Below are 57,671 nucleotides of genomic sequence, written 5' to 3'. Positions count from 1 at the left end.
GATCCTCGCGTAACAGGCCCCAACGGCGGAATTGGGTCATGAACCACAAGCCGTCGGACAGGTACGGCAGATTCACCTCGCCGTTGCCGTGAAAGCGCAAGGCGTGCGGGTCCTGCCAGCGATTGCCGAGGCCATCGGCGTAATCACCGAGAAAACGCGGTTCGATGCAGGACAGCGGGGCGTCGAGGTATTCCGGGGCGCTCAGCAGCTGCGCGGTGCTGCGGCGGTTTTCCGGGTTTTGCTCGATGAAGCGGCTGGCCTCGAGGATCGCCATCACCAGCGCCCGGGCGGTGTTGGGGTATTGCTCGACGAACGCGCGGGTGCAGCCAAGGACTTTTTCCGGGTGGTCAGGCCAGATGCTCTGGCTGGTAGCGAGGGTGAACCCCAGATCCTGTTGCACGGCGCTGGCCGCCCACGGCTCACCGACGCAGAAGCCATCGATACGCCCGGCTTGCAGATGCGCAACCATTTGCGGCGGCGGTACCACTACGCTGTCGACGTCCTGCAACGGGTGAATGCCCTGACTCGCCAGCCAGTAATACAGCCACATCGCATGGGTGCCGGTGGGGAAGGTCTGGGCGAAGGTCAGTTTTGCGCGGGTTTGGTGCGCCTGCCGATCGAGTGCTTCAGGACTGGTCACGCCCAGTTGCTGCAAGCCGTGAGACAGGTTGAGGCTCTGGCCGTTCTGGTTCAGGCCCATCAGCACCGCCATGTCGCTCGGGGCGACGCCGCCGATGCCCAGGTGCACCGCGTAAATCAGCCCGTACAGGCTGTGGGCCACATCCAGCTCACCGCTGACCAGTTTGTCGCGCAAGGTCGCCCAGGACGCCTGGCGCTTGAGGTTGATCGTCAGGCCGTAGGGCTGGGCGAAGCCCTGTGTCGCGGCCACGACTACCGAAGCGCAATCGCTCAGGGCCATGAAGCCGAGGTTGATCACGCTTTTTTCCGGAGCATCACTGCCGTTGACCCAGGCCAGCGGCCCGACGGACGAATCACTCATATAAAGCCACCCTCAAAAAAAACGCCGTCCCAGGCTTTGCCAAGGCAAAACCTCCGAACGACGCCATTGTCCGTGCCCGCACGCCGCCATTGGCCTGTGGGCTGATACCCCTGAAAGTGCAAGGCATATGCCAGTCAGGCTGATTTACCTGTGTGCCTCGCGCCGGGGGACGTTGCCCGGCTATAATCGCCGCCTCTTTTCGCCGCCCGAGTCATCGCCGCCCATGTACACCCTGGCCCGTCAGCTGTTGTTCAAACTTTCCCCGGAAACCTCCCACGATCTGTCGCTGGATCTGATCGGCGCGGGTGGGCGTTTGGGCCTCAACGGCATGCTGTGCAAGAAGCCGGCGAATGTGCCGGTGACGGTCATGGGCCTGGACTTCCCGAACCCGGTGGGTCTGGCGGCCGGTCTGGACAAGAACGGCGCGGCCATCGACGGTTTCTCGCAACTGGGTTTCGGTTTCGTCGAAATCGGCACCGTGACCCCGCGTCCGCAGCCGGGCAACCCGAAACCGCGGATCTTCCGTCTGCCGGAAGCCGAGGCGATCATCAATCGCATGGGCTTCAACAACCTCGGTGTGGATAACCTGCTGGCGCGGGTCGCGGCGGCCAAATACAAGGGCGTGCTGGGGATCAACATCGGCAAGAACTTCGACACTCCGGTCGAGCGCGCGGTGGACGACTATCTGATTTGCCTGGACAAGGTGTATGCCCACGCCAGCTATGTCACGGTCAACGTCAGCTCGCCGAACACCCCGGGCCTGCGCAGTCTGCAGTTCGGTGATTCGCTCAAGCAGTTGCTGGCGGATCTGGCCACGCGCCGCGCCGAACTGGCCCTGCGCCACGGCAAGCACGTACCGCTGGCGATCAAGATCGCTCCGGACATGACCGACGAAGAAACGGCGCAGGTGGCTCAGGCACTGATCGAAACCGGGATGGACGCAGTGATCGCCACCAACACCACCCTGAGTCGCGTTGGCGTCGAAGGCATGGAGCACGGTGACGAGGCCGGTGGTCTGTCCGGCGCCCCGGTGCGTGACAAGAGCACGCATACCGTGAAGGTGTTGGCGGCTGAGCTGGGTGGTCGGTTGCCGATCATCGCGGCCGGTGGCATCACTGAGGGCAAGCATGCGGCCGAGAAGATCATGGCGGGTGCGAGCCTGGTGCAGATTTACTCGGGCTTCATCTATAAGGGCCCGGCGCTGATTCGCGAATCGGTCGACGCGATCGCCGCGCTGCGCTGAGGTTTTCTGAGGGCTCTGTGGCGAGGGGATTTATCCCCGATCGGCTGCGCAGCAGTCGTAAAATTTGCTTCCGCCGTTCGCCTGGCACACTTGGGTGGATGGATTCGGGGCCGCTTCGCAGCCCATCGGGGATGAATCCCCTCGCCACAGGGAGTCTGTATCGTCCGGGGCAGGCATAAAAAAGGGCTCCTCGAAGGAGCCCCTGGGCCGTAGCCCGCCGTCCGGGAAGGACGTGCATGGTAAGTCGCTAAAAATTCAGATTGTCGTGTTGCAATAAGTGCCCTGTGTCAGCCGACGGCGTGAAGTTCGTTGAGTCTGTGGATTCCCGCAGTGCCGGTCATACCGTCCCAGTTGTCGCCGCGTCCTTCTCGCCAGCCGTTGATCCAGGCTTGGCGTACCGACGGTAGAGTAAATGGGCAAAGCTCGCGGGATTTGCCACCAACGCCATATTGATATCCGCGCAAAAATGCTCTTTCCAACGGATCACGCTTAAGTCTTCTCATAGGGTGTTTCCCTCACTTGTTGACTGTTTTCGTCGCGTTGACCTCAACCGAGGTCTGGCAGAAAAAACTCTGCCGTTGGGCGGCTCGCTGCCGGCGTGGCGAGCCAAGGTGTTGACGCCGTTGCGACGTCAACCTGTGGTCAGTTCTAACCAATGAGTCACACCGAGGGAATGATCGTTTTGTCATAAGGACGTAACGAAAATAGTGCTACAGCCATAAGTAACGACGGGTTTCATGAACGTTTTTTCAGCAAACCCCGGTATGATCGGCCCCGCACTGGATGATGGGGTTAATCCTTTAGTGAGAATGACCCACGTTTACGCTGGGGTAATATTCGACGAAGGGTTGCTTTGAGTCATTTTGTTTCATCAACTTTAATACCTGTCCTTGCATCTAAGCTCTTTTAACCCGAGCAGCGGGGATGGAACGGCACACCTTCGTGCCACGCGGGCGCTCTTTTAGAAAAGCGCCTGATTGAAAACCGGATCGGCAATGCGTTGCCGGTTCACTAGCCAAAGGCTCTGGAAATACCATGTCCGACCGTTTCGAACTCTTCCTCACTTGCCCCAAAGGCCTTGAAGGCCTGCTCATCGAGGAAGCCGTCGGGCTTGGCCTTGAAGACGCCCGCGAGCACACCTCCGCCGTGCGTGGCATGGCGACCATGGAAACCGCTTATCGCCTGTGCCTGTGGTCGCGTCTGGCCAATCGGGTGTTGCTGGTGCTCAAGCGCTTCCCGATGAAAGACGCCGAAGACCTGTACCACGGCGTACTTGACGTCGAGTGGCAGGATCACATGCTCGCCGACGGCACCCTGGCCGTTGAATTCAGCGGCCACGGCTCGGGCATCGACAACACCCACTTCGGTGCGCTGAAAGTCAAAGACGCCATCGTCGACAAACTGCGTACCCCGCAAGGCGACCGTCCGTCGATCGACAAGCTCAACCCGGATCTGCGTATTCACCTGCGCCTGGATCGCGGCGAAGCGATCCTGTCCCTCGACCTTTCCGGCCACAGCCTGCATCAGCGCGGTTACCGCCTGCAGCAGGGCGCGGCGCCGCTGAAGGAAAACCTCGCGGCAGCGATCCTGATCCGTTCCGGCTGGCCGCGCATTGCGGCCGAAGGCGGCGCGCTGGCTGACCCGATGTGCGGTGTCGGTACGTTCCTCGTCGAAGCCGGGATGATCGCCGCCGACATGGCGCCGAACCTGCGCCGCGAGCAGTGGGGCTTTACCGCATGGCTCGGCCACGTTCCGGCGCTGTGGAAAAAACTCCATGAAGAAGCGGTCGAACGCGCCGCTGCCGGTCTGGCCAAGCCGCCGCTGTGGATTCGCGGTTACGAAGCCGACCCGCGGCTGATTCAGCCGGGCCGCAATAACGTCGAGCGCGCCGGTCTGAGCGAGTGGATCAAGATCTATCAGGGCGAAGTCGCGACCTTCGAGCCGCGTCCGGATCAGAACCAGAAAGGTCTGGTGATCTGCAACCCGCCGTACGGCGAGCGTCTGGGTGACGAAGCCAGCCTGCTCTATCTCTACCAGAACCTCGGCGAGCGCCTGCGACAGGCCTGCTTGAACTGGGAAGCGGCGGTATTCACCGGCGCCCCGGATCTGGGCAAGCGCATGGGCATTCGCAGCCACAAACAGTATTCGTTCTGGAACGGCGCGCTGCCGTGCAAGCTGTTGTTGATCAAGGTGCTGCCGGACCAGTTCGTCACCGGCGAGCGGCGGACTCCGGAACAGCGTCAGGCCGAGCGCGAGCAAGCAGCCTACGATCAGACCCCGAACGAGCCGCAAGAGCGCAAGTTCAACAAGAACGGCAACCCGATCAAGCCAACGCCAGCCCCGGCGCCGGTGATCGAGCAGCCGCGCCTGAGCGAAGGCGGGCAGATGTTTGCCAACCGCCTGCAGAAAAACCTCAAGGCGATGAGCAAGTGGGTCAAGCGCGAAGGCATCGACTGCTACCGCGTCTACGATGCCGACATGCCGGAATACGCAATGGCCATCGACCTGTACCACGACTGGGTGCACGTGCAGGAATACGCCGCGCCGAAGTCGATCGATCCGGAAAAGGCCTCGGCGCGCATGTTCGATGCCCTGGCGGCGATCCCGCAGGCGCTGAACGTCGACAAGAGCCGCGTGGTGGTCAAACGCCGCGAGCGGCAGAGCGGCACCAAGCAATACGAGCGTCAGGCGGCGCAGGGCAAGTTCAATGAGGTCAGCGAAGGCGGCGTCAAGCTGCTGGTGAACCTCACTGACTATCTCGACACCGGGCTGTTCCTCGATCACCGGCCAATGCGCATGCGCATTCAGAAAGAGGCCGCCGGCAAGCGCTTCCTCAATCTGTTCTGCTACACCGCGACCGCCAGTGTGCATGCGGCCAAGGGCGGTGCGCGCAGCACCACCAGCGTCGACCTGTCGAAGACTTACCTCGACTGGGCGCGGCGCAACCTGTCGCTGAACGGCTTCTCCGACAAGAACCGTCTGGAGCAGGGCGACGTGATGGCGTGGCTGGAAAGCAGCCGCGACGAGTACGACCTGATCTTCATCGACCCGCCGACCTTCTCCAACTCCAAGCGCATGGAAGGCATCTTCGACGTGCAGCGTGATCAGGTGCAGTTGATCGACTTGGCCATGGCACGTCTGGCCCCGGGGGGCGTGCTGTATTTCTCCAACAACTTCCGCAAGTTCCAGCTGGAGGAGAACCTGGCCGAACGTTACGCGGTCGAGGAAATCAGCGCGCAGACCATCGATCCGGATTTTGCGCGTAACACCAAGATCCACCGCGCCTGGAAAATCACGGCTCGTTGACGCTTGGGCGGGTTGGATCCACAGAGCCTTGATTTTTAAAGGCTCTTGGATCCGATCAGCGCTAGCCAAATTAATGGCTAATAGCTATAACTCAACTCATGGCCAATGGGGTTTTCCCCCCGAAACAATGGCGTCGTGAGTTGCCCCTATGTCGTTGCACCCCGTGCGCCCAAAGATTCTGGGTTTTATCAGCGAAGACGTCTCGGCCTGGCTGGTCGCGCTGCTGGTATTGCTCGCCGGCGGGATTCTCACGGGGCTGCTCGCCTGGGCCACCCTCAATCAGTTTCACCATCAACTGCGCCAACGCTTCCAGCTGCTGGCCAATGAGCGTTACAGCCGCATCGAAGAACGTTTCCAGGATCAGGAACAGCGTCTCGACGGCCTGCGCCGTTTCTTCGCCAACTCCGATTCGGTCTCACGTAACGAATTCGACGGCTATGCCAAACCGCTTCTATTACGCACCCAGGCCTATTCCTATGCGCCGCGGATCAGCCGTGCCGAACGCCCGGCGGTCGAACAGGCCGTGCGTAACGAAGGCTTCAGCACTTTTACCTTTCGTGAACTGAACGCTGACGATCAGTTGCAGACCGCCGCTGATCGCCCCGAATACGTACCGGTGATCTACACCCAGAGCCTCAGCCGCTTGCCCACACCGCTGGGTTACGACTTGCTGGCGCAGCCGCTGCGCCGGGCGACGCTGGAACGCGCCGACCGCACCGGGCACATGGTGGTGTCGCAACCATTGCATCTAGTGGGGATTGATCCGGCGTATGCCCGGGGCGTCTTGCTGCTGGCGCCGGTCACTCGTGAAGGGGCGCCGAAAGGGCCGCCGCAAGGCTATGTGATGGCGGTGATCAGCATGCAGCAGTTGCTGGCCGACGGATTGCCGGAGGAGCACCAGGATTTCCTCAATGTACGCATTCTCGACCTGTCCACCGATGAACAGCATGAAGTGCTCTACGAGTCCGCCAACCAGGCCGGGGCCAGTGATCTGTCCGCCACACGCCTGTTGCGCATGGCCGACCATGACTATCAAGTGGATATGCAGCCCAGCGAAGCGTTTCTGCAGGCCAACCATTCGTCAATCAGCAGCCTGGTGGTGCTGGGGGCGCTGCTGAGTCTGTTGCTCAGCGCACTGCTTTACGTGCTGGTCAGTCAACGCCAGCGCGCCTTGCGCATGGTCGAACTGCGCACCCAGGAACTGCACGCCCGCGAGCAGGAATTGCGCGGCACCCACGGTCAGTTGCGCGGGGTACTGAATGCCGCGACCCAGGTGGCAATCATCGCCACCGACCTGCGCGGGGTGATCAACACCTTCAACCCTGGTGCGGAACAGATGCTTGGCTACAGCAGCGCCGATGTGGTCGGGCACATGACCCTGGAAAACCTGCATCTGCCGCGAGAGCTGGCGGCGCGTTCGGCGGAGTTGAGTGCGCGTTACGGCAAGAGCATTCCGACCTGCCACGCGATGTTGGTCGAGGGCGGCGAGGTCGGCGGTCATGAGGCGCGCGAATGGACGCTGGTGCGCAGCGACGGCAGTCATCTGCCGGTGAACATGCTCGCCACCCCGGTGCTCGATGAGCAGGGTTTGTGGGTCGGGCATCTGGCGATCTGCATCGACATCACCGAGCGCAAGCGCGTGCACGAAGCGCTGGCGGCGCGCGATGTATTGCTGAAAAAGCTCAGCGCCCACGTGCCCGGCGGCATCTACCAATTCAAGATGGAGTTCGACGGGCGCTTCAGCGTGATCTACGCCAGCGATGGCATCCGCGAGATCTACGAGCTGGAGCCGGACGTGCTGCTGCTCAATGCCGAGGCGATTTTCACCCGCATCCATCCACAAGACGTCTCGCGAGTGCGCAGCTCGATCCGTGCTTCGGCAGACAGCCTCAGCCCATGGCGCGAGGAATACCGTGTGCAGTTGCCCGAGCGCGGCCTGCGCTGGGTGCGCGGCGAGGCGACGCCGGAAGAGCTGCCGGGCGGCGGCGTGCTGTGGCACGGCTACATCTCGGACATTTCCGACTTGAAACGGGTGGAAGAGGAATTGCGGGCGCTGTCGGTCACCGACTCGCTGACCGGCATCCACAACCGCCGCTACTTCCAGGAACGCCTGACCACCGAAATGGCCCGGGTCGAGCGCGGCGGCGGTGAGCTGTCAGTAATCATGCTCGATATCGATCACTTCAAACGCATCAACGACCAGTACGGCCATGCCGTGGGCGACCGGGTGCTGCAGGCGGTGTGCGAGCGCATCGGCCATCGTTTACGGCGGACTGATGTGTTCTGTCGTCTCGGTGGTGAAGAGTTCATGGTGCTGTGCCCGGACATCGACGGCGAGCATGCGTACATGCTGGCGGTGGAGTTGTGGCAAGGCCTGCGCAGTGCGCCGGTGGATGTGGTCGGGGTGGTGACGGCCAGTTTCGGCATCGCCAGCTGGCGCCCGGGGGAGGGCGCGGATGCGCTGCTGCTGCGGGCGGATTCGGGGGTGTATGCGGCGAAGCAGGGCGGGCGCGATCGGGTCGAGCAGATGAGCTGAGCCTTGGCACGATCTACCTGTGGGAGCGGGCTTGCTCGCGAAAGCGGTGTGTCATCCAGCAAAAATACTGACTGATCTGACGCCTTCGCGAGCAAGCCCGCTCCCACATTAGAGCGGCTGTGTTTTTACAGGGCTGAAGCCGTCTGCGGCAGGCGCGGCTGCTTGTACAGATCCAGCAGCACCTGATCCAGCACCGACGACGCGCCGAACGGGGCCTTGTCGTTGAGGATCGCCACCACCGCCCAGGTATTGCCGTTGACGTCGCGGCTGAAGCCGGCGATGGCGCGCACGGTGTTCAGGGTGCCGGTCTTGACGTGGGCCTCGCCGCGCATCGCGGTGGTCTTCAGGCGTTTGCGCATGGTGCCGTCGGTGCCGGCAATCGGCAGCGAGCTGATGTACTCGGCGGCGTACGGGCTGTGCCAGGCGGCTTGCAGCATGTTGGCCATTTCGCGGGCGCTGACGCGTTCGGCGCGCGACAGCCCGGAGCCGTTCTCCATCACCAGGTGCGGCGCGGTGATGCCTTTCTTCGCCAGCCACTGACGAACTACTCGTTGCGCGGCCTTGGCGTCGTCACCGTCGGCTTCATTGCGATACTTCTGACCGAGGCTCAGGAACAGCTGCTGGGCCATGGTGTTGTTACTGTATTTGTTGATGTCGCGGATGATTTCCGCCAGATCTGGCGAGTAGGCGCGGGCCAGCAGCTTGGCGCTGCTCGGGGTCGCGGCGAGGCGATCCTTGCCCTGGATGCTGCCGCCCAGTTCTTTCCAGATCGCACGCACGGCGCCAGCGGTGTAAGTCGCGTGGTCGAGCAGCGACAGGTAAGTCTGCGAGCTGCAGCCATCGCCCAACTGGCCGGCGACGGTCACGGTCACGCTGCCGTCAGCCTGGGTTACCGGGTTGTAGCGCACGCCACCGGTGCACTGCTTGGAGTTGAGCGCCTTGACCGTGTTTTCGATACGCACGCTGGCAATCGGCGGCTCCACCGAGATCAGTACTCGGCCCCCGTCATTGCGCGCGACGAAGCGCAGGGCCTTGAGGTTGACCAGCAGCGAGTCGGGTTTGACCAGGAACGGCTTGTTCTCGTCGTTGCCGTCGTCGTTGAACTCGGGCAGTTGCGGCTGGATGAAGAAGCCGCGGTCGAGGATCAGGTCGCCGGTGACCTGGGTCACGCCGTTGGCGCGCAGGTCGCGCATCAGCAGCCAGAGTTTCTCCATGTTCAGCTTCGGATCGCCGCCACCCTTGAGGTACAGGTTGCCGTTGAGAATGCCGCCACTGAGGTCGCCGTCGGTGTAGAACTCGGTTTTCCACTGATGGTTGGGGCCGAGCATTTCCAGCGAGGCGTAGGTGGTGACCAGTTTCATGGTCGAGGCCGGGTTGACCGAGACGTCGGCGTTATACACGGTCGGATTGCCCGGGCCGTCGAGCGGAATCATCACCAGCGACAGCGCAGTCGGCTGCAGCTTGCTGGCCTTGAGGGCTTTTTCGACGTTAGGGGTGAGGGCGGTATTGATAGTGGCAGCGGCAACCGGCAGGGCCAGGGGCAGAAGAAGGCCGGCAAGAAACAGAGGACGCAACGATTTGATCATATGAAATAAAACCCTGCAGAAGAGGGGAGAAATAACGAGGGCATGGATGAAAAAGCCCTCAGTGGTCATGAAAGTGTCGGCATTATGCCCCAAGGTGTAACAGCTTGTGCCTTGCCCGAGGCGGCCATTTCGTTATTTTTTTTACAGGCGGTCGACCACCGCGCCCAGAGAGTCGGGCAATTGACCGCTTAAACTGGTAAAGTGCCGGCCGTTATTACTTAAGAGGATTGTTCCAATGGCGACTAACCGTTCCCAGCGTCTGCGCAAAAAACTGTGCGTTGATGAATTCCAAGAGCTGGGTTTCGAACTGAACCTGGACTTCAAAGAAGACTTGTCCGAAGAAGCCATTGACGCTTTCCTCGAAGCATTCATCAAAGAAGCCATGGAAGCCAACGGTCTGGGTTATGTTGGCGGCGATGACTTCGGTCTGGTTTGCCTGCAGAAGCGTGGCTCGGTCAACGAAGAGCAGCGCGCTGCCGTTGAAGCCTGGCTGAAAAACCGTAGCGAACTGACCGGCATGACCGTCAGCCCGCTGCTGGACGTCTGGTATCCGGAAAAGCCGATCAACGCGGCCAAGTGATACTGAAAAAAACGGCGACCTGAGGGTCGCCGTTTTTTTGCAAGATCAAAAGATCGCAGCCTTCGGCAGCTCCTACACGGGAATATGCGTTTTCCTGTAGGAGCTGCCGAAGGCTGCGATCTTTTGCTTTAAGCTTTACGCCAATTCAAAATCATTAGCGTCAAAACCCCCGCGACAATCCCCCAGAACGCCGAGCCGATGGAAAACAGCGTCAACCCCGACGCCGTGACCATAAAGGTGATCAGCGCCGCCTCGCGTTCCTTCACTTCGGTCATGGCAATGCTCAGGCCGTTGATGATCGAGCCGAACAGCGCCAGCGCGGCAATCGACAGCACCAGTTCTTTCGGCAACGCGGCAAACAGCGCCGCCAATGTGGCGCCGAACACCCCGGCAATCCCGTAGAAAATCCCGCACCAGACCGCCGCGGTGTAGCGCTTGTTGCGATCTTCATGGGCGTGCGGCCCGGTGCAGATCGCCGCGCTGATGGCCGCGAGGTTGATGCCGTGGGAGCCGAATGGCGCCAGCAACAGCGAGGCGATGCCGGTGCTGGTGATCAGTGGCGAGGCGGGCACGTTGTAGCCGTCGGCGCGCAGTACGGCGATGCCGGGCATGTTCTGCGAAGTCATCGCCACCACGAACAACGGAATGCCGATGCTGATGGTTGCGGCCAGCGAAAAGTGCGGCGTGGTCCAGACTGGCGTCGCCAGTTCCAGGTGGAAACCGCTGAAATCCAGCAGGCCCATGAAGCCCGACAGCGCGGTGCCGATCAGCAACGCGGCGAGCACGGCGTAACGCGGTGACAGGCGTTTGACCAGCAGATAAGTGAAGAACATCCCCAGCACCAGCCCGGTGCGGTGTTGCGCGGCGACGAAGATTTCGCTGCCAATCTTGAACAGAATCCCCGCCAGCAACGCTGCCGCCAGCGACGCCGGGATCTTTTTCACCAAGCGTTCGAAGCTGCCGGTCAGCCCGCAAATCGTCACCAGCACCGCGCAGGTGATATAGGCACCGATAGCCTCGCCATAACTGACGCCACCGAGGCTGGTGATCAACAGGGCTGCACCCGGTGTCGACCAGGCAATCGTGATCGGTGTGCGATAACGCAGCGACAAGCCGATCGAGCACACCGCCATGCCGATCGAGATCGCCCAGATCCACGAGGAAATCTGCGCGCTGCTCAGGCCCGCCGCTTGCCCGGCCTGGAACATCAGCACCAGCGAACTGGTGTAGCCGGTCATCATCGCGATGAAACCGGCAACGATCGCCGAAGGCGAAGTGTCGGCGAGGGGGCGCAGGCGGGTGTAGGTGGCGTCGTTCATGACGGCGGTGTTCCTTATACAGATGAAGATCCCCGCAATTACCTGAACCCCTGTGGGAGCGGGCTTGCTCGCGAAAGCGGTGGGTCAGTAAAAGCAGATGTGGTCTGACACACCGCTTTCGCGAGCAAGCCCGCTCCCACAGGAGAGTTGTGTTCTGGCTGCGGATTCTGCGATCAAGCCTAAACTCAATCGTAACGGATCGTTGCAATACAGCCGTGGTCACAAACAGCCGTACAGTCGTGTTGCCACCATTCATTGTGTACAATCGCGCTGTTTTTTACGCGATACTTGCCAGCGACCTACTGTGCCGTATTACAGTCACGGTCTATTCGCCGCAGTTCTCCCGACTCGAGTGCCCATGAACGAACAGTTGCAACCCCTCAAGAAACAACCGCGAGCAGGCAAAGCCGGCCGCAGCGGAACCCAGGACGATATTGTCTACGCACATATCTTCGAGGCCATCCTCGAACAGCGTCTGGCGCCCGGTACAAAATTGAGCGAAGAAGCGCTGGGGGAAATCTTCGGGGTCAGCCGCACCATCATTCGCCGCGCGCTATCGCGTCTGGCCCATGAAGGCGTGGTGCTGTTGCGGCCGAACCGTGGCGCAGTCGTCGCCAGCCCGAGCGTTGAAGAAGCGCGTCAGGTGTTCATGGCCCGGCGTCTGGTAGAGCGCGCGATCACCGAGCTGGCCGTGCAGCACGCCACCGCCGAGCAGATCGCCGAATTGCGTCAGATGGTCAACGACGAGCGCGACAGCTTCTCCCGTGGAGATCGCGGCGCCGGTATCCGTCTGTCGGGCGAATTCCACTTGAAACTCGCCGAAGCGGCGAAGAACGCGCCACTGATCAGCTTCCAGCGCAGCCTGGTCTCGCAGACCTCGCTGATCATCGCCCAGTATGAAAGCGGCAATCGCTCGCATTGCTCCTACGACGAGCACACCCAGTTGATCGATGCCATCGAAGCGCGCAACGGTGAGCTGGCGGTGGACCTGATGATGCATCACATGGATCACATCGACAGCAAGCTCAACCTCGATGAGGAAAGTGCGTCGGATGATCTGCATGCGGTGTTCTCGCATTTGTTGCAGACCAAAAAAACTGGGCGCCCGGCGGCCAAGCTTTGAGCTGACACCGAGTCGCGGCCTTCGCGAGCAGGCTCGCTCCCACATTGGATCTTCAGTGAACTCAAGATTTGTGGGTGACTGATATCCCCTGTGGGAGCGAGCCTGCTCGCGAATACGGTCTGATAGGCAACAAAAATCCCCCGGGGCTAACACCGCCGGGGGATTTTTTATGCCTGGAGAAAACTCAGCGCTGATGCACCAAAGCCCCCGCCGCATAAGTCTGCTGCACCGTGCGGTCATCGCCCAGGGTCATCAGCACAAACAACGTTTCGGCAATGTTGTTGGCCTGTTTCAGGCGATAGCTGAGCAGTGGCGTGGCGTTGTAGTCCAGCACCAGGAAGTCGGCGTCTGAACCCGGTTGCAGGTTGCCGATCTTGTCTTCCAGACGCAGCGCCCGCGCACCGCCGAGGGTCGCCAGGTACAGCGACTTGAACGGACTCAGCCGCGCGCCTTGCAACTGCATGACTTTGTAGGCTTCGTTCAGGGTTTGCAGCAGCGAGAAACTGGTGCCACCGCCGACGTCAGTACCGAGGCCGACGTTCAGTTTGTGCTTCTCGGCCATCGGCAAGTTGAACAGACCGCTGCCGAGGAAGAAGTTCGAGGTCGGGCAGAACGAGATCGCCGAGCCGGTTTCCGCCAGACGTGCACATTCGTCGTCGCACAGGTGCACGCCGTGGGCGAACACCGAGCGCTCGCCGAGCAGTTGGTAGTGATCGTAGACGTCCAGATAGCCCTTGCGCTCCGGGAACAGTTCCTTGACCCACTCGATTTCCTTGAGGTTCTCGCTGATGTGGGTCTGCATGTACAGATCCGGGTATTCGGTCAGCAGTTGGCCGGCGAGGGTCAGTTGCTCCGGGGTGCTGGTCGGCGCAAATCGCGGGGTGACCGCGTAGTGCAGGCGGCCCTTGCCGTGCCAGCGTTCGATCAGCGCCTTGCTCTCGACGTAGCTGGATTCGGCGGTGTCGGTCAGATAGTCCGGCGCGTTGCGGTCCATCATCACCTTGCCGGCGATCATCCGCAGGTCGAGCTTCTCGGCGGCTTCGAAGAAAGAGTTCACCGACTGCGGGTGCACGCTGCCGAATACCAGCGCGGTGGTGGTGCCGTTGCGCAGCAGCTCCTTGATGAAAATGTCTGCCACTTCATCGGCGTGGGCCTTGTCGCCGAACTGGCTTTCGCACGGGAAGGTGTAGGTGTTGAGCCAGTCCAGCAGTTGCTCGCCGTAGGCCCCGACCATGCCGGTTTGCGGCAGGTGGATGTGGGTGTCGATGAAGCCCGGGGTGATCAGCGCGTCCTGATAGTGGGTGATCTCGATATCCGCCGGCAGGGTCGGCAGCATTTCGCTGGCGTGGCCGAGGGCGCTGATCTTGCCGCCATCGACCACCAGCAGGCCGTCCTCTAAATATTCGTAGGAGGCTTCGATCCCGACTTCGGCGGGGTCGGCAATGCTGTGCAGGATGGCGGCGCGGTAGGCTTTGCGAGTCAGAGGCATGAGGGTTCTCTAATCAGTTTGAGGCTTTGAGTTTGGCGGCCTGACTGCGCCGCGAAACCGGCAGCAGTCTGGCAATCGGTTCGGCGCTGGCGCTGTGCTGGCCGAAATTGGCGTTATAGGTGGCGATGATTTCGCCGGCGATGGAGATGGCGATTTCCACAGGCAGTTTGCCTTTGACTTCGCCAATGCCCATCGGGCAGCGCATGCGTTGCACGACGCCGCTGTCGAAACCGCGATCCCGCAGGCGATGTTCGAACTTGGCCCGTTTGGTCTTCGAACCGATCAGGCCGAAGTAAGCGAAGTCGTTGCGCTTGAGGATCGCGGCAGTGAGTTCCAGGTCGAGTTGATGGTTGTGGGTCATGACGATGCAGTAGCTGCCGGCGGGCAGGTCGTCTATTTCATCCACAGGCTCTTCGGCGACGATTTTACGCACGCCGTGGGGGATCTGTTCGGGGAATTCCTCTTCCCGCGAATCGATCCAGCGCACTCGACACGGCAGGCTGGCGAGCAGCGGTACCAGCGCGCGGCCGACATGCCCGGCGCCGAACACCGCGATCTGCGCCTGCACCTGGCCCATCGGTTCGAACAGCAGTACGGTGGCGCCACCGCAGCACTGGCCAAGGCTGGCGCCGAGGCTGAAGCGCTCCAGATGGGTGTCCTGCTTGCCGCTGGCGAGCATCTCGCGGGCGATCTGCATGGCTTTGTATTCCAGATGCCCGCCACCGATGGTGTCGAAGGTCTGTTTCGCGCTGACGACCATCTTCGAGCCGGCGTTGCGCGGGGTCGAGCCGAGTTCTTCAATGATCGTCACCAGAACACAGGGTTCGCCCTGGTTCTGCAGGTCGGCGAGGGCGTCGATCCAGTTGTACATATGTCACCCCTACAACATCGTTGTCTGTTCAGGCCTCATCGCTGGCAAGCCAGCTCCCACAGGTTTGTGGTGTACCGCAAATCCTGAAATCACCACAGATCACTGTGGGAGCTGGCTTGCCAGCGATTAGCCGCGCCTCGGTCTAGAGCGGAGCCAACTCGGTTTCAGCTTCGACCGCTTTTACAGTCTTGAGCTGGCGCATCTGCTCACACCCCCACAACACCCGCTCCGGGGTCGCCGGCGCATCGATCTGCGGCTGATGCTTATAGTCACCGAGGCTCGCCACCGCGTCCTTGATCGCGCACCACGCGGCAATCCCGAGCATGAACGGCGGCTCACCCACAGCCTTGGAATGGAACACCGTGTCTTCCGGGTTCTTGCGGTTCTCCACCAGCTTCACCCGCAGGTCCAGCGGCATGTCCGCCACGGCCGGGATCTTGTAGCTGGCCGGGCCGTTGGTCATCAGCTTGCCCTTGTTGTTCCAGACCAGCTCCTCCATGGTCAGCCAGCCCATGCCCTGGACGAAACCACCCTCGACCTGACCGATGTCGATCGCCGGGTTCAACGAGGCACCGACGTCGTGGAGGATGTCGGTACGGAGCATCTTGTACTCGCCGGTCAGGGTGTCGACGATCACTTCGCAGCACGCCGCGCCGAAGGCGAAGTAGTAAAACGGCCGACCACGGGCCTGGCTGCGGTCATAGTAGATTTTCGGGGTCTTGTAGAAGCCGGTGCTCGACAGCGAGACCTGATTGAAATACGCCAGTTGAATCAGCGCCTCGAAGGTCATGATGTGGTCACGCACGCGCACATGGCCGTTGTGGAATTCCACGTCTTCTTCGCTGACCTTGTAGTGCCGCGCGGCGAATTCCACCAGACGCTGCTTGATGATCTCGGCGGCGTTCTGCGCGGCCTTACCGTTGAGGTCAGCGCCGCTGGAGGCCGCAGTCGGCGAGGTGTTCGGCACTTTGTCGGTGTTGGTCGCGGTGATCTGCACCCGATTCATTTCCACCTGGAACACTTCGGCCACCACCTGCGCGACTTTGGTGTTGAGACCCTGGCCCATTTCCGTGCCGCCGTGGTTCAGGTGGATGCTGCCGTCGGTGTAGACGTGGATCAGCGCGCCGGCCTGATTGAGGAAACTGGCGGTGAAGGAAATGCCGAACTTCACCGGGGTCAGCGCCAGGCCTTTTTTCAGGATCGGGCTGTTGGCGTTGTAGCGACGGATCGCTTCGCGGCGCTCGGCGTACTGGCTGCTTTCTTCCAGTTCGGCAGTCATCTCTTCGAGCATGTTGTGCTCGACGGTCTGGTAGTAGTGGGTGACGTTGCGCTCGGTCTTGCCGTAGTAGTTGGCCTTGCGCACCGCCAGCGGATCGAGGTTGAGGTGACGGGCAATCGCGTCCATCACTTCTTCGATGGCGACCATCCCTTGCGGGCCGCCGAAACCCCGGTAAGCGGTGTTCGACGCGGTGTTGGTCTTGCAGCGGTGACCGTTGATGGTCGCGTCACCGAGGTAGTACGAGTTGTCCGAGTGAAACATCGCCCGGTCGACAATTGACGCCGACAGGTCCGGCGAACAGCCGCAGTTGCCGGCCAGGTCCATGGCGATGCCGTGCAGACGTCCGCTGCTGTCGAAGCCGACGTCGTACTCGACATAGAACGGGTGGCGCTTGCCGGTCATCAGCATGTCTTCGACCCGTGGCAGGCGCATCTTGGTCGGCTGACCGGTGAGGTGCGCGATCACCGCGCACAGGCACGCCGGGCTGGCGGCCTGGGTTTCCTTGCCGCCGAAACCACCGCCCATGCGGCGCATGTCGACGACGATCTTGTTCATCGACACGTCGAGCACTTCGGCCACCAGCTTCTGCACTTCGGTGGGGTTCTGCGTCGAGCAGTAGACGATCATGCCGCCGTCTTCGGTGGGCATGACCGAGGAGATCTGGGTTTCCAGATAAAAGTGTTCCTGGCCGCCGATGTGCAGCGTGCCCTGAATGCGGTGTTCGGCGGTGGCCAATGCCGAGGCCGAATCGCCACGCTGATGGGTATGGCTGTCGAGCACGAAGTGGCGTTTGCGCAAGGCTTCGACCACGTCCAGCACCGGCTCGAGATCTTCGTATTCGATGATCGCCGCCATCGCCGCTTTGCGTGCGGTTTCCAGGTCTTTCGCGGCCACGGCCAGCACCGGTTGCCCGACGAACTGCACGTCATCGATGGCCAGCAGCGGATCGCCCGGCAGCAACGGGCCGATGTCTTTGAGGCCCGGCACGTCTTCGTGGGTGATCGCAATGCGCACGCCTTCGAAGGCGTAGCAGGGCTTGGTGTCGATGCTGATGATTTTCGCGTGGGCGCGGTCCGACAGCCGTGCGTAAACGTGCAGTTGATTGGGAAATTCCAGACGATCATCGATGTACTGCGCTTCACCGGACACATGCTTGGCGGCGCTGTCGTGCTTGACGCTGCGGCCGACACCGGTGGTCAGGTCCCTGGCGAACAGTTCCGCCAGTTCGGCTTGAGTCTTCTCTACGGCGTGATGGTTAGACATAAGCGGTCACCCGAGTCTCGATGTGCGGTGTTTGCAGTTCGATGAAGTATTTGCGCAGCAGGTTCTGCGCACTGAGCAGGCGATATTCCTTGCTGGCGCGGAAGTCCGAGAGCGGCGTGAAGTCTTCGGCCAGTGCGGCGCAGGCGCGTTCGACAACGGCGCTGTTGAACGGTTGGCCGAGCAGCACGGCTTCGCAGTGGGCGGCGCGTTTCGGAATCGCGGCCATGCCGCCGAACGCCATACGCGCGTCGGTGATCACGCCGTTTTCCACGCGCAGATTGAAGGTGGCGCAGACGGCGGAAATGTCATCGTCCAGACGCTTGGAGACCTTGTAGGCGCGGAAACGCTGCTCGGCCGTGGCGCGCGGGACGACGATTTTTTCGATGAACTCGCTTTCCTGACGCGCGGTGACCTTGTAGTCGATGAAGTAATCTTCCAGGTTCAGCGTGCGCCGGGTTTCGCCTTTGCACAGCACCACTTGCGCGCCGAGGGCGATCAGCAGCGGTGGCGAGTCACCGATCGGCGAGGCGTTGCCGATGTTGCCGCCGAGGGTGCCCTGGTTGCGGATCTGCAGCGAGGCGAAGCGGTGCAGCAGTTCGCCGAAGTCCGGGTACTCGGCAGTCAGCGCTTCGTAGCAGTCGGAGAGGGCGGTGGCGGCGCCGATTTCGATGCGGTCATCGAAGGTTTCGATGCGCTTCATTTCGGCGACGTTGCCGACGTAGATCATCACCGGCAGGGTGCGGTGGAACTGGGTGACTTCCAGCGCCAGATCGGTGCCGCCGGCCAGCAGCCGCGCTTGTGGGTAAGCGTCGTAGAGGTCGGCCAGATCGGCGACGGTCAGCGGCACCAGGCAACGCTTGTCGCCACTATTGAGTTCGCCGATATCGGTCGGGGCGATGGCTTTGAGGCGGGCGATGGTCTCCGCTTCGCGGGCATCGAACTGATCCGGTTGCTTGCCACAGCAGGATTGCTCGGCGGCGGCGAGGATCGGCCGATAGCCGGTGCAGCGGCAGAGGTTGCCGGCCAGCGCTTCGTGCGCCTTGGCCTGATCCGGTGCATCGCTGTTCTTTTGCAGGGCGAACAGCGACATGACGAAGCCGGGGGTGCAGAAGCCGCACTGCGAGCCGTGGCACTCGACCATGGCTTTCTGCACGCTGTGCAGTTCGCCCTGGTGCTTGAGGTCTTCGACGCTGATCAGTTGTTTGCCATGCAGCGACGACACAAAGGTCAGGCACGAGTTGAGGCTGCGATAGCGAATGTGTTCGCGGCCGGCGTCATCCGTTTGCAACTCGCCGACCACCACGGTGCAGGCGCCACAGTCGCCGCTGGCGCAGCCTTCTTTGGTGCCGGATTTGCCCACGTGTTCGCGCAGGTAATTGAGCACGGTCAGATTCGGGTCCAGGGCGTGCTCGCTACGGAGTTCCTGGTTAAGTAAAAACTGGATCACAGAAGGCCTCGCAGACTCATTATTGTTGTTAACCGACTTCAACCGAATTTAGCAGGTCTGACTTTTCGGTCAATGGTTTTCTGACTTAAAGGTCAGGAAAAGCGGTTTTGTCGATTAACTCGTGCTCTATTGAGTATTGACCCTGAGCGGATTCACTGCCTTTTTGCTTGAATCGTGCCAAAAAGCGCCGTGCGGGCACTCCGCCATGCACCTGCATTTGCGCTACACTGCGCCGCTTGTGCAGATCGAAGAGTTTGAAGGACAACCATGACGTTCAAGGCGCCGGACAGCCTCGCCGAGCAAATTGCTCACCACCTCGCCGAACGCATCATTCGCGGCGAAATGAAGCCGGGAGAGCGCATTCAGGAACAGAAGGTCACGCTGGCCCTCAATGTCAGCCGCGGATCGGTCCGCGAAGCCCTGCTGATCCTCGAACGCCGCCACCTGATCGCGATCCTGCCGCGGCGTGGCGCCCATGTCACCGAACTCACCGCACACAAGGTGCAGAGCCTGTGCACGCTGATGAGCGAGCTGTACATCCTGCTCGGCAATGCGGTCGCCAATGGCTGGCAGACCCAGGCCGACATGGCGCCGTTCGTGCAGATCCAGCAGCGCCTGACCGCCAGCTACGAGCGTCAGGACATCCGCACCTTCGTCGACGACAGCTTCGCCGTGATGCGCGCTGCGTACCCGTTTGCCAACAACCCGTACCTGCAAGAGACCGTCGAGAACCTGCAGCCGGCCATGAGCCGTGCGTATTTCCTCGCCCTCGAACAGCGCAAGGCCGAAATGAGCGAGTTCCTCGAACTGTTCGAACGCCTGCTGGCCGCTGTGCTCGCCCGTGATTTGCCGCAGATCCGCATCGTGCTGACGGCTTACGCCCAGCGCAGCTGCGATCTGGTGGTCTCCGCCCTGACGGTTGCCTGAGCGTGCGGCTGAAGTGCATCAAACTGGCGGGGTTCAAGTCCTTCGTCGACCCGACCACGGTGAACTTCCCCAGTAACATGGCGGCGGTCGTCGGGCCGAACGGTTGCGGCAAGTCGAACATCATCGACGCCGTACGCTGGGTGATGGGCGAAAGTTCGGCGAAGAACCTGCGCGGCGAGTCGATGACCGACGTCATCTTCAACGGCTCGACCAGCCGCAAACCGGTGAGCCAGGCGAGCATCGAACTGGTGTTCGACAACTCCGACGGCACCCTGGTCGGCGAGTACGCGGCTTACGCCGAGATCTCCATTCGCCGCAAAGTCACCCGCGACAGCCAGAACAGCTATTTCCTCAACGGCGCCAAGTGCCGTCGTCGCGACATTACCGACATCTTCCTCGGCACCGGCCTCGGCCCGCGCAGCTACTCGATCATCGAGCAGGGGATGATCTCCAAGCTGATCGAAGCCAAACCGGAAGACCTGCGCAACTTCATCGAAGAGGCGGCGGGGATCTCCAAGTACAAGGAGCGTCGGCGCGAGACCGAAAACCGCATCCGCCGCACCCACGAAAACCTGGCGCGTCTGACCGACCTGCGCGAAGAGCTTGAGCGTCAGCTCGAACGTTTGCACCGTCAGGCCGAGTCCGCGAAGAAGTATCAGGAATACAAATCCGAAGAGCGTCAGCTCAAGGCGCAACTGTCGGCCCTGCGCTGGCAGGATCTGAACGATCAAGTCGGCCAACGCGAATCGATCATCGGCAACCAGGAAGTCAGTTTCGAAGCGCTGGTCGCCGAGCAGCGCAATGCCGATGCGGCTATCGAGCGGCTGCGCGACGGGCACCATGAACTGTCCGAGCGCTTCAATCTGGTGCAGGGCCGCTTCTATTCGGTCGGCGGCGACATCGCCCGGGTCGAGCAGAGCATCCAGCACGGCCAGCAGCGCTTGCGCCAGTTGCAGGACGATCTGAAAGAAGCCGAGCGCGCGCGTCTGGAAACCGAATCGCACCTGGGCCACGACCGCACGCTGCTGCTGACCCTCGGCGAAGAGCTGGACATGCTCACCCCCGAGCAGGAAGTCACCAGCGCCGCTGCCGAAGAAGCCGCCGCTGCGCTGGAAGATTCCGAAAGCGTCATGCACGGCTGGCAGGAGCAGTGGGACACTTTCAACCTGACCGCTGCCGAACCACGGCGCCAGGCCGAAGTGCAGCAGTCGCGGATCCAGCAGCTGGAAACCAGCATGGAGCGTCTGGCCGATCGGCAAAAGCGTCTCGCCGAAGAGCGCGATCTGCTTTCCGCCGACCCGGAAGACGCGGCGATCATGGCGCTCAACGAGCAGCTCGCCGAATCCGAGGCGACCCTCGAAGATTTGCAGACCAGCGAAGAAGCGCAGGTCGAAAAACTTGAACAACTGCGTCAGGAATTGCAGCAGGCACTGACCGCGCAGCAGCAGGCGCAGGGCGATTTGCAGCGCCTGAACGGACGACTGGCGTCGCTGGAAGCCTTGCAACAAGCCGCGCTCGACCCGGGCACCGGCACCGCCGAATGGCTGAAGGAACACCACCTCGCCGAACGGCCGCGTCTGGCCGAAGGCTTGAAGGTCGAGGCCGGTTGGGAGCTGGCGGTGGAAACCGTGCTCGGCGCCGATCTGCAAGCGGTGCTGGTGGACGACTTCAACGGTTTCGATCTGTCCGGTTTCACCCAAGGCGATCTGCGCCTGCTCAGCCCCGCCAGCGATGGTGTGCGGGTAGCGGGCAGCCTGCTGGATAAAGTCGAGGCGCAGATCGATCTGTCGCCGTGGCTCGGCCAGGTCAAACCGGTCGACAGCCTTGAGCAGGCGTTGGCCCTGCGCGGCCAGTTGAGTGCCGGGCAGAGCCTGATCAGTCGCGACGGTTACTGGGTTGGCCGACACTTCCTGCGGGTGCGTCGCGCCAGTGAAGCCGAGAGCGGCATGCTCGCCCGTGGCCAGGAAATCGAGACGCTGCAGGCCGAACGCGAAGAGCGCGAAGCCACGGTCGAAGCCATGGAAACCCGTCTGCAAACCCTGCGGGCGCAACAGCGGCAGCAGGAAAACGGTCGTGAGCATTTGCGTCGTTTGCTGCAGGACGAAGCCCGTTCTCAGGGTGAATTGAAGGCTCAACTGTCCGCCGGTAAAGCCAAGGCTGAACAGCTGACGCTGCGCCGCACCCGCCTTGATGAAGAGTTGATCGAACTCGGCGAGCAACGCGAACTGGAACACGAGCAGATCGGCGAAGCGCGCATGCAATTGCAGGAAGCGCTCGACGCCATGGCGCTGGACACCGAGCAGCGCGAGTTGCTGCTGGCCCAGCGTGACAGCCTGCGCGAACGCCTTGATCGCGTGCGCCAGGAAGCCCGCCAGCACAAGGATCATGCCCATCAACTGGCGGTGCGTCTCGGCTCGTTGCGCGCGCAGCACGATTCCACGCGGCAGGCGTTGGAACGTCTGGAGATGCAGGCCGAGCGCCTGACCGAAAAGCGTGAGCAGTTGAGTCTGAATCTGGAGGAGGGCGAGGCACCGCTGGAAGAGCTGCGCCTGAAACTCGAAGAGCTGCTCGACAAACGCATGACCGTCGACGAAGAACTGAAGACTGCGCAGATTGCGCTGGAAGACGCCGACCGCGAACTGCGCGAGGCGGAAAAGCGCCGGACCCAGGCCGAGCAGCAATCGCAACTGATCCGTGGCCAGCTCGAACAGCAGCGCATGGAATGGCAAGCGCTGACCGTGCGGCGCAAGGCGTTGCAGGATCAATTGCTCGAAGACGGCTACGATCTCAATGGCGTGCTCGCGACCTTGACCCCCGAGGCCAGTGAACGCGCCGCCGAAGAAGAACTCGAACGGATCAATGCGCGGATTCAGCGCCTGGGTGCGATCAACCTCGCGGCCATCGACGAATACACGCAACAATCCGAGCGTAAACGTTATCTGGATGCGCAGGACGCCGATCTGGTCGAAGCATTGGAGACCCTGGAAAACGTCATTCGCAAGATCGACAAGGAAACCCGTAACCGCTTCAAAGATACCTTTGATCAGATCAATGGCGGTTTACAGGCGCTTTTCCCGAAAGTTTTCGGTGGTGGCAGCGCGTATTTGGAACTGACGGGCGAAGATCTACTCGATACAGGGGTGACGATCATGGCGCGGCCGCCAGGAAAGAAGAACAGCACCATCCATTTGCTCTCCGGCGGGGAAAAAGCCCTGACCGCGCTGGCACTGGTTTTTGCGATCTTCAAATTGAATCCGGCGCCGTTCTGCATGCTCGATGAAGTTGACGCGCCACTGGATGACGCTAACGTTGGACGCTACGCACGATTGGTTAAAGAGATGTCGCAGACCGTGCAGTTCATCTATATCACCCACAACAAGATCGCCATGGAAATGGCCGATCAACTGATGGGTGTGACGATGCACGAGCCGGGTTGTTCGCGACTGGTTGCAGTGGATGTCGAGGAGGCGATGGCGATGGTGGACGCCTGAGTCAGCGTGGTGTCGGAAGGGTATGAGTAGTCTGTAGGACTTTTTTACCGACTTCGACTTGCTGGCCAATCGACATATTCGCGCAAGCCAATGTGACAGACGGTGTAAAGTTGTCTTTGGTCGTGCTAGTTTAATGTCAATTTTTCGTATACGTGGGCAAAACGCCTGTCAGAACATAGAGTTGGCGCCACGTTTTAAAGCGGTTTGCACAATGTAAACCCCTTATTTTTCAGCATTTTTTATAGAGGCACGGGATTACATGGAAATCGGTCTGCGCGAGTGGCTGATCGTCATCGGCATCATTGTGATAGCCGGTATTCTTTTCGATGGCTGGCGCCGTATGCGCGGCGGCAAGGGAAAACTGAAATTCCGTCTTGACCGAAGTCTGTCCAACCTGCCGGACGAGGACACCAGTGCTGAGCTGTTGGGCCCGGCCCGCGTGCTGGACACACATAAAGAGCCGCAACTGGACGAACACGATCTGCCGTCGGTGAGCATGCCGGCCCGCGAAGCACGCGAGCCTCGCGAATCCGGTTCGAAACGTGGCAAGCGCGGCAGCAACGGTCCGGCCCAGGGCGACCTGAACCTCGACCTGGACCTGGACGGCGGCCCGAGCTTCAGCAGCCGTGATGACGACTTCGTCGACGACAGCAAGCCTGCGCCAGCGGTGGCCGACAAGGATCAGCCGCAAGCCGAAGAAGTCCTGGTGATCAGCGTGATCTGCCGCGATGCCGCCGGCTTCAAAGGCCCGGCCCTGCTGCAGAACATTCTGGAAAGCGGTCTGCGTTTTGGCGAGATGGATATTTTCCACCGCCACGAAAGCATGGCCGGCAACGGTGAAGTGCTGTTCTCCATGGCCAATGCGGTCAAGCCGGGCATCTTCGATCTGGACGACATCGACCATTTCAGCACCCCGGCGGTGAGCTTCTTCCTCGGCCTGCCAGGCCCGCGTCATCCGAAGCAGGCCTTCGACGTGATGGTGGCGGCAGCGCGCAAGCTGTCCCAAGAGCTGAACGGCGAGCTGAAAGACGACCAGCGCAGCGTGCTGACCGCGCAAACCATCGAGCACTACCGTCAGCGCATCGTCGAATTCGAACGCCGCGCCCTGACCCAGAAGCGTTGATTGAAAGGTTGCCTCGCGATAATGAGGCAATCGGCAAAATAGATTGAGCAGCCTCGGCTGCTCTTTTGCTTTATGAGAGAACACCCATGACCGCCGCCAAAAACCGCATTCTAGAGCTGCGCGCTGAACTCGATCAGCACAACTACCGTTACCACGTCCTCGACGAGCCGAGCATTCCGGACGCCGAGTACGACCGGTTGTTCCACGAGCTCAAGGCGCTGGAAGCGGCCAATCCGGAATTGATCACCAGCGACTCGCCGACCCAGCGTGTCGGCAGCGTGGCATTGACCGCGTTCACCCAGGTGCGTCACGAAGTGCCGATGCTCAGCCTCGGCAACGCCTTCGAAGAAACCGACATGCGCGAATTCGACCGCCGGGTGACCGAAGGTCTGGATCTGCCGGCCGGTGATCTGTTCGGTGGCGGCGCGGCGGTGGAATACAGCTGCGAGCCGAAACTCGATGGCCTGGCGGTCAGCCTGCTGTATCAGGACGGCGTGCTGGTGCGCGGCGCCACCCGTGGCGACGGCACCACCGGTGAAGACATCAGCGTCAACGTGCGCACCGTGCGCAACATCCCGTTGAAGCTGCATGGCACAGGCTGGCCGGCGACTCTGGAAGTGCGTGGGGAAGTGTTCATGTCCAAGGCCGGTTTCGAGCGCCTCAACGCCTCGCAACTGGAAGTCGGTGGCAAGACCTTCGCCAACCCGCGCAACGCCGCTGCCGGCAGCCTGCGTCAGCTGGATTCGAAGATCACCGCCAACCGCCCGCTGGAATTCTGCTGCTACGGCATCGGTCAGGTGTCCCACGATATTTCCGACACTCACATCGGTAACCTCAAGCAGTTGCAGAAGTGGGGCATGCCGATCAGCCACGAGCTGAAACTGGCCAAAGGCATCGGCGAGTGCCTGGATTACTACCGCGACATGGGTGAGCGACGTAACTCGCTGACTTATGAAATCGACGGCGTGGTGTTCAAGGTCAACAGCATCGCCGATCAGCGTGAGCTGGGCTTCCGTGCCCGCGAACCGCGCTGGGCGATCGCGCACAAATTCCCGGCCATGGAAGAGCTCACCGAACTGCTCGACGTGGAATTCCAGGTCGGTCGCACCGGCGCGGTCACTCCGGTGGCGCGACTGAAACCGGTCAAGGTCGCCGGCGTCACCGTCGCCAACGCGACCCTGCACAATATGGACGAAGTGGCGCGCCTGGGCCTGATGATCGGCGACACCGTGATCATCCGCCGTGCCGGTGATGTGATCCCGCAGGTGGTGCAAGTGGTCACCGAACGTCGCCCGGAGAATGCTCGTCCTGTAGCGATTCCAGAGAATTGTCCGGTCTGCGGCTCCCATGTCGAGCGCACGCAACTGGTCAAGCGCAGCAAAGGCAAGGAAACCATCAGTGAAGGTGCGGTGTACCGCTGCGTCGGCCGTCTGGCCTGCGGTGCGCAACTGAAGCAGGCGATCATTCATTTCGTCTCGCGCCGGGCGATGGACATCGAGGGCCTTGGCGACAAGAGCGTCGAGCAACTGGTCGATGAAGGTCTGGTCAGCTCGCCGGCCGATCTGTACGCGCTGAAGTTCGACGACATTGTCGATCTGGAAGGCTTTGCCGAGGTCTCCAGCAACAAGCTGCTGGCGGCCATCGAAGACAGCAAGCAACCGGGACTGTCGCGGTTCATTTATGCGCTGGGCATTCCCGATGTCGGTGAGGAAACGGCCAAGGTGTTGGCGCGCTCGCTCGGTTCGCTGGAACGCGTGCAGCAGGCGCTGCCGCAAGTGCTGACCTATCTGCCGGACATCGGCCTGGAAGTGGCCCACGAGATTCACAGCTTCTTCGAAGATGCACACAACCAGCAGGTGATCACCGAGTTGTTGGGGCATGGCCTGCAGATTCAGGATCAGGGTGAACTCGGCGCCGAATTTGCTGCCAGCACCACCCTCGGTGGTCTGCTCGACAAGCTGCACATTCCCTTTGTCGGCCCGGGCGGCGCGCAGAAACTGGCGGACAAATTCGGTTCGCTGGAAGCAGTGATGAATGCCGACTGGCTGGACATGCGTCAGGCGCTGCCGGAGAAGCAGGCCAATTCGGTGCGCGAGTTTTTTGCTGTGCCCGAGCATCGGCAGATCGCCGAGGCCGCCGAGAAACAGCTGCGGGATTTCGGCATGCACTGGCTGAGCGAGAAGAAAGTCGTTGAGGGCCTGCCGCTGTCCGGCGAAACCTGGGTGCTTACCGGCAAGGTCGAGTTGATGAGCCGCGATGTGGCCAAAGAACACCTGGAAAGCCTCGGCGCCAAGGTTGCTGGCTCGGTCTCGGCGAAAACGCATTGTGTGGTCGCAGGGCCCGGTGCCGGCTCGAAACTGACCAAGGCCAATGAGCTGGGGGTGAAGGTGATGGACGAAGAGGCGTTTATCGCGTTCCTCAAAACCCATGGCATCTCGGCCTGAGTCATTGGGTGAACCCAAACCTGTGGTGAGGGGATTTATCCCCGACCGGCTGCGCAGCAGTCGTAAAGCCTGAGCACACAGTTTGTCTGATTCAACTGAGTGGTAGGGTTCTGGGGCTGCTTCGCAACCCATCGGGGCGGTGCGACGTTTCGCTAAATCCCCTCACCACAAGGGTGGTATCGGCCAATAGCCGTGGAGTATTCGGAACGATGTCGGCTCGGCAATGATCTAGTCTTGGCAAGCCCCAGGGAGAGATCGCCATGTACCGCTTTTTCGAGCAGCTCAGTTCTCGCATTGTCGCGCCGTTCATGGGCGAATCTTCACGCAACAGCAAAATCTGGCCGTGCCGCTGCGGCCAGTCGCTGTTCTTTCGCAACAGTCAATGTCTGGCTTGCAGCGCCATGTTGGGCTATCAGCCTGAAGAAAGTCGCCTGACCTCGTTGCAGCCCGGGCCACAGGACGGCAGTTGGACACTCGATGCCGATCCCGACGCCGGACTGTTTCGTCGCTGCGCCAACCTCGACACGCCCGCCGCGTGCAACTGGCTGCTGCCGGATAACGGCCACGACAGCCTGTGCATCGCCTGCAGCCTCAACCGCACCATCCCCGACCTCTCAGTGCCGGAAAACCCCGAACGCTGGCGCAAAGTCGAAATCGCCAAGCGCCGGCTGGTGGCGCAACTGATCACCCTCGGCCTGCCGGTCATCCCGAAAACCGTGGATGAGGCCACCGGTCTGGCCTTCGACTTCATCGGCGTCGACCTCGAAGGCAACGCGCCAATGACCGGCCACGCCAACGGTCTGATCACCCTCGATATCAAAGAAGCCGACGACGCCCATCGCGAGCAGGTGCGGGCGGCAATGCATGAACCCTATCGCACGCTGCTCGGGCATTTCCGGCATGAGGTCGGGCATTATTATTGGGATCGTCTGATCGCCAATGGGCCGTGGCTTGAACCTTTCCGCAACCTGTTCGGCGACGAGCGCGCCAGTTACGCCGAAGCGCTCGACCGTCACTACCAGCAAGGCGCACCGCTGGACTGGCCGCAACACTACGTCAGCGCCTACGCGACCATGCACCCATGGGAAGATTGGGCCGAAACCTGGGCGCATTACCTGCACATGATGGATGCGGTGGATACCGCGCTGGGTTTCGGCATGAGCGCGCGGGAAATGGACTTCGACTACCAGCCGTTCCCGTCCAGCACGCTGTACGACCCGGAGCACCCCGGCGGCGCGGCGTTCCTGTCGTTCGTCAATGCGTGGATCGAACTGGCGGGCATGCTCAACGAGCTGTCACGCAGCATGGGGCAGCCGGATTTCTACCCTTTCGTGCTGCCGGCGGCGGCGATTGCCAAGTTGCACTTCATCCATCTGGTGATCCAGCAGGCGGGCGGCAAGGCGGACGAGGTGTTGCAGGCGCAATAGCAAGTGCTTGAAGCCCTTCATATTTTTAATCTGAAACCAACGGTTGTAACTTCGCTTCAGATAGGTACAATGGCGCGGCTCGCCGACAGGTGAGTGTCGTTATGGTGACCCCATCGGTCCCCCCGCAACGATTACCCGTGAACCTGGTCAGAGCCGGAAGGCAGCAGCCACAGCGGGAACATTGTGTGCCGGGGTGTGGCTGGTGGGGTTACCACCTTGACGAACGAAGAACGCTTCAACAGAACTGCATGGGTTTCGCCCACTGCGGTTTTTTTATGCCCGCGATTTGGGCTTTCACGCCAGCCCCTGTGGGAGCGAGCCTGCTCGCGAAGGCTGCCCCCCGATGCCTGTTCAGTCACCAAGGTTGAACAGTGGCATACTCCACCGTCTTGCTGCGCGCGTCGTTGACAAGTTCGCGCCCTGGCTACGAGGTTGTATGCACCCGGAACATCACGATTTATCCACCGCCGTGTACTTGCCCGTGACGGATGAGACCTGCGCCAGCCTGTTGCAGCCCGATGGCGCAAAAACCCTCGGCGAGTTGACGGATGCGCAGCTGGCCGCCGTGCTGGTCATCCAGAATCTGGCTCAGGCCACCGAAAAGGATCTCACCGCTGCAGCGGCGGAGAAGGTGCTGGCGCGCCTGATCGCCTGGGCGGTCGATGGCGGGGCAGGGCTGCTGTCCGAGGCGCAACGGCTGTTCGACCCGCGCCAGTTGTACTTCGGCCTGAACGCCATCAGGGGATTGAACCTGCGTTTGCTGTTGGCCGAAGAGGTGTCGGCGCAGGATTACCTGCTACCCGATGGCAAGTGGGATGACGAGTTCAAGACGCGCCACCACGCGATCAACAATCCGTTCAGCCAGCAGATGATCAGCCCCGCGCACCGCGAGCGCTGGCTCAGCGCCGCGCAGGACAAACTGGTCAGAACCTTCCGCGCCAACCTCGATGAAGACCTGCACGTGCAAGGCTATGCCGGGATCGGCAAGAGCCACCTGGTCGGTGCCTTGACCGAGTGCCTGGACCCCGGGAAAACCCTGTTGCTGGCACGCACCCCGGAAAAACTCGCGACCCTGTGCCAGCGCATGGGCGTTGTCAGTGAACGCAAGCCCGGCATCACCTTTGAGGCGTTCGCACGCGGGCTGATTTATGGGCGCAAGCCGCAGCCGGCAAGCGCCGCTGGCCGAGTCGCGAGCAAACAGAGTCTGGCGCAGGAGCTGAACATCCTCGGCTTTCGCGAGCATGACGCGCAACGCACCCTGAACGTCTGCCTGGAAACCCTCGAGCGCTATTGCCACTCCCGGGATTACAGCCTGTCGGCGCATCATCTGCCGTATTTCAAACTGTCCTTGTCCGGTCTTGAGTCCAAAGTGCTGCTGGAGTATTCGAGCCGCGTCTGGACTTACCTTGAGGCCAACCCGGCGTGGGGCCGGCAGAGCGGCTTCGAAGCCTTGTTGCTGATCAAGCGGGCAAGTCTGGCGGGCTGCGTGGTGCCGCCGCGTTATACCCACGTGCTGATCGACGAGAGCCAGGACATTCCCGCTTCGCTGCTGCAGATAATCGAGCGTGGCCGCCAGGTGCTGATCACGCTGGGCGATGAGTACCAGCACGCCGAGCGCGATCTGGTGAAGAGAAAGCGTGAGGTGCGCCAGAGCGATATCACCTACTCGGTACGCTCGGGTCGTAACGTCGAGCGTCTGGTCAATCCGCTGATTTCCCGGCACTCGGAAAAGAGCAAGGTGCCCTTCGAAGGCGCGCGTGAGGCGGACGTCGGCATCGAGTTTTATCCGCAGGGCTTTGTCCCGCCGGAAGGTTGCGTGGTGCTGACGGCGTCCCCTTGGGACACCATGAAGTGGGCCATGCAACTGCACGATGCCAATTGCCTGTTCAGCTTTGCCGACATGAAAGCCCAGCGCGACCTCGAGCACTTCATGATCACCGCCATCGAACTGTTCAGGGTCGACTTCTACAGTGCCGAACACAGCGAGAAGGGCCCGCATCGCTATTTCAGCGATCTGCCCAAGTGGCAGCAGGTGCGCGATGCCAACCAGTTCGACGAGGCGTTTCTGTGGGTCGAGGCCGAGCTGGAGAAGGGCTTCAAGGTCGCTGACCTGACCCGGCTCAACCGGATGATCGGCGGCCCCGGCAAAAGCTGCCTGCTGATGCTGGCGCAAGAGGCGGGCGGCATGGAGTTCGACCGCGTTCTGCTGACGCCCGAGCTGCTGACCAACGTGCAGTTCAAGGACGCCTACGCGTTCGATCAGCGGATCTGCGCCGTATACATCGCCATCTCCCGCGCCCGGCAGCAGCTTTATCTGCCGTACGACGTGGTCGAGTGGATCGAGTTTCACGACTACCAGAAATTCCGTGAGTCGCACGGCTACTGAATAATTCTCTGTCGGAAATGTCCCCCTGTGGGAGCGGGCTTGCTCGCGAAGGCGGTGTGCCAGTTAACGAATCAGATGACTGACACACCGCCTTCGCGAGCAAGCCCGCTCCCACAATGGGTTATGGGGTGGCTTCAGCGGACCCGGTATACAACCGGATGATGTCATCAATCTCCCCCGACATTTTCATCCGCAACAACGTGCGCAAGATCCGCTGCACCGGCACCTGAGGGTCATTCCTCACGTAGCAGCCCACATGCTGCTCCTGCAGCACCGCGACGCCGTGCAGTTGCTGCCCGGGCAGCAGGCGCTGATTGAACCAGTCCAGTGTCCATTGATTGCTCACCGCATAGCGGTAGCGGCCGGCCAGGAGTTTTTCCAGCACTTGTTCCTGATTACGCGCGTCCTCGCGTTGCAGGCGATCGGCGTCGAACAGCGGTTGCAGGGTCGGATAGGTATAGCCGAGCACGGTGCCGATCGATTGGCGGGGCAGGTCGGCAGGGTCGACGCGGGGCGGCTGAGCGTCGCGGCTGATCAGCAAATCGCGCTGGAACAGCAGCGGAAGGCTCCAGATATAGTCCCCGGACTGATTCGGCAGCCACGATTGTGCGGCATAGCAGCGCACGTCGACTTCGCCGTGCTCCATGGCGTTCTGCACCCGGGCGCGCGGCAGGACGTGGAATTCGGCCGGCACGCCGACCTGCGTCGCAAGGCTGAGCATGATGTCGTGGAGGATGCCCTGGGTCGGGCGGCCATGGTCGATCTGCACCATCGGCATCGCCCAGCTGTCGGCCACGACGAAGCGCAGCGGCGGTTCGGCCGCGCTCACGCTCAGACTGATCCCCAACAAAGCTCCCAAGGCCCAACGCATACATGCTCCGATGAGTCCCGATCACGAGCGAAATTTCCCCGCCAACAGCAGCTTAGCCAGATTAGACGAGCACACCGGATGCAATTTTGCCCTTGCTCCGCTAGCATTAGCCGCTTCAGCTTCCTTCGTTGCGACGGTTTTCGATGAGTTATCAGGTTCTTGCACGTAAATGGCGTCCGCGCTCGTTCCGCGAAATGGTCGGCCAGACCCATGTGCTCAAGGCTCTGATCAATGCCTTGGACAGCCAGCGGCTGCACCACGCGTACCTGTTCACCGGTACCCGCGGGGTCGGTAAGACCACCATTGCGCGGATCATTGCCAAATGCCTGAACTGTGAGACAGGTATCACTTCCAGCCCTTGCGGCGAGTGTTCGGTGTGCCGCGAGATCGACGAAGGCCGCTTCGTCGACCTGATCGAGATCGACGCCGCGAGCCGGACCAAGGTCGAAGACACCCGCGAGCTGCTCGACAACGTGCAGTACGCGCCGAGCCGCGGGCGCTTCAAGGTCTACCTGATCGACGAAGTGCACATGCTCTCCAGCCATTCCTTCAATGCGCTGCTGAAAACCCTCGAAGAGCCGCCGCCGTACGTCAAGTTCATCCTGGCGACCACCGACCCGCAGAAACTTCCGGCAACGATTTTGTCGCGTTGCCTGCAGTTCTCGCTGAAGAACATGACGCCCGAGCGTGTGGTCGAGCATCTGACCCACGTGCTCGGCGCCGAAAACGTACCGTTCGAAGACGACGCGCTGTGGTTGCTGGGCCGCGCCGCTGACGGCTCGATGCGTGACGCCATGAGCCTGACCGACCAGGCCATCGCCTTCGGTGAAGGCAAGGTATTGGCCGCTGATGTGCGAGCGATGCTCGGCACGCTGGATCACGGCCAGGTCTTCGACGTGCTGCACGCGCTGATCGAGGGTGACGCCAAGGCGTTGCTCGAAGCCGTGCGCCACCTGGCCGAGCAAGGCCCGGACTGGAACGGCGTGCTCTCGGAAATTCTCAACGTGCTGCACCGCGTCGCCATCGCCCAGGCCTTGCCGGAAGGTGTAGATAACGGCCATGGCGACCGTGATCGGGTGTTGGCGCTGGCGCAGGCGCTGCCGGCCGAAGACGTGCAGTTCTATTACCAGATGGGCCTGATCGGTCGCCGCGATTTGCCGCTGGCGCCAGATCCCCGTGGTGGTTTCGAAATGGTCCTGCTGCGGATGTTGGCCTTCCGGCCAGCGGACACGGCGGACGCCCCGAGGCAACCGCTAAAGCCAGTGGGGATCAGCCAGGCCACAGTTGATTCCGCAAATTCAGTGGCTGCCGCGCCCAAGCCTGCGCCGGTAGTCGCTGCGGCTGTTGCGCCTGCACCGGTTGTTGTTCCAGCACCAACGCCGGCTCCAGAGCCAGCGCCTGTGGTGGCCCATGCGCCAGAACCGGAACCAGAGCCAGTCGCCGCCGAAGCGGTGGTCGACCTGCCGTGGAACGACCCGGTCGAACCCGAGCCAGAACCTGAGCCGGTGCAGCAACCAGCCGTCGAGCCGGTACTGGAAACCGCCAGCGAGCAGCCCGAGTTGCCGCCGATGCCGCTGCCGACCCCGGACAGCGTGGTGCCGGATGCACCGGAGTGGGCCGCTGCGCCGATTCCCGAGCCGTCGGTCGCCGACGTCGATGCCGCCACACCGGGCATGGATCTCGACGATGAGCCGCCGCTGGACGAAGACTACATCGAGCCGGACATGGATTCGGCCTACAGCTACCTCGACGATCTGGCCAGCGAACACACCGCCGAGCCAGCCCCGGAACCCGAGCCGGAGCCTGCCGCCGCGCCGGCCACCGGTCTGGCGTTGCAATGGCTGGAGCTGTTCCCGCAATTGCCGATCTCCGGCATGACCGGCAGCATCGCCGCCAACTGCACGCTGATCGCGGTCGATGGCGACCATTGGCTGATGCACCTGGACCCGGCGCACAGCGCGCTGTTCAACGCCACGCAACAGCGGCGCCTGAACGATGCGTTGAACCAGTTCCACGGTCGCACGCTGACCCTGACCATCGAACTGATCAAGCCCGAGCAGGAAACCCCGGCGCAGGCCGCGTCCCGTCGCCGGGCCAACCGTCAGCGCGAGGCGGAGGAATCGATCCACGGTGATCCGTTCATCCAGCAGATGGTCCAGCAGTTCGGTGCGGTCGTGCGACACGATACTATTGAACCTGTCGACGCCTTGGTCGCCCAAGGCTAATAACTGAGGGCGTTCGGCGTTAAGTGCCGGGCGCTGTTTTGATCCAAGTACTTTTGAGGTGATTCCCATGATGAAAGGTGGCATGGCCGGCCTGATGAAGCAGGCACAGCAGATGCAGGAAAAAATGGCCAAGATGCAGGAAGAACTGGCCAACGCCGAAGTCACCGGCAAGGCCGGTGGCGATATGGTCACCGTGGTAATGACCGGTCGTCACGACGTGAAAAGTGTCAGCATCGACCCAAGCCTGGTTGAAGGCCTGAGCGAAGACGACAAGGAAATGCTCGAAGCCGTGGTCGCCGCCGCCGTCAACGACGCCGTGCGCAAGATCGAAGCCAACAGCCAGGAAAAAATGGGCAGCATGACCGCCGGCATGAACCTGCCAGCAGGTATGAAACTGCCATTCTGATTCGCCATCGCGAGTTGGATGAGCTACACAAAATGCTAGGCATCGTGCCTGGCATTTTTGTTTCTGCCTCCTGGAGGTGCGGTGTCTTTGATGCCGCCTTCGCGAGCAGGCTCGCTCCCACATTTGGAATGCATTTCCCTGTGGGAGCGAGCCTGCTCGCGAATGAACTCACCTCGGTACAACTGAATAAACATCGAACGCCCCAATGCCACAAAGGTCTGCTCCCTATACCCCCGAATTCCCCATTCACAGGAGACGCTGACATGTCCGACCCTCTGACCCTCAACCAACGGTTCGTCCTCGCTTCACGTCCGGTGGGCGCGCCGACTCCGGAAAACTTCCGTCTGGAGCGCGAAGCGTTGCCGGATCTCGAAGACGGCCAGGTGCTGCTGAAAACCCTGTACCTGTCGCTGGACCCGTACATGCGCGGGCGCATGAGCGATGCACCGTCCTACGCCGCGCCGGTACAAATCGGCGAAGTGATGACCGGTGGCGCTGTCAGCCGTGTCGAGAATTCCCGTCATCCGAAATTCCACCAGGGCGATCTGGTGGTCGGCCTCACTGGCTGGCAGAGCCACAGCATCAGTGACGGTCGTAACATCATGCCGATTCCGTCCGGTCTGCCGAGCCCGTCGATGGCGCTCGGTGTACTGGGCATGCCGGGGATGACCGCGTACATGGGGCTGATCGACATCGGTCAGCCGAAAGAAGGCGAGACCCTGGTGGTGGCTGCAGCTTCGGGTGCGGTCGGTTCGGTGGTCGGTCAGGTGGCGAAGATCAAGGGCCTGCGCGCCGTGGGTGTGGCCGGTGGCGCCGACAAATGCAAATACGTGGTCGAGGAACTGGGGTTTGATGCCTGCATCGATCACAAGGCGCCGGACTTTGCCGAACAACTGGCCAAGGCTTGCCCGAATGGCATCGACATCTATTACGAGAACGTCGGCGGGCATGTGTTCGATGCGGTGGTGCCGCTGCTCAATCCCAAGGCGCGCATTCCACTGTGCGGGCTGATTGCCGGTTACAACGCCACTGAGGTGCCGCAAGGCCCGGATCGTCTGCCGATGCTGCAGCGTACGTTGCTGACCAAGCGTGTGCGGATTCAGGGCTTCATCGTGTTTGATGACTACGGCGACCGTCAGCCGGAATTCATCAGCCACATGGTGCCGTGGGTGCGCGACGGCAAGGTCAAATTCCGCGAAGACGTGGTGGAAGGTCTGGAGCAGGCACCCGAGGCGTTCATCGGGCTGCTGGAGGGGCGCAACTTCGGCAAACTGGTGGTGAAGGTTGCCCAGGACTGAGCATTTGACGCTGGCCAGAGGCGCGGGTATAAACCGCGTCTCGTTGTTTTGTCGGACTTTTTACCCATGAGCTTCAGCCCTTTGATTCGCCAACTGATCGACGCCCTGCGCACTTTGCCGGGTGTGGGTCAGAAAACCGCCCAGCGCATGGCGTTGCAGTTGCTCGAGCGTGATCGCAGCGGCGGCACGCGCCTGGCCCAGGCCTTGAGCCAGGCCATGGAAGGGGTGGGTCACTGCCGTCAGTGCCGCACGCTGACCGAAGACGATCTGTGCCCGCAATGCGCCGACACGCGCCGCGACGACACGCTGCTGTGCGTGGTGGAAGGGCCGATGGACGTGTATGCGGTGGAGCAAACGGGTTTCCGTGGGCGCTACTTCGTGCTCAAGGGCCACCTGTCGCCGCTCGACGGCCTGGGGCCGGAGGCCATCGGTATTCCGCAGTTGATGGCGCGTATTGAAGAGGCGGGCAGCTTTACTGAAGTCATCCTCGCCACCAACCCGACGGTGGAAGGTGAGGCGACCGCGCATTACATCGCCCAACTGCTCAGCAACAAGGGCCTGATCGCTTCGCGGATTGCCCATGGCGTGCCGCTGGGTGGGGAGCTGGAGTTGGTGGATGGCGGAACGCTGGCGCATTCGTTCGCCGGGCGTAAACCGATTTCCCTCTGAGTTCAGCGGTGCTTTGACTGGCGCCTTCGCGAGCAAGCCCGCTCCCACATTGGAATGCATTCTCCTGTGGGAGCGGGCTTGCTCGCGAATGGCGCACCTCGGTCTGACTGATACACACAAACATATTGAAAACCAAGCAAGCGCTCGGTTAACGTCGGCCAACCCTTCGATGGAGTTCGCCGATGCCTGCCTTCCAGGAATACTTCGACCCCAGCCACCAAATGGTTCGCGACAGCGTCAGACGTTTCGTCGAGCGCGAGGTCCTGCCGGACATCGATGCGTGGGAAGAAGCCGAAAGCTTTCCCCGTGAGCTGTACCAGAAGGCCGGGGCGGCGGGGATTCTCGGCATCGGTTATCCCGAAGCGCTGGGTGGCAGCCACGAAGGTGATGTGTTCGCCAAGGTTGCCGCCAGCGAAGAACTGATGCGCTGCGGCTCCGGTGGTCTGGTCGCGGGCCTCGGTTCGCTGGATATCGGCCTGCCACCGATCGTCAAATGGGCCCGGCCCGAGGTGCGCGACCGTGTCGTGCCGCCAGTGCTCAGCGGCGAGAAAATCAGCGCACTGGCAATTACCGAACCCGGCGGCGGTTCCGACGTCGCCAACCTTCAGACCCGCGCCGTGCGTGACGGCGAATTCTACCGGGTCAGCGGCAGCAAAACCTTTATCACCAGCGGCGTGCGTGCCGATTTCTACACCGTCGCGGTGCGCACCGGAGCGCCGGGTTTCGGCGGCATCAGTCTGTTGCTGATCGAGAAGGGCACCCCAGGCTTCACGGTAGGCCGCCAGCTAAAGAAAATGGGCTGGTGGGCCTCGGACACCGCTGAGCTGTTCTTCGACGATTGCAGGGTGCCCGTGGGCAATCTGATCGGCGCCGAGAACATGGGCTTCGCCTGCATCATGGGCAATTTCCAGAGTGAACGGCTGGCGCTGGCACTGATGGCCAACATGACCTCGCAGCTCGCGCTCGAAGAGGCGCTGAAGTGGGCGCGCGAGCGTGAGGCGTTCGGCAAACCCATCGGCAAGTTCCAGGTGATCAAGCATCGGCTGGCCGAAATGGCCACGGCGCTGGAAGTATCGCGTGAGTTCACCTACCGCCAGGCGGCGAAAATGGCGGCGGGGCAGAGCGTGATCAAGGAGATTTCCATGGCCAAGAACGTTGCCACGGACACCTCGGACCGGATCACCAGCGAGGCGGTGCAGATTCTTGGTGGCCTGGGTTTCATGCGCGAAAGTCTTGTGGAGCGGCTGTATCGGGATAACCGCATTCTGTCGATTGGCGGCGGGACGCGGGAGGTGATGAACGAGATCATCAGCAAGCAGATGGGACTTTAGGTTTGCGGTGAGGCTGCCGGCCCCTTCGCGAGCAAGCCCGCTCCCACAGGAGAATGCATTCCAAATGTGGGAGCGAGCCTGCTCGCGAAAGCGGTCTGACAGGCGCTACTTACTTATCAGTCAGGGCAAACTGCGTCAGGCAGAAGGTAGGGATGCCCATATCTTCCAGACGCTGCGACCCCCCCAGCTCCGGCAGATCAATGATTGCCGCTGCCTCATGCACCCGCGCGCCCATGCGGCGTATCAGGTTGGCCGCAGCGATCAGCGTGCCGCCGGTGGCGATCAGGTCATCGAACATCACCACCGAATCACCTTCACACAGGCTGTCGGCGTGGACTTCGAGGAACGCTTCGCCGTACTCGGTTGCGTAACCTTCGGCCAACACGTCCGCCGGCAGTTTGCCTTGCTTGCGGAACAGCACCAGCGGCTTGTTCAACTGGTAGGCCAGCACCGAACCGATCAGGAAACCGCGCGCATCCATCGCGCCGATGTGGGTGAAATCGGCTTCCACATAACGGTGGGCGAAGCTGTCCATCACCAGGCGCAGGGCCTTGGGCGACTGAAACAGCGGGGTAATGTCGCGAAAGATCACGCCCGGTTTCGGGAAGCCGATCACGGGGCGGATCAGGGATTTGATGTCGAAGGAGTCGAAGACCATCGTCGAGGTGTCCTGGCAGGGCTGCAAACGGCGCAGTATACCCGCGGCTGAAACGCTTCGCTCAACCGCGGATCGAGATCAGCCTTCGAGGGAGCCGCCGGCCAGGGCGCAGAGCTGGATCGGGTCGAGGATGTGGATCTCTTTGCCCTCGGCGGCGATCAGCTCGTTTTGCTGGAAGCGGGTGAACACCCGCGACACGGTTTCCACCGCCAGGCCCAGATAATTGCCGATTTCATTGCGCGACATGCTCAGACGGAACTGGTTGGCCGAGAACCCGCGAGCACGGAAGCGGGCCGACAGGTTGACCAGGAACGTGGCGATGCGCTCGTCGGCGGTTTTCTTCGACAGCAACAGCATCATTTGCTGGTCATCACGGATCTCGCGGCTCATCACCCGCATCAACTGACGGCGCAGCTGCGGCAGTTGCAGGGCCAGTTCATCAAGGCGTTCGAACGGAATTTCGCAGACCGAGGTGGTCTCCAGGGCCTGGGCCGACACCGGGTGTTTCTCGGTGTCCATGCCGGACAGGCCGACCAGTTCGCTCGGCAGGTGGAAACCGGTGAGCTGTTCTTCGCCGCTGTCGCTCAGGCTGAAGGTTTTCAGGGCGCCGGAGCGTACTGCATAAACGGAATCGAAGGTGTCGCCCTGACGGAACAGGAACTCACCCTTTTTCAACGGGCGGCCACGTTTAACGATTTCGTCCAGCGCATCCATGTCTTCCAGATTCAGAGAAAGTGGCAGGCAGAGAGGAGCCAGGCTGCAATCCTTGCAATGGGCCTGGTTGTGAGCGCGCAGTTTGACTGGCTCGGACATTTCTTAAATCCTTGTGGGAAAACACACATAAGCCGTAAGGGTAACCCACGGGAGGACATTCAGGCCAGTCTGCGGCGAGTTTGTCCCACGGGCGTAAAGCCGCAGGGCAAGTGGCCGATAAACAGGTATCAACACGCATGCAAGGAACCGCTCGATGGCCGCCATTGACACGCTGAACCCCGGTAACAGCGGCGTTGCGTCTGTGCCGAGCATCGCCAGGACAGACACCGACAGCGAGCAGAATGCCGCCTCTGCGCCGTTGGCAACCCCGACCTTGGTCGAGGGCGTCAAAGTGTCGCTGTCCGGCGCCTCCATCGAAAAATCCTTCAGCGTCGGTGGTGAGAACAGCGACATCGAAGACAGCGGCTTGCCCGAGAACGTCCAGCAGTTGCTGAAGATGATCCGTAAACTGCAAAAAGAGATCGCCGAGAAGAAAGCCCGGATGGCGGCCGTCATGTCCGACAGAACACTGACCAACGAAGCCAAGGTCAATATGCTCGCCGCGCTGCGCGGTGCCATCGCCGCCCTGAATACCGGGCTGATCAGCGCCAATCTGGCCCTGTCCAAAGTCATGGATCAGTCCGGCCTCACCTCCGAGCAGAACCTCAAACTCGGCTCACTGCTGACGAAAAACTAGATCACCCGCGAGAAGCGCTGGCGGTTCTGCTGTTCCAGATATGCGTCGAACACCATGCACACCGAACGCACCAGTAGACGCCCGGCCGGCAACACTTCGATGCGCTCGCGTTCCAGATTGATCAGCCCATCGTTGGCCATGCCTTGCAGTTGCGGCCACAGCGCGCCGAAGTAACCCTGAAAATCGATGTTGAACGCTTGCTCGATTTCGGCGAATTCCAGGCTGAAATTGCAGATCAGTTGCTGGATCACCGCGCGGCGCAGGCGATCGTCGGCATTGCACACCAGGCCACGGCTGGTCGCCAGTTGCGCGGCGGCGAGGGTGTTCTGGTACTGGTTCAGATCGCTATTGTTCTGGCAGTAGAGATCGCCGATCTGGCTGATCGCCGACACCCCCAGACCAATCAGGTCGCAATGGCCGTGGGTGGTGTAGCCCTGGAAATTGCGTTGCAGGGTCTGTTCCTCCTGGGCAATCGCCAGCTCATCGTCGGGCAAGGCGAAGTGATCCATGCCGATGTAGCGGTAGCCGGCGGCGGTCAGTTGTTCGATGGTGCGCTGGAGCATCTCGAGTTTTTGCGCAGGGCTTGGCAGCTCATGGCTGTTGATCCGCCGCTGCGGCATGAAGCGCTCCGGCAGGTGTGCATAGTTGAACACCGAAAGCCGGTCCGGTTGCAGGCTGATGACTTCCTCGACGGTGCGCGCAAAGTTCTCCGGTGTCTGTTTGGGCAGGCCGTAGATCAGGTCGATGTTGATCGAGCGAAATTGCAGGGTGCGCGCGGCGTCGATCACCGCGCGGGTTTCTTCCAGGCTTTGCAGGCGATTGACCGCCCGTTGTACCGCTGGATCCAGATCTTGCAGGCCGATGCTGACCCGGTTGAAGCCGAGTTCGCGCAACAGACCCATGGTCGACCAGTCGGCCTCGCGCGGGTCGATCTCGATGCCGTAGTCGCCGGAATCGTCATCCAGCAGATTGAAGTGTTTGCGCAGGTGCGCCATCAACTGCCGCAGTTCGTCATGGCTGAGAAAAGTCGGGGTGCCGCCGCCGAAGTGCAGTTGCTCGACTTTCTGCGCCGGTTCCAAGTGGCAGGCGATCAACTGGATTTCCTGCTCCAGCCGTTGTAGATACGGCTGCGCTCGCCCGCGATCCTTGGTGATGACCTTGTTGCAGGCGCAGTAGTAGCAAATGTTCGCGCAGAACGGCACGTGCACGTACAGCGACAAGGGGCGCAACGCCTTGCGGCTGTCGCGCATGGCATGGAACAGGTCGAAGGTGCCGACCTGGCTGTTGAATTGCACGGCGGTCGGATACGAGGTGTAGCGCGGCCCCGCCAGGTCGTAGCGGCGGATCAGATCAGTGTCCCAACGAATGGCGTCGAGCATGCGGGCATTCCCCCGGATAGGCTGGCAGTGTGGCGAGTCTAGGGGAGGGCGCGGCGGGGCATCTTGATTTGTATCAACGGGGAGGATTCGTATAAGTCACGCGGCCCCATCGCGAGCAGGCTCGCTCCCACAGGAGATTTGTGGCGTACACAAAACCTGTGGGAGCGAGCCTGCTGGCGAAGGCCGCGCCGCCGGTCAGTGGCCCATCAGCCAGTGCTGGTGCGGCCCCGGCAGGGTCCAGATGCCGAACAGGATCACCAGCAGACCGCCGGCCATGCGCACGCTGCGTTTGCGCAGCAGCGCCGTGACCCGCTCGGCGGCGAGGCCGGTGGCCAGCAACACCGGCCAGGTACCGAGCCCGAAGGCGAGCATCAGCAACGCGCTGTCGAGTGCATTGCCCTGGCTGGCCGACCACAGCAATGTGCTGTAAACCAGCCCGCACGGCAGCCAGCCCCAAAGCGCGCCGAGCAATAAAGCGCGGGGCAGGCTCGACACCGGCAACAGCCGATTGGCGACAGGTTGAATGTAGCGCCACAGACCACGACCCAGGCTTTCGATGCGGGTCAGGCCGCTCCACCAGCCGGCCAGATACAGGCCCATGGCGATCAGCAGCAACCCGGCGAGAATTCGCATGACCATCGCCGCCGGGCTGTTCGCCACCGCCCAACCGGCAAGGCCGATCAGCAAACCGGCGGTCGCGTAACTGAGGATCCGTCCGAGGTTGTACGCCAGCAGCAGACGAAAGCGTCGGCTGCGCTGTTCCTTGGGGATCGCCAGGGTCAGCGCGCCCATCAGGCCGCCGCACATGCCCAGGCAATGCCCGCCACCGAGCAGGCCGAGGATCAGCGCGGAAACCAGCAGCGGCGCCAGCTCAAGCATGGGGTGGCGCCTTGTCCTGCGGTTTGTCGGCTTTAGCTTCGTCCACGGCGGCGGTGTGGTTCGGGTCCTGATCATCGAACAGGATGCTGTGGGCCGGGCCGTCGAGGTCGTCGTACTGCCCGCTGTCCACCGCCCAGAAGAAGATGTACACGGCGATGGCCACGATCAGCAGGGCGGCCGGGATCATCACGTAAAGAGCTGGCATCGGTACTCCAGGCCCGAGCGGCTCAGGCCGGCAACGGACGGGTTTCTGAACGGGTGCCGGCGACCGGCGCGCTCGGCAGGCGAGTCAGGCGCAGGGCGTTGAGCACCACGGTCAACGAACTGATCGACATGCCGACCGCAGCCCACACCGGGGTGATCCAGCCGAGGGCGGCGAACGGCAACATGAGGCCATTGTACAGCGCCGCCCACAGCAGGTTCTCGATGATTACCCGACGGGTTCTGCGCGCTAAGGTAAAGGCTTGCACCAGCGCGTCGAGGCGGTTGGACAGCAGCACCGCGTCGGCGCTGGTTTTCGCCAGATCGGTGGCCGAACCCATGGCCACGCTGATGTCGGCAGCAGCCAGCACCGGCACGTCGTTCACCCCATCGCCGAGCATCAACACCTTGCGTCCTTCTTGATGAAGCTGTTGCAGCACCTGCAATTTGTCGTCCGGACGCAGACCGCCACGGGCCTCGTCGATACCCAGTTCGGCGGCGACGCTGGCGACCATCGGCGAGCTGTCGCCGGACAACAGCAGCGTGCGCCAGCCACGGGCCTTGCAGGCGGCGAGCAGGGCGGGCGCATCGTCGCGCAGGCGGTCGTCGAGAACGAACCACGCCAGCGCTGCCGAGTCATCGCCGAGCAGCAGCCACTGACCCGGTTCATCCGGCATCGCCGGCAGCGGCGAACCGCTGAGGGCGCAGACAAATTCTGCCTGACCGATGCGCAAACGCTGTGTGCCAACCAGCCCTTCGAGGCCAAGTCCCGGCGTGCTGTGCACTTCTTCAGCCGCCAGTGGCGCACGACCGAAGGCGCGGGCAATCGGGTGTTCCGAACGATTTTCCAACGCGGCGGCAAGGCTCAGGCACTGGTCGCTGTTCAACGTGCCCAGTGGACGGATCGAACGCAAAACCAGCCGCCCCTCGGTGAGGGTGCCGGTCTTGTCGAAGATCACCGTGTCGATCTGGTTCAGGCCTTCCAGCACATGGCCGCGCGTCAGCAACAGGCCGAGTTTGTGCAGGGTGCCGGTGGCGGCGGTCAACGCCGTCGGGGTTGCCAGCGACAGCGCGCAAGGGCAGGTCGCGACCAGCATCGCCAGCACGATCCAGAACGCCCGCGACGAGTCCAGCTGCCACCACAACAGGCCGATCGCTGCGGCCGCAATCAGCGACAACAGCAGGAACCACTGCGCAGCGCGGTCGGCGATTTCCGCCAATCGCGGTTTCTCGGCCTGGGCGCGATCAAGCAGACGGACAATGGCCGACAGGCGCGTGTCCTGACCCAGCGCCAGAACCTCGACGGTGAGCGCGCCTTCGACATTCAGCGTGCCAGCGGTGACCGCATCGCCCAGCGTGCGCGGTTGCGGCAGGTATTCACCGGTCAGCAGCGATTCGTCGATGCTCGACTGGCCGTCGAGGATCTTGCCATCCGCCGGCAGGATCGAACCCGGTTGCACCAGCACCCGGTCACCCAGGCGCAATTCGCTGAGCAGGATGCGTTCGCTCTGGCCGTCGGCGTCGAGGCGCAGGCACGAGGCTGGCAACAGGTTCACAAGCTGCGCGGTGGCAGCGGCGGTGCGTTCGCGGGCGCGGCGTTCCAGATAGCGCCCGGCGAGCAGGAACAGCGCAAACATCCCGACCGCATCGAAATACAGCTCACCGACGCCGGTGATCGAGGTCCAGATCCCGGCAATGTAGGCGCTGCCGATCGCCAGCGACACCGAGACGTCCATGGTCAGGTGCCGGGTGCGCAGATCGCGCATCGCGCCTTTGAAGAACGGCGCGCAGCTGTAGAACACGATCGGTGTGGTCAGGAACAGCGCGACCCAACGCAGGATCGTGTGCAGTTCGGGGCTGAGGTCGATGTTGAATTCCGGCCAGGTCGCCATGGTCGCCATCATTGCCTGAAACCATAGCAGCCCGGCGACACCGAGTTGGCGCAACGCGAGTCGATTCTCGCTGGCCAGTTGTTCGCTGGCGCGGTCGGCCTGATAGGGGTGGGCGGCGTAACCGATGTGGCGCAGCTCCGCGAGGATCTGGCTCAGTGGCAATTGCCCGTCGGCCCATTGCACGTGCAAGCGATGGTTGGACAGATTGAGCCGCGCTTCGGCGACTGCCGGCAGGCTGCGCAGGTGCTTCTCGATCAGCCAGCCGCAGGCGGCGCAACTGATGCCTTCCATCAACAGGGTGGTTTCGGCGAGTTCGCCCGCGTGACGGACGAAGGGTTGTTGCACGTCGGCGCGGTCGTACAGCGCCAGTTCATCGGTCAATTGCACCGGCAGTGCTTCGGGGTTGGCCGAGGCTTCGCTGCGATGCTGGTAATAGCTTTCCAGACCACCGGCGACGATGGCTTCGGCCACGGCCTGACAGCCGGGGCAGCAGAACTCGCGGGACTCCCCGAGCACGACGGCGGTGAAGCGGCTGCCCGACGGGACGGGCAGGGCGCAGTGGTAGCAGGGGAGTGGGGTGGTCATGGCATCGTTGAGGGGGTAAGCCCTTGCATTGGGGTTGTCCGCTTGCCCTCACCCCAGCCCTCTCCCGGAGGGAGAGGGAGCCGATTGATGGAGGCCGGAAAAGAGGTGCATCCACGGATTTCGTCACTGCCATACAAAAGGCATGCGAGCGGCCGAAATCAGTCCCCTCTCCCTCCGGGAGAGGGTTAGGGTGAGGGGCTTCTGCAGTTTATTTATTTATCCAGATCTTCGGCGCCCTGCAGCGGTTCGTCACCGAGCAGCAGATCCTCGTCGTGGCTGACCTGTTCCTCTTCGAACATGCGCCACACGTGGTCGTCCTGCGTGCCCAGCAATTCGACAAAACGCCGGCCTTCGACCTTGTCGCCCAACTGGCCGATGTAACGGCCGGTTTCGGTTTCGCTGCGGGTCAGGACGATCTTGCGATCCTTCTCCGGCTGGGTCGGCGAAATCAGGTTCAGTTCCAGGGTTTTCGGCTGGCTGTCGCCGCTCAGGCGCAGGTCAACTTCGCCGGTCAGGTCATCCAGATGCACGGTGGCGCGCATCTTCAGATCCTGCGCCAGCAGCTCGCGATCCAGTGAGCGGTTGATGCCTTTGCCGGCCTCGTAGTAGTTGTCGTTGACCAGGTTGTCCGGGTTGTTCACCGCAATGGTCACCATCGACAGGGTCAAGGTCACCGAACAGGCCAGAATTCCGATGATGATCCATGGCCAAAGGTGCTTGTACCAAGGACTGGCGGCGTTTGCTGCGGGCATGTTCAGTTCTCTCAACGGGTTTGTGGGCCGATGAATCGGCTCTTGGCTTCAACGTGGACGCTATCATCGTCGGCATCCTTGAGGATGAATTTCACCTCGTTGGTGCTCGACGGCAATTGTTCCGGTGCGCTCGACAACTCCACCGGCATGCTGAAGATTTCGCCGGCCGGCACCTTGATCTCGCGTTTGCCTTGCAGGCGCAGATCCGGCAGACCGGCGGCTTCCAGCACGTAGGTGTGGTCGCGCTGATCCTTGTTCATGATCTTCAGGCTGTAGACGTTTTCGATCCGGCCTTCGGCGTTTTCGCGGTACAGCACGCGGTCCTTGCTGACGTCGAAACCGACCAGCGAGCGCATGAAGAACGCGGTCACCAGCAGGCTGATCATCGCCAGCAGCACCACCGCGTAGCCAATCAGGCGTGGCCGCAGTTTATGGGTTTTCTGGCCGGAGAGGTTGTGTTCGGTGGTGTAGCTGATGAGGCCGCGCGGGTAGTCCATCTTGTCCATGATCGCGTCGCAGGCGTCGATACACGCGGCGCAACCGATGCACTCGATCTGCAGGCCGTCACGGATGTCGATACCCGTCGGGCATACCTGAACACACATGGTGCAATCGATGCAGTCGCCCAGACCCATGGCCTTGTAGTCGACACCTTTCTTGCGCGGGCCACGGCTTTCGCCGCGACGCGGGTCGTAGGAAACAATCAGGGTGTCCTTGTCGAACATCACGCTCTGGAAACGTGCGTAGGGGCACATGTAGATGCACACCTGCTCGCGCAGCCAGCCGGCGTTGCCGTAGGTGGCGAGGGTGAAGAAACCGACCCAGAAATACGACCAGCCATCGGCCTGACCGGTGAAGAATTCGAACACCAGTTCGCGGATTGGCGAGAAGTAGCCGACGAAGGTCATGCCGGTGACGAAGCCGATCAGCAGCCATAATGAATGCTTGGCGAGCTTGCGCAGAAATTTGTTGCCGCTCATCGGCGCTTTATCGAGCTTGATCCGCTGATTGCGGTCGCCTTCGGTGACCTTCTCGCACCACATGAAAATCCACGTCCACACGCTTTGCGGACAGGTGTAGCCGCACCAGACGCGGCCGGCGTAAACGGTGATGAAGAACAGGCCGAACGCCGCAATGATCAGCAGCCCCGACAGCAGGATGAAGTCCTGCGGCCAGAAGGTCGCACCAAAGATGAAGAACTTGCGCTCCGGCAGGTTCCACCACACCGCCTGATGCCCGCCCCAGTTCAGCCACACCGTACCGAAATACAACAGGAACAGCGCAGCGCCGCCGATCATCCGCAGATTGCGGAACAGGCCGGTGAAAGCACGGGTGTAGATTTTTTCTCGAGAGGCGTAAAGATCGACGCTGTTGTTCGCGTTTTTGCTCGGTGGTGTGACGTCGTGTACCGGAATCTGGTTGCTCATCATTGCATCCCACGGCAGTGGACAAATGCCTCGGTCGATACGTGCCGACCGCGGTCAGAAAGGGGTGTCGCAGTGGCGCAATGATACGCCTGTCGCTCTAACTCAAGGGTGCGACCTTTGGTCGCGTTGGGGAAAAAGCATTATTGGTGTAGCGAATGCAGAAAAGCCTGATGCAGATCAATTGACTTGTTGAGTATGGACGGTTTTGGAGTGGCGGCTAATTCAATGTTCCCATGGGTTGATCAGGGCGACGCCGCTCGAGCGGAAATCACCGACATTGCGGGTGACCACTGTGAGTCCATGCACCAGGGCCGTGGCAGCGATCAATGCATCGCTTTCATTGGCCTGGTCGGGTACATGCAGGCTGGCACAACGCAGTGCCACCGCGGCATCGACCGGCAGGATTCGGGCTTCGAATGCCGGAATGACGTGACGCGTCAGCCAACTGCGCAACAGCTTTCCTTGAGCAGGATCACGCCGTTCCATTCGCAGTACTCCGGTTTCCAGTTCTTTCAAAGTAATGGCGGAAATGTACAGGCGCGGGGCGATGACGCCTTTGGCCCAACTGACCACATTGGCATCGGCCTGCGGCTTGCGAAGTTCGGAAATCACATTGGTGTCGAGTAAATACATCAGGACAGATCCACGGGACGATGAATGATGACTGCGCGCTCGGTTTCGAAATCGATGTCGGCAGCCTCCGGCATGGCCAACAAATCGACAATGCTCGTGTTTGCGCCGCTCAGTTTCTGATATTCCTCAATGCTCAACAGAACATGAGAGGCCTTGCCACGGTCGGTGATGATCACTGGACCCAGACGCGCAGCCTTTTTGGCGCTGCTGGTGTCCTGATTGAATTCACGGCTGGAGATGGTGGTGATTGCCATCATGGTTGACCTCTCGCAATACAGATGTAGCAACGTTACTACTTCGCCTTGGGGGCGGCAATCAAGGAAGACAGAACTCAGCCGTCCGTTGGTCGGTCCGTGGCTGGCATAGTCGAGCCAGCCTCGCAAAAGGCGCAGGCCGGCTCTGATTGATTCAGACGTGGCGTCAAGACTCAGGGAAGTCTGCCGCCGCCCAGGCTCTCGAGACTGCCGGTATTTCTGTGGGGCTTTGTGGTGCTTCTGGAGTCGGGTTGCAACGGATTACCCAGTGTCACGGCAATCGATTCCACGGGGTGGTTCGATGGATCGATTGCCTGATCGTTGTCTATGAGTTTCTGATCAACCGGCAGAGGGTTTGTGCTGTCATTCAACATAGCGGCTTCATCCTTGAAGTGGCTCCGATGAGGGTCAACGGGCTGTGGACGACCCTACAGAGCATAGCGAATCGAGTCCATCAGGCATGTGTCTCAAAGTATTAATTTCGAAGGCGATTTTAATACTCCAGAAATATCATTAGTTAATTAATGGGTTTTGCTTTCTTGTTTTTTTCGAATAGCTTAGTGGCTGTTCTGCAGCGTGCTAGTTGCATGTTTATGTTTTGAAATTTAACGGAATAATGGAGTGTTATGAAAACCAAGGAAGTTAAAAAGCTTTTCGCTTGTCTGTGTCTGGTGTCCCTGACTTCTCTCGCCAGTGCCAATGAAGGTATGCCGCAGCACATGGTATTTGCATCAGACCCGCAATACCCGTGGACAGAAAAGTCGGACAGTGGCGAGGATGAATCGAGCGCGGATTTCGAAAAACGCGCGAAATGGCTGGTGGAAACCCAGTTCGCGAGCATTGCCCAGTTCCGCACCGAGATGGGCGGGCAGGCTGCGGTGCCATTGATGATCAACGGTGACATGACCGCGTTTGGCCACGGCTGGCAGCGCTCTTTCATCGGTTCGATGCTGAAGAAACACTTTGGCGATCACGTGCTCTACGGATTGGGCAATCACGACTACCAGAACAACGTGAATGACTGTTTCAGTGAAAGTTGCGCAGCGGGCAGTATTGTTGATTACCGTGATCATCATGTCGGTAAAGTCGATGAATTTGATCTGGAAGTCACCGGCAGCTTTGTGAATAAACACTATCTGGGTAGTCTGGCTTATTCAAAGAATGTGGGTGAAGTGCATCTGGTGCAGTTGAACAATGAACCCACTTATGCGGTGAAGATTTCTCACGCGTTGAATCCGACCACATTCGATATCACGGCGTCGCTGGACTGGCTGGAAAATGATTTGCGAATAGCGCGAGCGCAGGGCTACGCGATCATTATCAACATGCACAAGCCCTATGAGTGGAAAGGCAGTTGGGATCAAGAGAAGCGCTTTCGCGAAATGATTGAAAAGTATCAGGTGACGGCGATGTTCGCCGGCCACTTCCACGACGAGGGTGGTAGCCAAACCTATATGGGGAGCGTGCCGATGTTTCTCAGCGGTTCAGCTTCTCAGCAGACGTACCTGACCGCCACTTTTTCCAAGGATCGCAAGCAATTGGAGGTGAGTCTGGTCGAGGACAATCAGTGGCGCAAACGTACGCCGGTGGCCACCGTGCCGGTGAAGTCGATCTGGGCCAGAACCCATAAAAAAATCCCCCGCCAGAGCACTGGCGGGGGATTCTTCATTACATCAAGCCCTGGCCTTATTGCGCCTCGGCCTCCGGCGCTTTTTCACCGTGGGACAGGCTGTACACGTACGCTGCCAGCAGGTGCACCTTGTCGTTGCCTTGCAATTGTTCCTGCGCCGGCATCTGGCCCTGACGGCCGTAACGGATGGTCTGCTGCAGTTGCGCGAAGCTCGAACCGTAGATGAACGCGGCCGGGTGGGTCAGGTTAGGCGCGCCCATCGCCGGGGTGCCTTTGCCTTCCGGACCGTGGCAGGCCACGCAGTTGGCGGCGAACAGTTTCTGGCCGTTGGCCGGGTCAGCCTTGGTGCCTTCCGGCAGTTTGCGGCCATCGAGCTGGGTCACCACGAAGGCTGCGACATCGGCTACGCCTTGTTCGCCAATGACTTCGGCCCAGGCCGGCATCACCGCGTGTCGACCGCCCATGATGGTGGTCTTGATGGTTTCCGGCTCGCCGCCCCAGCGCCAGTCGGCGTCGGTCAGGTTCGGGAAGCCATAGGCGCCCTTGGCGTCGGAACCGTGGCATACCGAACAGTTGGAGGCGAACAGACGGCCGCCCATCTTCAGTGCTTGCGGATCCTTGGCCACTTCTTCGATTGGCATCGCCGCGAACTTGGCGAAGATCGGACCGAACCTGGCGTCCGAGCGGGCCATTTCCTTTTCCCACTCGTGTACGCCGGTCCAGCCGGTCTGGCCGTTGGCGAACGCGGTCTGCTTGTCGTTATCGAGGTAGTTGTAGCCCGGCAGCAGGCCTTTCCAGTTGCCCAGGCCCGGGTACAGCACCAGATAACCCAGGGCGAACACGATGGTGCCCACGAACAGCATGAACCACCATTTCGGCAGTGGGTTGTCGTACTCCTCGATCCCGTCGAAGGAGTGGCCGACCGTTTCGTCCGTCTGTTCGCTGCGCTGGCCCTTGCGGGTCGACAGCAGCAGCCAGGTCAGGGCGAAGATCGTACCGAGACTGAGGACTGTGACGTACAGACTCCAGAATGTAGTCATTCTTTGTTACTCCTAGAAGCTTGCTCGACGTGCTTGATGGCTTCGGGATCATCCGCAAAAGGCAGCAAGGTTGCGTCTTCAAACTCCGACTTGCGCTTGGGGCTGAATACCCACAACGCCAAACCGATGAAGGCCACCATCACGACGACGGTGCCCAGGCCGCGAATCATCCCGATATCCATGAAGAATCACCGTTTGCTTTTGATGATGGTGCCCAGGCCCTGAAGGTAGGCCACCAGCGCGTCCATTTCGGTTTTGCCCTTCACGGCATCTTTTGCACCGGCGATGTCTTCGTCGGTGTAAGGGACGCCGAGCGTGCGCAACACTTCCATTTTCTTGGCCGTGTCTTTGCCGTCGAGCTTGTTTTCCACGAGGAACGGGTAAGCCGGCATTTTCGACTCAGGCACCACGTTGCGCGGGTTGTACAGGTGCGCACGTTGCCAGTCATCGGAGTAACGACCGCCCACGCGAGCCAGATCCGGGCCGGTACGTTTGGAACCCCACAGGAACGGGTGGTCCCAGACGCTTTCACCGGCGACCGAGTAGTGGCCGTAGCGTTCGGTTTCAGCGCGGAACGGACGGATCATCTGCGAGTGGCAGCCGACACAACCGTTGGCGATATAGACGTCGCGGCCTTCCAGTTCCAGCGCCGAACGCGGCTTCATGCCTTCGACCGGCTTGTTGGTGACGTCCTGGAAGAACAGCGGAACGATCTGGGTCAGGCCGCCAATGCTGACGGCGATGACCATGAAGAAGGCCAGCAGGCCAATATTCTTCTCGACAGCTTCATGCTTCATCAGTGAGCTCCAACAACAGCGATCTGGGCGGCGGCTTCGGCTTCAGCCGCATTCGAGGCGCGCACGGTGCGCCAGACGTTGTAAGCCATCAGGAACATGCCGCTGGCGAAGAAAGCACCGCCCAGGGCACGGACGATGTAGCCCGGGTGGCTGGCCTGCAGCGCTTCGACGAACGAGTAGGTGAGGGTGCCGTCATCGTTGATTGCACGCCACATCAGACCCTGAGTGATGCCGTTGACCCACATCGAGGCGATGTACAGCACGGTACCGATGGTTGCGAGCCAGAAGTGCGCGTTGATCAGGCCGACGCTGTGCATCTGCGCACGACCGAACAGTTTCGGGATCATGTGGTAGATCGCGCCGATCGAAATCATTGCCACCCAACCCAAAGCGCCGGCGTGCACGTGGCCGATGGTCCAGTCGGTGTAGTGCGAGAGCGAGTTGACGGTCTTGATCGCCATCATCGGACCTTCGAAGGTCGACATGCCGTAGAACGCCAGCGACACCACGAGGAAGCGCAGGATCGGGTCGGTGCGCAGCTTATGCCAGGCGCCCGACAGGGTCATCATGCCGTTGATCATGCCGCCCCAGCTTGGCGCCAGCAGGATGATCGACATCGCCATGCCCAGCGACTGTGCCCAGTCCGGCAATGCGGTGTAGTGCAGGTGGTGCGGGCCGGCCCAGATGTACAGGGTGATCAGCGCCCAGAAGTGCACGATCGACAGGCGATACGAGTAGATCGGACGTTCGGCCTGCTTCGGCACGAAGTAGTACATCATCCCGAGGAAGCCGGTGGTCAGGAAGAAACCCACGGCGTTGTGGCCGTACCACCACTGGATCATCGCGTCAGTCGCGCCCGAGTAGGCGGAGTAGGACTTGAAGAAACTCACCGGCAGGGAGGCGTGGTTGACGATGTGCAGCATCGCGGTCACGACGATGAACGCGCCGTAGAACCAGTTGCCGACATAGATGTGTTTGGTCTTGCGCTTGGTGATGGTGCCGAAGAACACCAGCCCGTAGGAGACCCAGACAATGGCCAGCAGAATGGCGAGCGGCCATTCCAGTTCGGCGTATTCCTTGGTGGTGGTGTAACCCAGCGGCAAGGTAATGATGGCGCCGACGATGACCGCCTGCCAGCCCCAGAAGGTGAAGGCGGCAAGGCTGTCGGAGATCAGTCGCGTCTGGCAGGTTCGCTGCACGACATAGTAGGAAGTGGCAAACAGTGCACAACCACCGAAGGCGAAAATCACCAGGTTTGTGTGCAACGGGCGCAGGCGTCCAAAGCTCGTCCACGGCAGACCGAAGTTCAACTCCGGCCAGACCAGTTGCGAGGCGATGAAGACACCGAGCCCCATGCCAAGGATCCCCCAGACCACCGTCATGATGGCGAACTGGCGGACTACCTTATAGTTATAAGCAGTCGGACTGATTGCTGTGCTCATTCTAAGGTTCCACGGTTTGGGTGTTTTATTAGGATTAAAATCGGCCGCAAGTATGCAGAGAGCAGGGGGTCATTGCAACGCGCCATGACCTGGGTCAATGCTTTCCAACGCTGATTCTGCGGCCTTTCCATACGCCGCGTAAGGTCAAAATTGGCCTCGGACAAAATGTCGCAGCGGACGAAAAAAGCGAGGGGATCAGGTCGCTTGTAACGGGGTGTGTTCAAACGCTCAGTTCGGGTGACGGACGGTAAATGGCACGACAGCCGGTATCTACCGGCGTTTGCGGCCACATCAGTCAGCCGGTTCGCAGAACACAGCAGTCAGCGTTGACCTGGAACCAGCACAAGCCAGTCCGCATCGAGCAAGCGTAGACCCGAATCCGGGGAACCGAAAGGAGAGGGTGTGACGGGGTGCGACAATGCGTCGCAAAGGGGCGGGATGCTGCCGCACCGAGAATGGTGCGGCAGAGGTGTGTGCAATGATTACTGTTTGTTGTCTTCAGTAATCAGTTTTTCTGTATTCAATCCATGGCTCAGGCTGTACACATAGGCAGCTAGCAATTGCACTTTATCGTTGCCCAGCAGTTCGTTCTGCGCTGGCATGTGACCCTGGCGACCGTGGCGTATGGTCTGCTCAAGCTGTGTCAGGCTGGTGCCGTAGATAAATCCGGCCGGGTGCGTCAGATTCGGCGCACCCATGGCTTCAGTGCCGTGGCCGGTTGCCCCATGACAGGCTACGCAGGTGGTGCTGAACGCTTGCTGTCCGGCTTGCAGGTCAGCCTTGCTGTCGGCAGGCAGCGGCAGGCCGGCCAGTTCGTGACGCACATACGCCGCGACGTTCTTCACCCCGGCTTCGCCCAGCACTTCGCCCCAGGCCGGCATCGCCGCCATCCGCCCACCCATGATGGTGGTCTTGATGGTCTCGGCGTCGCCGCCCCAGCGCCAGTCCTTGTCGGCCAGGTTAGGGAAGCCGAAAGCGCCCTTGGCGTCGGAACCGTGGCACACCGAGCAGTTGGAGGCGAACAGTCGGCCACCCATTTTCAGCGCCTGCGGATCCTTCGCTACTTCCTCCACCGGCATGGCGGCGAATTTGGCGAAGATCGGCCCGAATTTGGCGTCGGCCTTGTTCATTTCCTTTTCCCACTCGTGGACGCCGGTCCAGCCGTCCTCGTAGCCGGGCAGGATGCCTTTCCAGTTGCCGAGGCCCGGATACAGGATCAAATAGCCCACGGAAAACACCAGCGTGCCGGCGAACAGCATGAACCACCACTGCGGCAGCGGGTTGTCGTACTCCTCGATGCCGTCGAAGCTGTGGCCCATGGTCTGGTCGACGCTGCCCTTGGTCTCGCCCCGGCGGGTGCCGATCAGCAGCCAGGTCAGGCCGATCAGGCTGCCGATGGTCAGTACGCAGATCCACGTACTCCAGAAGGTGGTCATGGCCGGGTACTCCTTGTTTCAGGTGCTTGGGTAATATCGGGTTGCGGCTCGTCGGCGAACGGCAGCAGGCGCGCTTCGGCGAACTCCGGCGTGCGCTTGCGGTTGAACACCCAGATCGTCAGGCCGACGAAGGCGACGAACACCACGACGGTGCCGAGGCCGCGAATCAGCCCTGCACTCATTTCAATGATCATCGTGCTCACCTCTTGCTCTTGATCGCAGTGCCGAGCACTTGCAGGTAGGAGACGAGGGCGTCCATTTCGGTCTTGCCCTTGAGGCTGGCGACCGCGCCGCTGATGTCGTCGTCGGTGTACGGCACGCCGAGGGTGCGCATGGTCTTGAGCTTGGTTTCGGTGTGGCTGCTGTCGACCGCTTGCGTCACCAGCCACGGGTAGGCCGGCATTTTCGACTCCGGTACCACGTTGCGCGGGTTGTACAAGTGCGCGCGGTGCCAGTCGTCCGAGTAACGCGCGCCGACCCGGGCCAGGTCTGGCCCGGTACGCTTGGAACCCCAGAGGAACGGGTGATCCCATACGCTCTCACCGGCCACCGAGTAGTGCCCGTAGCGTTCGGTTTCGGCGCGGAACGGCCGGATCATCTGCGAGTGGCAACCGACGCAGCCTTCGCGGATATAGATGTCGCGGCCTTCCAGTTGCAGCGCGGTGTAGGGCTTCATGCCCTCCACCGGTTTGTTGGTGACGTCCTGGAAGAACAGCGGGACGATCTGGGTCAGGCCGCCGATGCTCACGGCAAACACCATCAGCAGCATCAGCAGGCCGACGTTCTTTTCAATCGTTTCGTGTTTCATGGCGGACTCCTCAGGCCATCTGCGCGGCAGCAACGACGTCAGCAGGCTGCGAGGCCCGCACGGTGCGCCAGGTGTTGTAAGCCATCAGCAACATGCCGCTGAGGAAGATCGCCCCACCCACCAGACGCACGATGAAGCCTGGGTGGCTGGCCACCAGGGTTTCGACGAAGGAGTAGGTCAGCGTGCCGTCCTCGTTGACTGCGCGCCACATCAGGCCCTGGGCGATGCCGTTGACCCACATCGAGGCGATGTACAGCACGGTGCCGATGGTCGCGAGCCAGAAGTGCGCGTTGATCAGGCCGATGCTGTGCATCTGCTCTTTGCCGAATACTTTCGGGATCATGTGGTACAGCGCGCCGATCGAGATCATCGCCACCCAGCCGAGCGCGCCGGCGTGTACGTGGCCGATGGTCCAGTCGGTGTAGTGGGAGAGGGCGTTTACAGTCTTGATCGCCATCATCGGACCTTCGAAGGTCGACATGCCGTAGAACGCCAGCGACACCACGAGGAAGCGCAGGATCGGGTCGCTGCGCAACTTATGCCAGGCGCCCGAGAGGGTCATCATGCCGTTGATCATGCCGCCCCAGCTCGGTGCCAGCAGAATCAGCGACATCACCATCCCCAGCGACTGTGCCCAGTCCGGCAGCGCGGTGTAGTGCAGGTGGTGGGGGCCGGCCCAGATGTACAGGGTGATCAGCGCCCAGAAGTGCACGATCGACAGGCGATACGAATACACCGGACGGTCGGCCTGTTTCGGCACGAAGTAGTACATCATCCCGAGGAAACCGGCGGTGAGGAAAAAGCCCACGGCGTTGTGGCCGTACCACCATTGCACCATCGCGTCGGTTGCACCGGCGTACACCGAGTAGGACTTGGTCAGGCTCACCGGCAACTCAAGGTTGTTGACGATGTGCAGGATCGCCACGGTGATGATGAACGCGCCGAAGAACCAGTTGCCGACGTAGATGTGCTTGGTCTTGCGCTGCATGATCGTGCCGAAGAACACGATGGCGTAGGCGACCCAGACGATGGTGATCAGAATGTCGATCGGCCATTCCAGTTCGGCGTATTCCTTGGAGCTGGTGTAACCCAGTGGCAGGCTGATCGCTGCCAATAGAATCACAAGCTGCCAGCCCCAGAAGCAGAACGCGGCGATTTTCGGCGCGAACAATTGCGTCTGGCAGGTGCGTTGCACCGAGTAGAACGAACTGGCGAACAGCGCGCAGCCACCGAAGGCGAAGATCACCGCGTTGGTGTGCAGCGGGCGCAGACGGCCGAAACTGGTCCAGGGCAAATTGAAGTTGAGTTCCGGCCAGACCAATTGGGCCGCGAGAAAAACCCCGAGCCCCATGCCGACGATGCCCCACACCACCGTCATAATGGCGAATTGGCGGACCACCTTGTAGTTGTAGGCGGTACTGATAGAAGTGTTCATGGTTCCCCATCCACGGTTCAGCCGAAGTGAGCGCGCGCAGAAAACGCCGCGAATCCTTCGCCTGGAGTTATAGGCAGACTAAAAGCGAGGCAAGCATGGACAAACAGCACAAGGCCAGTATTGACGGGGATCAATGGGCGCAGTGCGTGCGGGATCATGGGTGGTTGTGGGATGCCGCGTCGGGCGAGGCTTCGGCGACTTTGATCCTGGCGCATGGGGCAGGGGCGCCGATGGACAGTGAGTGGATGACGGATATGGCTGGGCGCCTTGCTGCACTTGGGGTGAATGTGTTGCGGTTTGAGTTTCCGTATATGGCGCAGCGGCGGGTGGATGGCAGTAAACGGCCGCCTAATCCGGCGCCGAAACTGCTTGAGTGCTGGCGCGAAGTGTTCGCTGAAGTGCGACGTCATGTCGCTGGGACTTTGGCCATCGGTGGTAAGTCCATGGGCGGGCGGATGGCCAGTCTTTTAGCTGACGAGTTGGGCGCCGATGCGCTTGTCTGTCTTGGATATCCGTTTTATGCGGTTGGGAAACCTGAGAAACCGCGGGTTGAGCATTTGGCTTCTTTGCGGACTCGGACGTTGATTGTTCAGGGCGAGCGGGATGCTCTCGGAAATCGGGACGCTGTCGAGGCTTACGATCTATCGCCGAGTATTGAGGTGTTTTGGTTAGCCTCTGGGGATCATGATTTGAAGCCGCTCAAGGTTTCCGGGTTTACGCATTCGGACCATTTGGCTTCGGCGGTGGAGAAGGTTGCCGGGTTTCTTCGTTGAGGTTTGGTTGGGGGGTATATCCGTTGCTGCGGTAACGGCGACTTAGGGTTTCGCCCTTACGGCGACTCACTTTTTTTACAAGCGCCTAAAAAAAGTAAGCAAAAAAACGCTTGCTCCTACGTTCGGCCCGCTCGCTGGGGCTCGGGGTTCCTTCGCTCCGGGATCCATCCGGGCGCAGCGCCTACGGTTTGCTTCGCTGCACCTCCTCTCGCTGTGTTTGGCTTCGCCAAACGGTCGCTGCGCTCCCACCCCCGGATGAATCCCTCCGCTCAGCCTTCCGATGTCGCCTGTGGATCAAGATCAAAAGCGGTACTCGAGCTAACGCTCATCGTGTTGAGTGGTGAGGAGCAAGAGCGGTGCGCGTTCTGCTCTTGCCTTTGTGTGGGAGCCCGCCTGCTGGCGATGGCGGCCTGACAGCCGACCATTCTCTTACTGATGTACCCGGCCCTACTGTGGGAGCGAGCCTGCTCGCGAAGGCGGCCTGACAGCCGACTATTCTCTTACTGACTGCACGCAATCCCTGTGGGAGCGGGCTTGCTCGCGAAGGCGGCCTGACAGCC

The 57,671-nt window shown here is 61.2% G+C and carries 46 protein-coding genes, 1 other RNA gene and 1 pseudogene (1 of these 48 running past the window's edge); 21 read left to right on the top strand and 27 right to left on the bottom strand.

Annotated features, from left to right (window positions below):
• Positions 1-1,000, bottom strand: the 5' portion of a protein-coding gene (locus H043_RS0119630) for a CmpA/NrtA family ABC transporter substrate-binding protein (protein WP_027613282.1). Its footprint begins 212 nt before the window's first position; only the first 1,000 of its 1,212 coding nucleotides appear in the window; the start codon lies at positions 998-1,000; the stop codon falls past the left edge of the window.
• A 223-nt stretch (positions 1,001-1,223) separates the two neighbouring features.
• On the opposite strand from H043_RS0119630, the gene H043_RS0119625 reads away from it, so the two are divergent.
• Positions 1,224-2,243: a quinone-dependent dihydroorotate dehydrogenase gene (locus tag H043_RS0119625; RefSeq protein ID WP_027613281.1), complete on the top strand. Its 1,020-nt coding sequence runs from the start codon at positions 1,224-1,226 to the stop codon at positions 2,241-2,243.
• Between the two features lie 287 nt (positions 2,244-2,530).
• On the opposite strand, the gene H043_RS29865 is transcribed toward H043_RS0119625, so the two are convergent.
• A complete protein-coding gene (locus H043_RS29865; protein WP_003223300.1) occupies positions 2,531-2,746 on the bottom strand; it encodes a ribosome modulation factor in 216 nt (71 codons plus the stop codon).
• A gap of 532 nt (positions 2,747-3,278) precedes the next feature.
• Here H043_RS29865 and rlmKL point away from each other — a divergent pair.
• Both rlmKL and H043_RS0119615 read left to right on the top strand, forming a co-directional pair.
• Positions 3,279-5,549: a bifunctional 23S rRNA (guanine(2069)-N(7))-methyltransferase RlmK/23S rRNA (guanine(2445)-N(2))-methyltransferase RlmL gene (rlmKL, locus tag H043_RS0119620; RefSeq protein ID WP_027613280.1), complete on the top strand. Its 2,271-nt coding sequence runs from the start codon at positions 3,279-3,281 to the stop codon at positions 5,547-5,549.
• Positions 5,550-5,697: 148 nt separating this feature from the next.
• Positions 5,698-8,085 (top strand): diguanylate cyclase, encoded by a 2,388-nt coding sequence (locus H043_RS0119615; RefSeq protein ID WP_027613279.1) that lies wholly within the window; start codon positions 5,698-5,700, stop codon positions 8,083-8,085.
• 125 nt (positions 8,086-8,210) lie between these two features.
• Here H043_RS0119615 and dacB read toward each other — a convergent pair whose 3' ends face one another.
• On the bottom strand, positions 8,211-9,671 hold the full coding sequence (gene dacB, locus H043_RS0119610) for a D-alanyl-D-alanine carboxypeptidase/D-alanyl-D-alanine-endopeptidase (RefSeq protein WP_027613278.1): 1,461 nt from the start codon (positions 9,669-9,671) through the stop codon (positions 8,211-8,213).
• A gap of 42 nt (positions 9,672-9,713) precedes the next feature.
• On the opposite strand from dacB, the gene H043_RS30465 reads away from it, so the two are divergent.
• Complete coding sequence (locus tag H043_RS30465) at positions 9,714-9,863, top strand: hypothetical protein (RefSeq protein WP_177325645.1); 150 nt, start codon at positions 9,714-9,716, stop codon at positions 9,861-9,863.
• 43 nt (positions 9,864-9,906) lie between these two features.
• Positions 9,907-10,251: a YggL family protein gene (locus H043_RS0119605; protein WP_003223308.1), complete on the top strand. Its 345-nt coding sequence runs from the start codon at positions 9,907-9,909 to the stop codon at positions 10,249-10,251.
• A gap of 128 nt (positions 10,252-10,379) precedes the next feature.
• On the opposite strand, the gene H043_RS0119600 is transcribed toward H043_RS0119605, so the two are convergent.
• Positions 10,380-11,570 (bottom strand): benzoate/H(+) symporter BenE family transporter, encoded by a 1,191-nt coding sequence (locus H043_RS0119600; protein WP_027613277.1) that lies wholly within the window; start codon positions 11,568-11,570, stop codon positions 10,380-10,382.
• 358 nt (positions 11,571-11,928) lie between these two features.
• On the opposite strand from H043_RS0119600, the gene H043_RS0119595 reads away from it, so the two are divergent.
• Positions 11,929-12,693, top strand: a complete 765-nt coding sequence (locus H043_RS0119595) for a GntR family transcriptional regulator (RefSeq protein ID WP_027613276.1) — start codon at positions 11,929-11,931, stop codon at positions 12,691-12,693.
• A gap of 184 nt (positions 12,694-12,877) precedes the next feature.
• On the opposite strand, the gene guaD is transcribed toward H043_RS0119595, so the two are convergent.
• The 4 genes from guaD to xdhA form a co-directional block, all read right to left on the bottom strand.
• Positions 12,878-14,182 carry a guanine deaminase gene (guaD, locus tag H043_RS0119590; RefSeq protein ID WP_027613275.1) on the bottom strand — a complete coding sequence of 435 codons (1,305 nt, stop codon included), beginning with the start codon at positions 14,180-14,182 and terminating at the stop codon, positions 12,878-12,880.
• A gap of 13 nt (positions 14,183-14,195) precedes the next feature.
• Complete coding sequence (gene xdhC / locus H043_RS0119585) at positions 14,196-15,053, bottom strand: xanthine dehydrogenase accessory protein XdhC (RefSeq protein ID WP_027613274.1); 858 nt, start codon at positions 15,051-15,053, stop codon at positions 14,196-14,198.
• A 142-nt stretch (positions 15,054-15,195) separates the two neighbouring features.
• A complete protein-coding gene (xdhB, locus tag H043_RS0119580) occupies positions 15,196-17,595 on the bottom strand; it encodes a xanthine dehydrogenase molybdopterin binding subunit (protein WP_027613273.1) in 2,400 nt (799 codons plus the stop codon).
• The gene (xdhA, locus tag H043_RS0119575; RefSeq protein ID WP_027613272.1) at positions 17,588-19,042 is read right to left on the bottom strand and encodes a xanthine dehydrogenase small subunit; all 1,455 of its coding nucleotides are present in this window, start codon (positions 19,040-19,042) and stop codon (positions 17,588-17,590) included. The genes xdhB and xdhA overlap by 8 nt, the downstream gene beginning before the upstream one ends.
• Positions 19,043-19,309: 267 nt before the next feature.
• Between xdhA and H043_RS0119570 the strand changes: the two genes are divergently transcribed.
• The 7 genes from H043_RS0119570 to H043_RS0119545 all read left to right on the top strand — a co-directional run bounded on the left by H043_RS0119570 (position 19,310) and on the right by H043_RS0119545 (position 30,840).
• The gene (locus H043_RS0119570; protein WP_007961062.1) at positions 19,310-19,969 is read left to right on the top strand and encodes a GntR family transcriptional regulator; all 660 of its coding nucleotides are present in this window, start codon (positions 19,310-19,312) and stop codon (positions 19,967-19,969) included.
• A gap of 2 nt (positions 19,970-19,971) precedes the next feature.
• Positions 19,972-23,460, top strand: a complete 3,489-nt coding sequence (gene smc, locus H043_RS0119565) for a chromosome segregation protein SMC (protein WP_027613271.1) — start codon at positions 19,972-19,974, stop codon at positions 23,458-23,460.
• 259 nt (positions 23,461-23,719) lie between these two features.
• The gene (zipA, locus tag H043_RS0119560) at positions 23,720-24,583 is read left to right on the top strand and encodes a cell division protein ZipA (RefSeq protein ID WP_027613270.1); all 864 of its coding nucleotides are present in this window, start codon (positions 23,720-23,722) and stop codon (positions 24,581-24,583) included.
• Positions 24,584-24,669: 86 nt separating this feature from the next.
• A complete protein-coding gene (gene ligA / locus H043_RS0119555) occupies positions 24,670-27,027 on the top strand; it encodes an NAD-dependent DNA ligase LigA (protein ID WP_027613269.1) in 2,358 nt (785 codons plus the stop codon).
• A gap of 260 nt (positions 27,028-27,287) precedes the next feature.
• Complete coding sequence (locus H043_RS0119550; RefSeq protein ID WP_027613268.1) at positions 27,288-28,454, top strand: putative zinc-binding metallopeptidase; 1,167 nt, start codon at positions 27,288-27,290, stop codon at positions 28,452-28,454.
• A 111-nt stretch (positions 28,455-28,565) separates the two neighbouring features.
• An RNA gene (gene ffs, locus H043_RS29855) (signal recognition particle sRNA small type) lies at positions 28,566-28,662 on the top strand.
• A gap of 228 nt (positions 28,663-28,890) precedes the next feature.
• Positions 28,891-30,840, top strand: a complete 1,950-nt coding sequence (locus H043_RS0119545; protein WP_027613267.1) for a hypothetical protein — start codon at positions 28,891-28,893, stop codon at positions 30,838-30,840.
• Positions 30,841-30,961: 121 nt separating this feature from the next.
• On the opposite strand, the gene H043_RS0119540 is transcribed toward H043_RS0119545, so the two are convergent.
• Positions 30,962-31,711 (bottom strand): ABC transporter substrate-binding protein, encoded by a 750-nt coding sequence (locus H043_RS0119540; protein WP_027613266.1) that lies wholly within the window; start codon positions 31,709-31,711, stop codon positions 30,962-30,964.
• 143 nt (positions 31,712-31,854) lie between these two features.
• On the opposite strand from H043_RS0119540, the gene dnaX reads away from it, so the two are divergent.
• The 5 genes from dnaX to H043_RS0119515 all read left to right on the top strand — a co-directional run bounded on the left by dnaX (position 31,855) and on the right by H043_RS0119515 (position 37,640).
• Positions 31,855-33,936: a DNA polymerase III subunit gamma/tau gene (gene dnaX / locus H043_RS0119535; protein ID WP_027613265.1), complete on the top strand. Its 2,082-nt coding sequence runs from the start codon at positions 31,855-31,857 to the stop codon at positions 33,934-33,936.
• 67 nt (positions 33,937-34,003) lie between these two features.
• On the top strand, positions 34,004-34,342 hold the full coding sequence (locus H043_RS0119530) for a YbaB/EbfC family nucleoid-associated protein (RefSeq protein ID WP_003223337.1): 339 nt from the start codon (positions 34,004-34,006) through the stop codon (positions 34,340-34,342).
• Between the two features lie 263 nt (positions 34,343-34,605).
• Positions 34,606-35,640, top strand: coding sequence for an NADP-dependent oxidoreductase (locus H043_RS0119525; RefSeq protein ID WP_027613264.1), 1,035 nt, complete (start codon positions 34,606-34,608; stop codon positions 35,638-35,640).
• A 66-nt stretch (positions 35,641-35,706) separates the two neighbouring features.
• On the top strand, positions 35,707-36,309 hold the full coding sequence (gene recR / locus H043_RS0119520) for a recombination mediator RecR (RefSeq protein ID WP_027613263.1): 603 nt from the start codon (positions 35,707-35,709) through the stop codon (positions 36,307-36,309).
• A 182-nt stretch (positions 36,310-36,491) separates the two neighbouring features.
• Entirely contained in the window at positions 36,492-37,640 is a 1,149-nt protein-coding gene (locus H043_RS0119515) for an acyl-CoA dehydrogenase family protein (RefSeq protein WP_027613262.1), read from the top strand.
• Positions 37,641-37,749: 109 nt separating this feature from the next.
• On the opposite strand, the gene H043_RS0119510 is transcribed toward H043_RS0119515, so the two are convergent.
• Together H043_RS0119510 and fnr are read right to left on the bottom strand one after the other, a co-directional pair.
• Positions 37,750-38,298: an adenine phosphoribosyltransferase gene (locus tag H043_RS0119510; RefSeq protein ID WP_027613261.1), complete on the bottom strand. Its 549-nt coding sequence runs from the start codon at positions 38,296-38,298 to the stop codon at positions 37,750-37,752.
• 78 nt (positions 38,299-38,376) lie between these two features.
• Positions 38,377-39,111 carry a fumarate/nitrate reduction transcriptional regulator Fnr gene (gene fnr, locus H043_RS0119505; RefSeq protein WP_003223347.1) on the bottom strand — a complete coding sequence of 245 codons (735 nt, stop codon included), beginning with the start codon at positions 39,109-39,111 and terminating at the stop codon, positions 38,377-38,379.
• A 154-nt stretch (positions 39,112-39,265) separates the two neighbouring features.
• Between fnr and H043_RS0119500 the strand changes: the two genes are divergently transcribed.
• On the top strand, positions 39,266-39,748 hold the full coding sequence (locus H043_RS0119500) for a hypothetical protein (protein ID WP_027613260.1): 483 nt from the start codon (positions 39,266-39,268) through the stop codon (positions 39,746-39,748).
• Here the strand turns inward: H043_RS0119500 and hemN are convergent.
• From hemN to H043_RS0119460, 8 genes are all read right to left on the bottom strand, one after another.
• The gene (gene hemN, locus H043_RS0119495; RefSeq protein WP_027613259.1) at positions 39,745-41,127 is read right to left on the bottom strand and encodes an oxygen-independent coproporphyrinogen III oxidase; all 1,383 of its coding nucleotides are present in this window, start codon (positions 41,125-41,127) and stop codon (positions 39,745-39,747) included. The two genes, H043_RS0119500 and hemN, sit on opposite strands and share 4 nt — an antisense overlap.
• Positions 41,128-41,322: 195 nt before the next feature.
• The gene (locus tag H043_RS0119490) at positions 41,323-42,006 is read right to left on the bottom strand and encodes a sulfite exporter TauE/SafE family protein (RefSeq protein ID WP_027613258.1); all 684 of its coding nucleotides are present in this window, start codon (positions 42,004-42,006) and stop codon (positions 41,323-41,325) included.
• Entirely contained in the window at positions 41,999-42,211 is a 213-nt protein-coding gene (ccoS, locus tag H043_RS0119485) for a cbb3-type cytochrome oxidase assembly protein CcoS (RefSeq protein ID WP_007965536.1), read from the bottom strand. Before ccoS ends, H043_RS0119490 begins: the two co-directional genes overlap by 8 nt.
• Before the next feature lie 22 nt (positions 42,212-42,233).
• Positions 42,234-44,684, bottom strand: coding sequence for a heavy metal translocating P-type ATPase (locus H043_RS0119480; protein WP_027613257.1), 2,451 nt, complete (start codon positions 44,682-44,684; stop codon positions 42,234-42,236).
• A gap of 212 nt (positions 44,685-44,896) precedes the next feature.
• Complete coding sequence (locus H043_RS0119475) at positions 44,897-45,436, bottom strand: FixH family protein (protein WP_027613256.1); 540 nt, start codon at positions 45,434-45,436, stop codon at positions 44,897-44,899.
• Between the two features lie 11 nt (positions 45,437-45,447).
• Positions 45,448-46,863 (bottom strand): cytochrome c oxidase accessory protein CcoG, encoded by a 1,416-nt coding sequence (gene ccoG, locus H043_RS0119470; protein WP_027613255.1) that lies wholly within the window; start codon positions 46,861-46,863, stop codon positions 45,448-45,450.
• 222 nt (positions 46,864-47,085) lie between these two features.
• Complete coding sequence (locus tag H043_RS0119465; protein WP_027613254.1) at positions 47,086-47,496, bottom strand: type II toxin-antitoxin system VapC family toxin; 411 nt, start codon at positions 47,494-47,496, stop codon at positions 47,086-47,088.
• The gene (locus H043_RS0119460) at positions 47,496-47,750 is read right to left on the bottom strand and encodes a type II toxin-antitoxin system Phd/YefM family antitoxin (RefSeq protein ID WP_027613253.1); all 255 of its coding nucleotides are present in this window, start codon (positions 47,748-47,750) and stop codon (positions 47,496-47,498) included. Before H043_RS0119460 ends, H043_RS0119465 begins: the two co-directional genes overlap by 1 nt.
• A 626-nt stretch (positions 47,751-48,376) precedes the next feature.
• On the opposite strand from H043_RS0119460, the pseudogene H043_RS29850 reads away from it, so the two are divergent.
• Positions 48,377-49,369: pseudogene (locus H043_RS29850) on the top strand (metallophosphoesterase); the annotation flags it as partial.
• A 67-nt stretch (positions 49,370-49,436) separates the two neighbouring features.
• On the opposite strand, the gene ccoP (H043_RS0119445) reads toward H043_RS29850, so the two are convergent.
• The 8 genes from ccoP (H043_RS0119445) to ccoN (H043_RS0119410) all read right to left on the bottom strand — a co-directional run bounded on the left by ccoP (H043_RS0119445) (position 49,437) and on the right by ccoN (H043_RS0119410) (position 56,338).
• On the bottom strand, positions 49,437-50,420 hold the full coding sequence (gene ccoP, locus H043_RS0119445) for a cytochrome-c oxidase, cbb3-type subunit III (RefSeq protein ID WP_027613250.1): 984 nt from the start codon (positions 50,418-50,420) through the stop codon (positions 49,437-49,439).
• Entirely contained in the window at positions 50,417-50,602 is a 186-nt protein-coding gene (locus tag H043_RS0119440; RefSeq protein ID WP_003175465.1) for a CcoQ/FixQ family Cbb3-type cytochrome c oxidase assembly chaperone, read from the bottom strand. The genes ccoP (H043_RS0119445) and H043_RS0119440 overlap by 4 nt, the downstream gene beginning before the upstream one ends.
• A 6-nt stretch (positions 50,603-50,608) precedes the next feature.
• Positions 50,609-51,217: a cytochrome-c oxidase, cbb3-type subunit II gene (ccoO, locus tag H043_RS0119435; RefSeq protein WP_024164411.1), complete on the bottom strand. Its 609-nt coding sequence runs from the start codon at positions 51,215-51,217 to the stop codon at positions 50,609-50,611.
• Positions 51,217-52,659, bottom strand: coding sequence for a cytochrome-c oxidase, cbb3-type subunit I (ccoN, locus tag H043_RS0119430; RefSeq protein ID WP_007969186.1), 1,443 nt, complete (start codon positions 52,657-52,659; stop codon positions 51,217-51,219). The genes ccoO (H043_RS0119435) and ccoN (H043_RS0119430) overlap by 1 nt, the downstream gene beginning before the upstream one ends.
• Positions 52,660-53,141: 482 nt before the next feature.
• Positions 53,142-54,095 carry a cytochrome-c oxidase, cbb3-type subunit III gene (gene ccoP / locus H043_RS0119425; RefSeq protein ID WP_007969187.1) on the bottom strand — a complete coding sequence of 318 codons (954 nt, stop codon included), beginning with the start codon at positions 54,093-54,095 and terminating at the stop codon, positions 53,142-53,144.
• Positions 54,092-54,289, bottom strand: a complete 198-nt coding sequence (locus tag H043_RS0119420) for a cbb3-type cytochrome c oxidase subunit 3 (RefSeq protein ID WP_027613249.1) — start codon at positions 54,287-54,289, stop codon at positions 54,092-54,094. Before H043_RS0119420 ends, ccoP (H043_RS0119425) begins: the two co-directional genes overlap by 4 nt.
• 5 nt (positions 54,290-54,294) lie before the next feature.
• Positions 54,295-54,903: a cytochrome-c oxidase, cbb3-type subunit II gene (ccoO, locus tag H043_RS0119415; RefSeq protein WP_003223389.1), complete on the bottom strand. Its 609-nt coding sequence runs from the start codon at positions 54,901-54,903 to the stop codon at positions 54,295-54,297.
• Positions 54,904-54,913: 10 nt separating this feature from the next.
• On the bottom strand, positions 54,914-56,338 hold the full coding sequence (gene ccoN, locus H043_RS0119410) for a cytochrome-c oxidase, cbb3-type subunit I (RefSeq protein ID WP_027613248.1): 1,425 nt from the start codon (positions 56,336-56,338) through the stop codon (positions 54,914-54,916).
• Positions 56,339-56,433: 95 nt separating this feature from the next.
• On the opposite strand from ccoN (H043_RS0119410), the gene H043_RS0119405 reads away from it, so the two are divergent.
• On the top strand, positions 56,434-57,111 hold the full coding sequence (locus H043_RS0119405; protein WP_027613247.1) for an alpha/beta family hydrolase: 678 nt from the start codon (positions 56,434-56,436) through the stop codon (positions 57,109-57,111).
• Positions 57,112-57,671 lie beyond the last annotated feature (560 nt).

It is taken from the genome of Pseudomonas sp. URIL14HWK12:I6 (assembly GCF_000514195.1).
In the GTDB taxonomy this organism is placed as follows: Bacteria; Pseudomonadota; Gammaproteobacteria; order Pseudomonadales; family Pseudomonadaceae; genus Aquipseudomonas; species Aquipseudomonas putida_A.
This window is presented reverse-complemented; position numbering and strand designations above follow the sequence as displayed.

Excerpts from the sequence above, each read along its gene's own strand:
- H043_RS0119625 (WP_027613281.1), top strand. The coding sequence starts at position 1,224 with ATGTACACCCTGGCCCGTCAGCTGTTGTTCAAACTTTCCCCGGAAACC.
- H043_RS29865 (WP_003223300.1), bottom strand. The coding sequence starts at position 2,746 with ATGAGAAGACTTAAGCGTGATCCGTTGGAAAGAGCATTTTTGCGCGGA.
- rlmKL (WP_027613280.1), top strand. The coding sequence starts at position 3,279 with ATGTCCGACCGTTTCGAACTCTTCCTCACTTGCCCCAAAGGCCTTGAA.
- H043_RS0119615 (WP_027613279.1), top strand. The coding sequence starts at position 5,698 with ATGTCGTTGCACCCCGTGCGCCCAAAGATTCTGGGTTTTATCAGCGAA.
- dacB (WP_027613278.1), bottom strand. The coding sequence starts at position 9,671 with ATGATCAAATCGTTGCGTCCTCTGTTTCTTGCCGGCCTTCTTCTGCCC.
- H043_RS30465 (WP_177325645.1), top strand. The coding sequence starts at position 9,714 with ATGGATGAAAAAGCCCTCAGTGGTCATGAAAGTGTCGGCATTATGCCC.
- H043_RS0119605 (WP_003223308.1), top strand. The coding sequence starts at position 9,907 with ATGGCGACTAACCGTTCCCAGCGTCTGCGCAAAAAACTGTGCGTTGAT.
- H043_RS0119600 (WP_027613277.1), bottom strand. The coding sequence starts at position 11,570 with ATGAACGACGCCACCTACACCCGCCTGCGCCCCCTCGCCGACACTTCG.
- H043_RS0119595 (WP_027613276.1), top strand. The coding sequence starts at position 11,929 with ATGAACGAACAGTTGCAACCCCTCAAGAAACAACCGCGAGCAGGCAAA.
- guaD (WP_027613275.1), bottom strand. The coding sequence starts at position 14,182 with ATGCCTCTGACTCGCAAAGCCTACCGCGCCGCCATCCTGCACAGCATT.
- xdhC (WP_027613274.1), bottom strand. The coding sequence starts at position 15,053 with ATGTACAACTGGATCGACGCCCTCGCCGACCTGCAGAACCAGGGCGAA.
- xdhB (WP_027613273.1), bottom strand. The coding sequence starts at position 17,595 with ATGTCTAACCATCACGCCGTAGAGAAGACTCAAGCCGAACTGGCGGAA.
- H043_RS0119570 (WP_007961062.1), top strand. The coding sequence starts at position 19,310 with ATGACGTTCAAGGCGCCGGACAGCCTCGCCGAGCAAATTGCTCACCAC.
- zipA (WP_027613270.1), top strand. The coding sequence starts at position 23,720 with ATGGAAATCGGTCTGCGCGAGTGGCTGATCGTCATCGGCATCATTGTG.
- ligA (WP_027613269.1), top strand. The coding sequence starts at position 24,670 with ATGACCGCCGCCAAAAACCGCATTCTAGAGCTGCGCGCTGAACTCGAT.
- H043_RS0119550 (WP_027613268.1), top strand. The coding sequence starts at position 27,288 with ATGTACCGCTTTTTCGAGCAGCTCAGTTCTCGCATTGTCGCGCCGTTC.
- H043_RS0119545 (WP_027613267.1), top strand. The coding sequence starts at position 28,891 with ATGCACCCGGAACATCACGATTTATCCACCGCCGTGTACTTGCCCGTG.
- H043_RS0119540 (WP_027613266.1), bottom strand. The coding sequence starts at position 31,711 with ATGCGTTGGGCCTTGGGAGCTTTGTTGGGGATCAGTCTGAGCGTGAGC.
- dnaX (WP_027613265.1), top strand. The coding sequence starts at position 31,855 with ATGAGTTATCAGGTTCTTGCACGTAAATGGCGTCCGCGCTCGTTCCGC.
- H043_RS0119530 (WP_003223337.1), top strand. The coding sequence starts at position 34,004 with ATGATGAAAGGTGGCATGGCCGGCCTGATGAAGCAGGCACAGCAGATG.
- H043_RS0119525 (WP_027613264.1), top strand. The coding sequence starts at position 34,606 with ATGTCCGACCCTCTGACCCTCAACCAACGGTTCGTCCTCGCTTCACGT.
- recR (WP_027613263.1), top strand. The coding sequence starts at position 35,707 with ATGAGCTTCAGCCCTTTGATTCGCCAACTGATCGACGCCCTGCGCACT.
- H043_RS0119515 (WP_027613262.1), top strand. The coding sequence starts at position 36,492 with ATGCCTGCCTTCCAGGAATACTTCGACCCCAGCCACCAAATGGTTCGC.
- H043_RS0119510 (WP_027613261.1), bottom strand. The coding sequence starts at position 38,298 with ATGGTCTTCGACTCCTTCGACATCAAATCCCTGATCCGCCCCGTGATC.
- fnr (WP_003223347.1), bottom strand. The coding sequence starts at position 39,111 with ATGTCCGAGCCAGTCAAACTGCGCGCTCACAACCAGGCCCATTGCAAG.
- H043_RS0119500 (WP_027613260.1), top strand. The coding sequence starts at position 39,266 with ATGGCCGCCATTGACACGCTGAACCCCGGTAACAGCGGCGTTGCGTCT.
- hemN (WP_027613259.1), bottom strand. The coding sequence starts at position 41,127 with ATGCTCGACGCCATTCGTTGGGACACTGATCTGATCCGCCGCTACGAC.
- H043_RS0119490 (WP_027613258.1), bottom strand. The coding sequence starts at position 42,006 with ATGCTTGAGCTGGCGCCGCTGCTGGTTTCCGCGCTGATCCTCGGCCTG.
- ccoS (WP_007965536.1), bottom strand. The coding sequence starts at position 42,211 with ATGCCAGCTCTTTACGTGATGATCCCGGCCGCCCTGCTGATCGTGGCC.
- H043_RS0119480 (WP_027613257.1), bottom strand. The coding sequence starts at position 44,684 with ATGACCACCCCACTCCCCTGCTACCACTGCGCCCTGCCCGTCCCGTCG.
- H043_RS0119475 (WP_027613256.1), bottom strand. The coding sequence starts at position 45,436 with ATGCCCGCAGCAAACGCCGCCAGTCCTTGGTACAAGCACCTTTGGCCA.
- ccoG (WP_027613255.1), bottom strand. The coding sequence starts at position 46,863 with ATGAGCAACCAGATTCCGGTACACGACGTCACACCACCGAGCAAAAAC.
- H043_RS0119465 (WP_027613254.1), bottom strand. The coding sequence starts at position 47,496 with ATGTATTTACTCGACACCAATGTGATTTCCGAACTTCGCAAGCCGCAG.
- H043_RS0119460 (WP_027613253.1), bottom strand. The coding sequence starts at position 47,750 with ATGGCAATCACCACCATCTCCAGCCGTGAATTCAATCAGGACACCAGC.
- ccoP (WP_027613250.1), bottom strand. The coding sequence starts at position 50,420 with ATGACTACATTCTGGAGTCTGTACGTCACAGTCCTCAGTCTCGGTACG.
- H043_RS0119440 (WP_003175465.1), bottom strand. The coding sequence starts at position 50,602 with ATGGATATCGGGATGATTCGCGGCCTGGGCACCGTCGTCGTGATGGTG.
- ccoO (WP_024164411.1), bottom strand. The coding sequence starts at position 51,217 with ATGAAGCATGAAGCTGTCGAGAAGAATATTGGCCTGCTGGCCTTCTTC.
- ccoN (WP_007969186.1), bottom strand. The coding sequence starts at position 52,659 with ATGAGCACAGCAATCAGTCCGACTGCTTATAACTATAAGGTAGTCCGC.
- ccoP (WP_007969187.1), bottom strand. The coding sequence starts at position 54,095 with ATGACCACCTTCTGGAGTACGTGGATCTGCGTACTGACCATCGGCAGC.
- H043_RS0119420 (WP_027613249.1), bottom strand. The coding sequence starts at position 54,289 with ATGATCATTGAAATGAGTGCAGGGCTGATTCGCGGCCTCGGCACCGTC.
- ccoO (WP_003223389.1), bottom strand. The coding sequence starts at position 54,903 with ATGAAACACGAAACGATTGAAAAGAACGTCGGCCTGCTGATGCTGCTG.
- ccoN (WP_027613248.1), bottom strand. The coding sequence starts at position 56,338 with ATGAACACTTCTATCAGTACCGCCTACAACTACAAGGTGGTCCGCCAA.
- H043_RS0119405 (WP_027613247.1), top strand. The coding sequence starts at position 56,434 with ATGGACAAACAGCACAAGGCCAGTATTGACGGGGATCAATGGGCGCAG.